The sequence below is a fragment of the Sinisalibacter aestuarii genome (assembly GCF_027923545.1).
Taxonomy (GTDB): Bacteria; Pseudomonadota; Alphaproteobacteria; order Rhodobacterales; family Rhodobacteraceae; genus Sinisalibacter; species Sinisalibacter aestuarii.
The window spans coordinates 279,818-337,488 of record NZ_BROH01000002.1; the positions used below are offsets into that span (position 1 = coordinate 279,818).

49 protein-coding genes, 2 pseudogenes and 1 CRISPR repeat array (2 of these 52 running past the window's edge) are annotated in these 57,671 nt (G+C 61.7%); of the genes and pseudogenes, 26 read left to right on the top strand and 25 right to left on the bottom strand.

Features of this window, described 5'->3' with window-relative positions; genetic code table 11:
* From QMG28_RS06255 to QMG28_RS06265, 3 genes are all read right to left on the bottom strand, one after another.
* Positions 1-215, bottom strand: partial view of a carbohydrate ABC transporter permease gene (locus tag QMG28_RS06255; protein ID WP_281841356.1) — the start only. It extends 742 nt beyond the left edge of the window; 215 of the gene's 957 nt are visible here — the first part of the coding sequence; its start codon is at positions 213-215; the stop codon falls past the left edge of the window.
* 12 nt (positions 216-227) lie between these two features.
* A complete protein-coding gene (locus QMG28_RS06260) occupies positions 228-1,313 on the bottom strand; it encodes an ABC transporter ATP-binding protein (RefSeq protein ID WP_281841357.1) in 1,086 nt (361 codons plus the stop codon).
* A 108-nt stretch (positions 1,314-1,421) separates the two neighbouring features.
* Positions 1,422-2,645 (bottom strand): extracellular solute-binding protein, encoded by a 1,224-nt coding sequence (locus QMG28_RS06265; RefSeq protein WP_281841358.1) that lies wholly within the window; start codon positions 2,643-2,645, stop codon positions 1,422-1,424.
* Between the two features lie 214 nt (positions 2,646-2,859).
* Between QMG28_RS06265 and QMG28_RS06270 the strand changes: the two genes are divergently transcribed.
* From QMG28_RS06270 to QMG28_RS06310, 9 genes are all read left to right on the top strand, one after another.
* A complete protein-coding gene (locus QMG28_RS06270) occupies positions 2,860-3,753 on the top strand; it encodes a glucosamine kinase nucleotide-binding domain-containing protein (protein WP_281841359.1) in 894 nt (297 codons plus the stop codon).
* The gene (locus tag QMG28_RS06275; RefSeq protein ID WP_281841360.1) at positions 3,750-4,520 is read left to right on the top strand and encodes a GntR family transcriptional regulator; all 771 of its coding nucleotides are present in this window, start codon (positions 3,750-3,752) and stop codon (positions 4,518-4,520) included. Before QMG28_RS06270 ends, QMG28_RS06275 begins: the two co-directional genes overlap by 4 nt.
* Positions 4,517-5,545, top strand: coding sequence for an SIS domain-containing protein (locus tag QMG28_RS06280; RefSeq protein WP_281841361.1), 1,029 nt, complete (start codon positions 4,517-4,519; stop codon positions 5,543-5,545). The genes QMG28_RS06275 and QMG28_RS06280 overlap by 4 nt, the downstream gene beginning before the upstream one ends.
* On the top strand, positions 5,542-6,696 hold the full coding sequence (nagA, locus tag QMG28_RS06285; protein ID WP_281841362.1) for an N-acetylglucosamine-6-phosphate deacetylase: 1,155 nt from the start codon (positions 5,542-5,544) through the stop codon (positions 6,694-6,696). Before QMG28_RS06280 ends, nagA begins: the two co-directional genes overlap by 4 nt.
* A gap of 337 nt (positions 6,697-7,033) precedes the next feature.
* Complete coding sequence (locus QMG28_RS06290) at positions 7,034-8,029, top strand: sugar ABC transporter substrate-binding protein (RefSeq protein ID WP_281841363.1); 996 nt, start codon at positions 7,034-7,036, stop codon at positions 8,027-8,029.
* 24 nt (positions 8,030-8,053) lie between these two features.
* Positions 8,054-9,529: a sugar ABC transporter ATP-binding protein gene (locus QMG28_RS06295; protein WP_281841364.1), complete on the top strand. Its 1,476-nt coding sequence runs from the start codon at positions 8,054-8,056 to the stop codon at positions 9,527-9,529.
* Between the two features lie 3 nt (positions 9,530-9,532).
* Positions 9,533-10,471 carry an ABC transporter permease gene (locus QMG28_RS06300; protein ID WP_281841365.1) on the top strand — a complete coding sequence of 313 codons (939 nt, stop codon included), beginning with the start codon at positions 9,533-9,535 and terminating at the stop codon, positions 10,469-10,471.
* Between the two features lie 24 nt (positions 10,472-10,495).
* Positions 10,496-12,037, top strand: a complete 1,542-nt coding sequence (locus tag QMG28_RS06305; protein WP_281841366.1) for a hydantoinase/oxoprolinase family protein — start codon at positions 10,496-10,498, stop codon at positions 12,035-12,037.
* Positions 12,034-13,110: an S-methyl thiohydantoin desulfurase family protein gene (locus QMG28_RS06310; protein WP_281841367.1), complete on the top strand. Its 1,077-nt coding sequence runs from the start codon at positions 12,034-12,036 to the stop codon at positions 13,108-13,110. The genes QMG28_RS06305 and QMG28_RS06310 overlap by 4 nt, the downstream gene beginning before the upstream one ends.
* Here QMG28_RS06310 and QMG28_RS06315 read toward each other — a convergent pair.
* On the bottom strand, positions 13,086-14,549 hold the full coding sequence (locus tag QMG28_RS06315; RefSeq protein ID WP_281841368.1) for a LuxR C-terminal-related transcriptional regulator: 1,464 nt from the start codon (positions 14,547-14,549) through the stop codon (positions 13,086-13,088). The genes QMG28_RS06310 and QMG28_RS06315 overlap by 25 nt on opposite strands.
* A gap of 392 nt (positions 14,550-14,941) precedes the next feature.
* Between QMG28_RS06315 and cas9 the strand changes: the two genes are divergently transcribed.
* The 3 genes from cas9 to cas2 all read left to right on the top strand — a co-directional run bounded on the left by cas9 (position 14,942) and on the right by cas2 (position 19,481).
* Positions 14,942-18,166 (top strand): type II CRISPR RNA-guided endonuclease Cas9, encoded by a 3,225-nt coding sequence (gene cas9, locus QMG28_RS06320; protein WP_281841369.1) that lies wholly within the window; start codon positions 14,942-14,944, stop codon positions 18,164-18,166.
* Positions 18,167-18,228: 62 nt separating this feature from the next.
* Positions 18,229-19,140, top strand: coding sequence for a type II CRISPR-associated endonuclease Cas1 (gene cas1, locus QMG28_RS06325; RefSeq protein ID WP_281841370.1), 912 nt, complete (start codon positions 18,229-18,231; stop codon positions 19,138-19,140).
* On the top strand, positions 19,137-19,481 hold the full coding sequence (gene cas2 / locus QMG28_RS06330; RefSeq protein WP_281841371.1) for a CRISPR-associated endonuclease Cas2: 345 nt from the start codon (positions 19,137-19,139) through the stop codon (positions 19,479-19,481). Before cas1 ends, cas2 begins: the two co-directional genes overlap by 4 nt.
* A gap of 73 nt (positions 19,482-19,554) precedes the next feature.
* A CRISPR array of direct repeats spans positions 19,555-22,291; the repeat unit is 36 nt; unit sequence AGTGTAGCTGTTCAGAATTCGAGGTCCAGCCGCAAC.
* Positions 22,292-22,345: 54 nt separating this feature from the next.
* Here the strand turns inward: cas2 and QMG28_RS06335 are convergent.
* The 11 genes and pseudogenes from QMG28_RS06335 to QMG28_RS06385 form a co-directional block, all read right to left on the bottom strand.
* Positions 22,346-22,892, bottom strand: a pseudogene (locus QMG28_RS06335) (DDE-type integrase/transposase/recombinase); the annotation flags it as partial.
* A 156-nt stretch (positions 22,893-23,048) separates the two neighbouring features.
* The gene (locus tag QMG28_RS06340; RefSeq protein WP_281841372.1) at positions 23,049-24,149 is read right to left on the bottom strand and encodes a substrate-binding domain-containing protein; all 1,101 of its coding nucleotides are present in this window, start codon (positions 24,147-24,149) and stop codon (positions 23,049-23,051) included.
* A 114-nt stretch (positions 24,150-24,263) separates the two neighbouring features.
* Positions 24,264-24,875: a nuclear transport factor 2 family protein gene (locus QMG28_RS06345; RefSeq protein ID WP_281841373.1), complete on the bottom strand. Its 612-nt coding sequence runs from the start codon at positions 24,873-24,875 to the stop codon at positions 24,264-24,266.
* A gap of 545 nt (positions 24,876-25,420) precedes the next feature.
* A complete protein-coding gene (locus tag QMG28_RS06350; protein WP_281841374.1) occupies positions 25,421-26,113 on the bottom strand; it encodes a nuclear transport factor 2 family protein in 693 nt (230 codons plus the stop codon).
* Between the two features lie 168 nt (positions 26,114-26,281).
* Positions 26,282-26,764 carry a hypothetical protein gene (locus tag QMG28_RS06355; protein ID WP_281841375.1) on the bottom strand — a complete coding sequence of 161 codons (483 nt, stop codon included), beginning with the start codon at positions 26,762-26,764 and terminating at the stop codon, positions 26,282-26,284.
* Between the two features lie 40 nt (positions 26,765-26,804).
* Positions 26,805-27,056: a hypothetical protein gene (locus tag QMG28_RS06360; protein ID WP_281841376.1), complete on the bottom strand. Its 252-nt coding sequence runs from the start codon at positions 27,054-27,056 to the stop codon at positions 26,805-26,807.
* A gap of 4 nt (positions 27,057-27,060) precedes the next feature.
* Positions 27,061-27,411 carry an Arm DNA-binding domain-containing protein gene (locus QMG28_RS06365; protein WP_281841377.1) on the bottom strand — a complete coding sequence of 117 codons (351 nt, stop codon included), beginning with the start codon at positions 27,409-27,411 and terminating at the stop codon, positions 27,061-27,063.
* Positions 27,412-27,715: 304 nt separating this feature from the next.
* Positions 27,716-27,883, bottom strand: a pseudogene (locus QMG28_RS06370) (transposase); the annotation flags it as partial.
* 167 nt (positions 27,884-28,050) lie between these two features.
* On the bottom strand, positions 28,051-28,281 hold the full coding sequence (locus tag QMG28_RS06375) for a hypothetical protein (protein WP_281841378.1): 231 nt from the start codon (positions 28,279-28,281) through the stop codon (positions 28,051-28,053).
* Between the two features lie 309 nt (positions 28,282-28,590).
* The gene (locus tag QMG28_RS06380) at positions 28,591-31,665 is read right to left on the bottom strand and encodes an AAA family ATPase (RefSeq protein WP_281841379.1); all 3,075 of its coding nucleotides are present in this window, start codon (positions 31,663-31,665) and stop codon (positions 28,591-28,593) included.
* Positions 31,662-32,801: an exonuclease SbcCD subunit D gene (locus tag QMG28_RS06385; RefSeq protein WP_281841380.1), complete on the bottom strand. Its 1,140-nt coding sequence runs from the start codon at positions 32,799-32,801 to the stop codon at positions 31,662-31,664. Before QMG28_RS06385 ends, QMG28_RS06380 begins: the two co-directional genes overlap by 4 nt.
* A 73-nt stretch (positions 32,802-32,874) precedes the next feature.
* Here QMG28_RS06385 and QMG28_RS06390 point away from each other — a divergent pair, with 73 nt between their 5' ends.
* Entirely contained in the window at positions 32,875-33,687 is an 813-nt protein-coding gene (locus QMG28_RS06390; protein WP_281841381.1) for a BrxR family transcriptional regulator, read from the top strand.
* A 219-nt stretch (positions 33,688-33,906) separates the two neighbouring features.
* Here the strand turns inward: QMG28_RS06390 and QMG28_RS06395 are convergent, their stop codons facing one another.
* Positions 33,907-34,854, bottom strand: coding sequence for a tyrosine-type recombinase/integrase (locus QMG28_RS06395; RefSeq protein WP_281841382.1), 948 nt, complete (start codon positions 34,852-34,854; stop codon positions 33,907-33,909).
* Between the two features lie 553 nt (positions 34,855-35,407).
* Here QMG28_RS06395 and QMG28_RS06400 point away from each other — a divergent pair.
* Positions 35,408-35,854 (top strand): recombinase family protein, encoded by a 447-nt coding sequence (locus QMG28_RS06400; RefSeq protein WP_281841383.1) that lies wholly within the window; start codon positions 35,408-35,410, stop codon positions 35,852-35,854.
* Positions 35,855-36,500: 646 nt separating this feature from the next.
* Here QMG28_RS06400 and QMG28_RS06405 read toward each other — a convergent pair.
* From QMG28_RS06405 to QMG28_RS06415, 3 genes are all read right to left on the bottom strand, one after another.
* A complete protein-coding gene (locus tag QMG28_RS06405) occupies positions 36,501-37,790 on the bottom strand; it encodes a hypothetical protein (RefSeq protein WP_281841384.1) in 1,290 nt (429 codons plus the stop codon).
* Positions 37,787-38,245, bottom strand: coding sequence for a hypothetical protein (locus tag QMG28_RS06410; protein ID WP_281841385.1), 459 nt, complete (start codon positions 38,243-38,245; stop codon positions 37,787-37,789). Before QMG28_RS06410 ends, QMG28_RS06405 begins: the two co-directional genes overlap by 4 nt.
* A gap of 114 nt (positions 38,246-38,359) precedes the next feature.
* Positions 38,360-39,334 (bottom strand): hypothetical protein, encoded by a 975-nt coding sequence (locus QMG28_RS06415; protein ID WP_281841386.1) that lies wholly within the window; start codon positions 39,332-39,334, stop codon positions 38,360-38,362.
* Between the two features lie 437 nt (positions 39,335-39,771).
* On the opposite strand from QMG28_RS06415, the gene QMG28_RS06420 reads away from it, so the two are divergent.
* From QMG28_RS06420 to QMG28_RS06475, 11 genes are all read left to right on the top strand, one after another.
* Positions 39,772-40,794, top strand: a complete 1,023-nt coding sequence (locus QMG28_RS06420) for a LacI family DNA-binding transcriptional regulator (protein WP_281841387.1) — start codon at positions 39,772-39,774, stop codon at positions 40,792-40,794.
* 119 nt (positions 40,795-40,913) lie between these two features.
* Positions 40,914-42,002: an ABC transporter ATP-binding protein gene (locus QMG28_RS06425; protein WP_281841388.1), complete on the top strand. Its 1,089-nt coding sequence runs from the start codon at positions 40,914-40,916 to the stop codon at positions 42,000-42,002.
* A 53-nt stretch (positions 42,003-42,055) separates the two neighbouring features.
* On the top strand, positions 42,056-43,426 hold the full coding sequence (locus QMG28_RS06430) for an extracellular solute-binding protein (protein ID WP_281841389.1): 1,371 nt from the start codon (positions 42,056-42,058) through the stop codon (positions 43,424-43,426).
* A 64-nt stretch (positions 43,427-43,490) separates the two neighbouring features.
* Positions 43,491-44,339, top strand: coding sequence for a carbohydrate ABC transporter permease (locus QMG28_RS06435; protein WP_281841390.1), 849 nt, complete (start codon positions 43,491-43,493; stop codon positions 44,337-44,339).
* Complete coding sequence (locus QMG28_RS06440) at positions 44,339-45,169, top strand: carbohydrate ABC transporter permease (RefSeq protein ID WP_281841391.1); 831 nt, start codon at positions 44,339-44,341, stop codon at positions 45,167-45,169. Before QMG28_RS06435 ends, QMG28_RS06440 begins: the two co-directional genes overlap by 1 nt.
* On the top strand, positions 45,166-45,888 hold the full coding sequence (locus QMG28_RS06445) for an SDR family oxidoreductase (protein ID WP_281841392.1): 723 nt from the start codon (positions 45,166-45,168) through the stop codon (positions 45,886-45,888). Before QMG28_RS06440 ends, QMG28_RS06445 begins: the two co-directional genes overlap by 4 nt.
* Entirely contained in the window at positions 45,885-46,634 is a 750-nt protein-coding gene (locus QMG28_RS06450; protein ID WP_281841393.1) for a creatininase family protein, read from the top strand. The genes QMG28_RS06445 and QMG28_RS06450 overlap by 4 nt, the downstream gene beginning before the upstream one ends.
* Positions 46,635-46,651: 17 nt before the next feature.
* Positions 46,652-47,578, top strand: coding sequence for a phosphotriesterase family protein (locus tag QMG28_RS06455; protein WP_281841394.1), 927 nt, complete (start codon positions 46,652-46,654; stop codon positions 47,576-47,578).
* A 3-nt stretch (positions 47,579-47,581) separates the two neighbouring features.
* On the top strand, positions 47,582-49,093 hold the full coding sequence (gene xylB, locus QMG28_RS06460; protein WP_281841395.1) for a xylulokinase: 1,512 nt from the start codon (positions 47,582-47,584) through the stop codon (positions 49,091-49,093).
* Positions 49,094-49,116: 23 nt separating this feature from the next.
* Positions 49,117-50,094, top strand: coding sequence for a 2-dehydro-3-deoxy-6-phosphogalactonate aldolase (locus QMG28_RS20940; protein ID WP_307726345.1), 978 nt, complete (start codon positions 49,117-49,119; stop codon positions 50,092-50,094).
* Positions 50,095-50,456: 362 nt separating this feature from the next.
* Complete coding sequence (locus QMG28_RS06475; RefSeq protein ID WP_281841396.1) at positions 50,457-50,852, top strand: helix-turn-helix domain-containing protein; 396 nt, start codon at positions 50,457-50,459, stop codon at positions 50,850-50,852.
* A gap of 95 nt (positions 50,853-50,947) precedes the next feature.
* Here the strand turns inward: QMG28_RS06475 and QMG28_RS06480 are convergent, their stop codons facing one another.
* Positions 50,948-51,406, bottom strand: coding sequence for a very short patch repair endonuclease (locus QMG28_RS06480; RefSeq protein ID WP_281841397.1), 459 nt, complete (start codon positions 51,404-51,406; stop codon positions 50,948-50,950).
* 78 nt (positions 51,407-51,484) lie between these two features.
* Here QMG28_RS06480 and QMG28_RS06485 point away from each other — a divergent pair, with 78 nt between their 5' ends.
* Positions 51,485-52,984 carry a DNA cytosine methyltransferase gene (locus QMG28_RS06485; RefSeq protein WP_281841398.1) on the top strand — a complete coding sequence of 500 codons (1,500 nt, stop codon included), beginning with the start codon at positions 51,485-51,487 and terminating at the stop codon, positions 52,982-52,984.
* A gap of 9 nt (positions 52,985-52,993) precedes the next feature.
* On the opposite strand, the gene QMG28_RS06490 is transcribed toward QMG28_RS06485, so the two are convergent.
* The 5 genes in view from QMG28_RS06490 to QMG28_RS06510 are tightly spaced (at most 5 nt apart) and all read right to left on the bottom strand, a layout consistent with a single transcriptional unit that may run on beyond the window.
* Positions 52,994-53,758, bottom strand: a complete 765-nt coding sequence (locus QMG28_RS06490; protein WP_281841399.1) for a DUF6339 family protein — start codon at positions 53,756-53,758, stop codon at positions 52,994-52,996.
* On the bottom strand, positions 53,755-54,666 hold the full coding sequence (locus QMG28_RS06495; protein WP_281841400.1) for a hypothetical protein: 912 nt from the start codon (positions 54,664-54,666) through the stop codon (positions 53,755-53,757). The genes QMG28_RS06490 and QMG28_RS06495 overlap by 4 nt, the downstream gene beginning before the upstream one ends.
* Before the next feature lie 5 nt (positions 54,667-54,671).
* Positions 54,672-56,483 carry a hypothetical protein gene (locus QMG28_RS06500; RefSeq protein WP_281841401.1) on the bottom strand — a complete coding sequence of 604 codons (1,812 nt, stop codon included), beginning with the start codon at positions 56,481-56,483 and terminating at the stop codon, positions 54,672-54,674.
* A complete protein-coding gene (locus QMG28_RS06505) occupies positions 56,480-57,478 on the bottom strand; it encodes a PD-(D/E)XK motif protein (RefSeq protein ID WP_281841402.1) in 999 nt (332 codons plus the stop codon). Before QMG28_RS06505 ends, QMG28_RS06500 begins: the two co-directional genes overlap by 4 nt.
* On the bottom strand, positions 57,471-57,671 hold the 3' portion of the coding sequence (locus QMG28_RS06510) for a Z1 domain-containing protein (RefSeq protein ID WP_281841403.1). It continues 2,376 nt past the right edge of the window; the window shows 201 of its 2,577 coding nt (coding positions 2,377-2,577); the start codon falls outside the window, past its right edge; it ends in the stop codon at positions 57,471-57,473. Before QMG28_RS06510 ends, QMG28_RS06505 begins: the two co-directional genes overlap by 8 nt.

Consider the following 57,671-nt stretch of genomic DNA (forward strand, 5'->3'; position numbering starts at 1 on the left):
AGCACCTCGCGGAAGTTCTCCAGCCCGACGAAATCGCCGCGCACCAGCCCGTCCCATTCGTAAACGCTGTAGAGCACCGCCGAACCCATCGGCAGGAAAATGAAGATGAACATCACCGCCATCGGCGGCAGCAGGAGGAAGGCGAGCCAGAGGTTGCGCCGCAGGGTGCGGGCGCGGATGGCGCGGCGGAAATCGGCATCGGTCATCGCTGTCATCGCCCCGCCCTCCTAGCGGATGGTCCGGCCCTGCGGGTCGAACAGGTGGTTCCGGGCCGGGTTGAAATTGACGGCAACCTGGTCGCCCACCGCCACCTCGTGATCGCCCACAGCGTGCACCACCGTCTCGTGCCCCGCCGTCGATTGCAGATAGAGATAGGTTTCGCCCCCGAGCCGCTCGACGGCATAGACCTCGCCTTTGATCGCCGGCTCGTCGCCGCCGTCGAAGTGGAAGTTCTCCGGCCGGACGCCAAGCGTCACGGCATCGCCCACCCCGGCCTGGCCCGGATTGGCGCAGGGGTAGACAACCTTGGTCTTGTCCGACAGCTCCACCGTCAGCGCCGCATCGTCCCGCGCGGTGACCGTGCCGTCGAAAAAGTTCATCGCCGGCGAGCCGATGAAGCCCGCCACGAACTTGTTGTCGGGATCGTTGTAGAGGTCGAGCGGCGCGCCCATCTGCTCGATCCGGCCTTCGTTCAGCACCACGATCTTGTCGGCCATGGTCATGGCTTCGATCTGATCGTGGGTGACATAGATCATCGTCGCCTTCAGGCGGCGGTGCAGCTTGGTGATCTCGATGCGCATCTGCACCCTGAGCTTGGCGTCGAGGTTGGACAGCGGCTCGTCGAACAGAAACACCTTCGGGTCACGCACGATGGCGCGGCCGATGGCGACGCGCTGACGCTGGCCGCCCGAGAGCGCCTTGGGCTTGCGGTCGAGATATTCGGTAAGCTGCAGGATCTCGGCGGCCTCGCGCACCTTCGCCTCGACCTCGGCTTTCGGGGTGCGGGCCACGCGGAGCGCATAGGACATGTTTTCGCGCACCGTCATATGCGGGTAAAGCGCGTAGGACTGGAACACCATCGCCAGCCCCCGGCGCGAGGGCGAGAGGTGGTCGACCCGCTCGCCGTCGATCTCGATCGCCCCGGCGGTGAGGTCTTCCAGACCGGCGAGCAGCCGCAGCAGCGTGGACTTGCCGCAGCCCGAAGGGCCGACGAAGACGACGAATTCGTTGTCCTTGATCTCCAGGCTGGCGCCGGGGATGACTTCGACGTTGCCGAAACGCTTCTGCACGTCCCGCATCACGATATGCGCCATGGCGTTCTCCCGCTCCGGCTTTGATTTTCAGGATGGTCCCCGGCATTCGCTCCCGTCAACCGGGCCGGGTGGGTGGAAGGGCGGCCGCAGCCGCCCCTCCGGGGAGGATCACTCAGACGCCTTGATGCCTTCAGACACGTCATGCGCCACTTCGGCCGGGGTCTTCGACCCCGCGAACATCTCCTGCAACCCGTTCTGGATCAGGGTCGAGCCGGTGGGCGTGTTGAAGCGGTAGGCCACCAGCATGATGTAGGGGGTCGAGGCACCCTGCAGCTCGCTGATCTTCGCCAGAGTCGGATCGGACGAAACCGCGCCTTCGATCGGAGAGATGTTGCCGAGCTTGTCGGTCAGCATCTGGCCAAACTCCTGGCTGGCGGTGAAACGGGCGAATTCGAGCGCCGCTTCCTTGTTCTCGGAAGCCGCGTTGACGCCGTAGCCGCCATCGAGCCAGGTCGCCACCATGCGCTCGCCTCCGGCTTCCGCCGCCGGGCCGGCGATGATGTCGAAGTTGACGCCCGCATCGCGGAAGCCCGGGATCTCGAACGACCCGCCGACGAACATTGCCGCCGCGCCGGAAGCGAAAAGCTGCTTCATCGTGGCGTAGTCGACGCCCTGATAGCCGTCCGGCATGAACTCTTTCAGTTCGGCCATTTTTTCAAGCGCGCCCACGAAGCGCGGATCCTCGAAATCGGTCGCGCCCGAGGTCACCTCACCGAAGAACTCGCTGCCGTAGAAGTTGGGCAAGAGCGCGCCCGACATGATCTCCAGCATCCAGCCTTCCGCCGAGCCGTTGGCCAGCGGGATCACGCCCGCCTCCTTGAGCTGGGTGGCGACGGCTTTGAACTCGTCCCAGGTTTCCGGCGGGGTCAGGCCATGCGCCGCGAAGATATCGGTATTGTAGAAGACCAGCACGGTCTGGCTGGCGAAGGGCACGGCATAGACATGGCCATCGGCCCGCAGGGTGGTGCCGATCTTGGCCACGTCGCCGATCAGCGACATATCCACCTGCTCGTCCAGCGGCTCGAGATAGCCCGGCTTGGCCAGCACTTCGAGGCCGCCATAGGAGCGGGTATGGATGATGTCCGGCCCCTCGCCCGCGGCCAGCGCGGTGGCGATGATGGTGTTGTATTCCGTCGCCGGATGGGCGGTGTAGGTCACCTTGATATCCGGGTGGGTCTCCTCGAAGGCGGCGATGATCTCGTTGTAGGCGGCAACGTCTTCCTGCCGCCAGCTCCAGAAATCCAGCTCGGTCTGGGCGACAGCCGAACTGCCGACCATCATGGCCGCACCGGCAAGCACCGCTTTTGCCGTGAAGGTGTGACGTTTGTTCATATCGTACTCCCTGTTGTGCGGGGCTTTCCCGCATGAAAATTGAACCTGTGATCCACCCGCCCGGCGGGACGCTGGCAGACAACCTGCGCCCCGTCGCAAAGCGCGGCGCACGAATCCCCTTTAGGTCAGATTAACGATACCAAATGAATACCATTCGTCCAGATATTTCTACAAAACCCTTTTGTTTTTTCAGATGGTATTATAATTAGACGGCATGGATAAGACCAATGCAACAGGCCTGATCATGGTGATCGACGGCGGCGGAAGCACCTGCCGCGCCCGGCTTGTTGCACCCGACGGCACCATTCTCGGCGCGGCGACGGGCGGCGCGGCCAACCCGACGACAGACGCCGTCGCAGCCCGGCGCACCATCGTCGACACCCTGCGCGCCGCCTATGCCGATGCCGGGCGCGACAGCGCCCTTGCCACAGGCGATCTGCTCTACCTCGCCCTTGCCGGTACGCCGGAGCGCGAGCACTTTCTCGCCCCGCTGCGCGACGAATTGCCGTTTGCCCGCATCGTGCTGTCGAGCGATCTCGCCGCCGGCGTGCAGGCGGCGCTCGGCGATGGCGACGGGGTGGTGGTCAATGTCGGCACCGGCTCCTATTTCGTCTCGCGCCGCGCGGGCGAATTATGGCGGATCGGCGGGCGCGGGATGATCGTGTCGGACGAGTGCAGCGGCGCCTGGCTGGGGCTCAACCTGCTGCGCGACACGGTGCACGCCCATGACCGGCTGATCGAGCCCAGCCCGCTCACCGACCGCGTGCTTGAGGAATGCGGCGGCGATATCGACGCGCTGGTGATCTTCGCCCGCCACGCCAGCCCGCGCGATTTTGCCGCCTTCGCCCCGATGCTCCTGACCGCCGACAATGCGGGCGATCCGATCGCACGCGGCCTGATGGCGCGCGCGCTTGGCGAGATGACCCGCATCCTCGACCGGCACGACGCGACCGGGCTCGGGCGGATCGTGCTCATCGGCGGGCTCGCCGATGCCTACCGCGCCCGCCTGCCCGCCCCCTACCGCGCGCTCTGCCGCGACCCGCTGGGCGACACGCTGAGCGGCGCCATCGAACTGGCCCGGCGCGAAGCGGGAGCGGTTGCGCGATGAAAACCGCCGATGTGTTCGACCCCGCCACCTGGCTCGCGGAAAATGGCGGGCCGCGCTATATCCAGCTCAAGCGGCGGCTTGAAAGCCTGATCGAAGATCGCCGCCTGCCGCCCGGCACACCCCTGCCCCCGGAGCGTGAGATCGCCAAGCTCACCGGTCTGTCGCGCGTGACCGTGCGCAAGGCCGTGGCGCCGCTGGTGGAGGCCGGGCTGATCGAGCAGCGACAGGGTTCGGGCACCATCGTCGCCGCGCCGGTGAACAAGGTTGAGCAATCGCTCTCGCGGCTGAGTTCGTTCACCGAAGACATGGCGCGGCGCGGCATGAACATCGACCAGGTCTGGCTGTCGCGCGGGGTTTTCGTGCCCTCGCCGGAAGAGATCATGACCTTCGGCCTCGGTGCGCATCAGACCGTCGCCCGGCTCGAACGTCTGCGCTTCGCCGATGGCACGCCGATGGCGATCGAACGCGCCTCGCTGCCCACCGATATCCTGCCCAATCCACTGGCGGTGGAAACCTCGCTCTACGAGGTGATGGAGCGCCACGGCACCCGGCCGGTGCGCGCCGTCCAGCACATCACCGCCGCCAATCTCGGCAAGAACGATGCCGAGCTGCTGGAGGTGGAGGAGGGCATCGCCGCGCTCAAGATCACGCGGATTTCCTACCTCGAAACCGGCCGCGTGGCCGAGTTCACCAAATCCATCTACCGCGGCGACGCCTACGATTTCGTCGCCGAGCTGCAACTTGTCGAAAGCGAGAAGACGGCATGACCGACACCACCCAAATGCGCCGCGAGATCGAAGAGATCCCCGCCGCCGTCACCCGCCTGCTCACCGAGGGGCGGGCGGCAATCGAGGATACCGCCGCCGCCCTGCGCGCCCGCGATCCCGATCTTGTCATCACCGTTGCGCGCGGCTCGTCCGACCATGCGGCGACCTTTTTCAAATATGCCTGCGAGCTGGCGCTCGGCCTGCCGGTGGCTTCGGTCGGCCCCTCCGTCGCCTCGGTCTACAATGTGCCGCTGCGCGCGCGAAACGCCGCCAGCCTCGGCATTTCGCAATCGGGCAAGAGCCCCGATATCGTCGCGCTCGCCAGGGCGCTGACCGATCAGGGCGCCGCCTCGGTGGCGATCACCAACGATGCCACCTCGCCGCTCGCCGCCGCCTCGCGCCACACGCTCGCCATGCAGGCCGGGCCGGAACTCAGCGTCGCCGCCACCAAGACCTATGTCGCCTCGCTCGTCGCGGGCCTCGCGCTGGTGGCGCATTGGCGCAAGGACGATGCGCTGATCGCCGCGCTCGACGCCCTGCCGCCGCTTCTGGAACAGGCCGTAGCCATCGACTGGCCGGACTTGCGCGAGGAGTTGCAGGACAAGTCCGAGCTTTACGTGCTGGGCCGCGGCACCTCCTATGCCGTGTCGAACGAGGCGGCGCTGAAATTCAAGGAAACCTGCCAGATCCACGCCGAGAGCTATTCGTCGGCCGAGGTGCTGCACGGCCCGGTTTCGGTGGTGCGCCCCGGCTTTCCGGTGCTGGCCCTCATCGCCCGCGATGCGACCGAAGCCGGCATTGTCGAGGTCAGCGACCGGCTGGCCGAACAGGGGGCGCATGTCTACGCCACCTCGCCCAAGGCAACGGCGGCCCATGTGCTCGACAGCGTGGCAACCGGCCATCCGCTCACCGACCCGATCGCGCTGATCACCAGCTTCTATGCCTTTGTCGAAAAGCTCGCCGTCGCGCGCGGCAACAACCCCGATCTGCCCCGCAATCTGCGCAAAGTGACCGAAACGGTATGACCCAGCCCACCGCCTATCTCGGCGCCGAGATCTTCGACGGCCATGTGCGCCACCACAATGCCGCGCTGCTGGTCGCGGATGGCCGTGTCGCCGCGATCATGCCCGAAGACGACCTGCCCGCCGGGGCGGAGCGCATCGCGCTCGACGGCGGGCTGATCGCGCCGGGCTTCGTCGATCTGCAGGTCAATGGCGGCGGCGGGGTGATGCTGAACAACGCGCCGACGGCGGACACGATCCGCACCATCTGCGAGGGGCATGTGACCGGCGGCACCACCTCGATCCTGCCCACGCTGATCACCGACGCGCCCGAGATCACCCGCGCCGCCATCGCCGCCACCCGCGCGGCTCTGGCGGAGGGCGTGCCGGGCCTTGCCGGGCTGCATCTCGAAGGGCCGCATCTGTCGCTCGCCCGCAAGGGGGCGCATGACCCGGCCCTGATCCGCCCGATGGACGAAGACGACCTGACCGCGCTGGAGGCGCTGGCCGCAGAGCTGCCGACGCTGCTCGTCACCGTCGCGCCTGAATCCGTGCGCCCCGAGCAGATCGCCCGCCTCGCCCGCGCGGGCGCGACCGTCTCGCTCGGCCATACCGATTGCAGCTACGCCGCCGCCACCGAAGCCACCGCGAGCGGCGCGCGGATGGCAACGCATCTGTTTAACGCGATGAGCCAGTTCACCGGGCGCGAGCCGGGCCTGGTCGGCGCCGTGCTCGATACCGGCGCGCTCTGGGCCGGGCTGATCGCCGACGGGTTCCACGTCTCACCCGCCTCGATCCGGGTGGCGCTCGCCGCCAAGCAGGGGCCGGGGCGGATCTTTCTGGTCAGCGATTCAATGGCGACGACCGGCACGGCGCTCGACGAATTCACCCTGAACGGACGGCGCATCCTGCGCCGGGGCGGCCGGCTGACGCTGGAAGACGGCACGCTCGCCGGGGCCGATCTGGACCTTGCCGGGGCGGTGCGCTTCATGGCCGGCACGATCGGGCTCGACCCGCTCGACGCGCTGCGCATGGCCACCCTCCACCCGGCGCAGGCCATCGGGCGCGATGGCGAGATCGGCACGCTCACGCCGGGCAGCCATGCCGACTTCGTGCATCTCGACGATGCGCTGCGCGTGCAGAAAACGTGGCGCCGGGACGGAGCCGTGTACTAAAGCCCCTTCCGCCTGTCCCGCCGAAGCCCCGGTGGCGCCGCCACCGCGCAAGATCAAGGGGCCTGCCCGCCTGTCTCACATGCAAGGCCGGCGCGAGAGACCGGCCCGCAATCATCCGAGCCGTGCCCGTGAGGCAATGCGCGCCGCCGCAATCCTGCGCGGAATATTTTTATAATATATTTATTATTCAGTTAGTTACCTAAATACCTATCCTTTTGGTCGGGCGCCCGCCACCGATACCCCCCTCTTTAGAGAGCCGGTCTATCCGTCCGCATACCCCACCCCGGCACCCCACTCGCTAGCGTTGCCCCAATCGGCACAGGAGAGGTAAATCAGAGTGAAACTCAAATCGTTGAACATTTTCGCCCGGTCGCTGACCGCCGGCCTGCTGACCGCGACGGCGCTTTCGGGCACCGCGATGGCGCAGGATTTCGAAGTCGCCTATCTGTCGGCAAGCTCGGCCAATACCTGGCTGGCCACGTCGCTCACGGAGATGCGCAAGGTCGCCGAGGCCAACGGCATCGCGATCACCGAGTTCGACGGGCAATTCGACCCCGCCCGGCAGACGGCCCAGACGCAGGACGTGATCGCCTCGGGCCGCTATGACGGCATGATCATCGCGTCGATCAATGGCCCCGGCGCGGTGCCCGACATCGAAAACGCGCTCGCCCAGGGCATGAAGGTGGTGATCCTCAACCAGGTTGTCGGCACCGATCTCACCACCTCGGAGCCGCAGGTCGAGGGCATTTCGGCCTCGGTCCTCGTCGCGCCCTACCGGTCCGGCACGCGGCTGGGCGACATGACCGTGATGGCCTGCGAAGGCATCGACCCCTGTGAAGTGGCCTATATCTACGGGATCAAGGGCACGCCCCTCGACACCGCCGTGCGTCAGGGCTTTGACGACGTGACCGGCACCCATGCCAACATCACCGTGATCGCCGAGGGCGAGGGCAAGTATCTCGGCCCGGATGGCGGCATCGTGGCGACGCAGGACATTCTGCAGGTCAATGACGGGTTCGATGTGATGGTCGGCCCCGATCAGGCGATCCAGGGTTCGGAAATTGTTCTGGACGAGGAAGGCATGCTGGACCGCGTCAAGCTGATCGGCTTCGGCGGCTCCGCGCCCGCCTTCGCGGGCATCGCTTCCGGCGCCTGGTTCGGCACCGTCATGGGGGCGCCGGCCGATGAAGGCCGCCTTGCCATGGAAGCGATGGTCGACGCGCTGACCACCGGCAACGCCCAGGGCGGGATCGACGCGCTCTCGGCCATGCCCGACGACGGCAAAGTCACCGCCGGCAATGTCGATCAGTTCACGGCTCAGTGGGACGGCTGATTCTTGGTCCAAACGCATGACATCTTGCTGACCCTCTCGGGGGTCGGCAAATCCTTTGGCGGCACGGTGGCGCTGACGGATATCGACCTCACCGTCGAAACCGGCAAGGTGCATGCCTTCGTCGGCGAAAACGGCGCCGGGAAATCGACGCTCGGCAAGCTGATCGTCGGGGTCCATTCCCTGTCGGAAGGCCGGATGGAGGTGGATGGCACGGAGGTTTCCTTCACCAGCCCCGCACAGGCGCTCGATCACGGGCTGGCCGGCATCTCGCAGGAATTGTCGCTGATGCCGCAGCGCACCGTGCTCGACAATATCGCGCTCGGGCGCGAGGTCATGCGTGGCCCCTTCATCAACGCCCGCGCGACGCGCAGGGGCGTCGAGGCGGTGATGGAGCGCTACGCCATGCATGTCGATCCCGATGCCAGGGTCGGAGATCTTCCGATCGTCGAGCAGCAGAAGGTCGAGATCCTGCGCGCGCTCAGCCGCGACGCCCGGCTCATCGTCTTCGACGAACCCACCGCGCGCCTGCCCTCCGACCAGGTCGCGCCGCTTCTCGCGCTCGTGCGCAGCCTGGCCGATGCCGGCAAGGCGGTGATCTACGTGTCGCATTTTCTTGAAGAAATCCTCGAAGCGACCGATACGGTCACGATCCTGCGCAACGGCCGGCACATCCGAACCGGCCCGACCGCGAACGAGACCCATGACAGCCTTGTCGAAGGCGTGACGGGCAGCGTTCTGGGCGAGCAATACCCCGAGGTCGCGGCGCCCGACCGCGCCGCGCCGCCGGTCATTTCCGTCACCGGCCTCTCCCGCCCCGGCGTGTTCGAAAACGTCTCCTTCGACATTCACCCCGGCGAAATCGTCGGGCTGGCCGGGCTGGTAGGGTCTGGCCGCAGCGAGATCGCGCGCGCCATTCTGGGCGCCGACCCGTCGCGCGGCAAGATCACCTTCAATGGCAGGGAAATCTCCGGCAGCATCGCCGCGCGGCTTGCCGGCGGCATGGCCATGATCCCCGAAAACCGGCGCGAACAGGGCCTGATGATGGGTCGGCCGATCGTTGAAAACGTAACCCTGCCGCACCTGTCGCGCTTCTCCGGCGCGCTTGGCCTCGACCGCCGTCGAGAGCGCGCCGCTGCCGACGCGCATTGCGCCGCGACCGAGATGAAATATGCCAGCCTCAACGACCACGCCGACGCCCTGTCGGGCGGCAACCAGCAGAAGATCCTGTTTGCCCGCACCACCCTGGGCGACCCTGCCCTTCTCATCGCCGACGAACCCACGCGCGGCGTCGATGTGGGCGCGAAACGCTCGATCTACGACCTGATCGCGGGGCTCGCCAAGCAGGGTAAGGCGATCCTGCTCATCTCATCCGAGATCGAGGAAATCCTCGGCCTCAGCCATCGCGTGCTCGTCGTCTCGCGCGGGCGCATCGCGGGCGAGCTCGAAGGCGCCGCCCTGACCGAGACCGCCCTGATGACGGCAGCTTTCAGCGGAACCTGATCCATGCAGAAAACCATCCTCTTCGCCCGCAATTACGGCATTCTCGTCGTCACGGTCCTGCTGCTGGTGCTGCTGACCGTCACCACCGAAGGGTTTCTCACCGAGCGCAACCTGCGCAATATCCTCGACCAGCAATCCGGCGTGCTGATCGCGGCCTCCTTCATGACGATGGCGATCATCACCGGAAACTTCGACATCTCGGTCGGTGCGGTCTATGTCACCGCCCCGCTGGTGGCATTGTTCGTCGAAAACGCCACCGGAAACATTCCGCTGGCGGTTCTGGCCGGGCTTGCCGCCGGCGTGGCGATGGGGGTGATCAACGGGCTCGCCGTCACCAAGCTGAAGGTCCATTCCTTCATCGCGACGCTGTCGACCTCGTTCATGTTCTTCGGCGTCGGCTATCTCGTGTCGGACCGCGCCGTCATGCGGCCGATAACCGAGGGCTGGCGCGCGCTTGCCCGAACCCGGATCTTCGAGCTCACAAGCGCCACCTGGATCGCCATCGGCGTAACCATCGTCGCCGCCATCCTGCTGACCCGCACGCGCTTTGGCCGCAATGTCTACGCCTCGGGCGCCAACCGCGAAGCGGCCCGGCTCGCCGGGGTGAACGTCGACCGGGTGCAGATGATCACCTTCGTCCTGCTGGCGAGCGCGGCGGCGCTGGCCGGCGTTCTCGGCGCGTCGCGGGCCATCTCGGCCCAGCCGTCGGACGATTTCAGCTTCATCTTCGCGGTTCTGACGGCGGTCATCGTCGGCGGCACCTCGATTGCCGGCGGGTCGGGGGCGATCTGGCGGACGGTCACGGCCGTCTTCTTCCTCGCCTTTCTGACCAACGGCTTCAACCTGCACCAGATCGACCCGATCTGGCAGCGGCTGATCCAGGGCTTCGTCATCCTCGTCGCAGTCAGCATCGACGCCTGGAGCCAGCGTCGCGGCGGCTGATCCAATTCATACAGGGAGAACACCATGATCCGTATCGGGGTCGATGTGGGCGGCACGAATACCGACGCCGTCGTGATGCGCGGCAAGAGCTTTGTCGCCGGGGCCAAATCGCCCACCACGCCTGACGTGACCAGCGGCGCGAAAGCCGCCATCGGCAAGGCGGTGGAGGCGTCCGGCATCGCCGTCGGCCAGGTCGACGCGGTGATGCTGGGGACAACCCACTTCGTGAACGCGCTGGTGCGCCGCAAGGAGCTGTCGCCCACCGGCATCATCCGGCTTTGCCTGCCCTCCGGCGCCTCGCTCACGCCCTTCGCGGACTGGCCGCGCGATCTGGTCGAGGCGATCGGCGGCAAGTTCCGGCTGGTGAATGGCGGCTACGAGATGGACGGGCGCGAGATCGCGCCGCTCGACAAGGCGCAATTGCTGAACGCGGTGGACGAGCTGAAAGCCGAAGGCTGCACCGAGATCGCCGTGTCGGCCGTGTTCTCGACCATTCGCGGTGACATGGAGAGCGAGGCCGCCGCGCTGATCCGCGCCGCCCACCCCGATCTGCAGGTCACCGCGAGCCAGGATATCGGCCGCATCGGCCTGCTGGAGCGCGAAAACGCCGCGATCATCAACAGCGCCCTGCGCCCGCTGGCCGTCAAGGTGGTCGCGGCCTTCGCCCGGATGAAGGAGGAGCTGGGCCTGACCTGCCCCGTCTTCTTCACCCGCAACGACGGCACGCTGATCGACACGGTCGAGGTCGAGCGCCTGCCCGTCCTCACCTTCGCCAGCGGCCCGACCAACTCGATGCGGGGCGCGGCCTTCCTGTCTGGCCTGATGAACGCGCTGGTCGTCGATATCGGCGGCACCACCTCTGACGTGGGCGAAGTGCGCGACGGCTTCCCGCGGCTCGCCGGCACCTCGGTCACGGTTGCCGATGTGCAAACCAACTTCTCGATGCCGGACGTGGTGAGCCTGGGCCTTGGCGGCGGTTCCATCGTCAATGCCGACGCCACCCGGATCGGGCCTGACTCGGTGGGGCTGAACCTGCTGAGCGACGGAATCGTCTTTGGCGGCGCGACCCTGACCGCCTCGGATATCGCCGTGGCCGCGGGCCGGGCCGAGATGGGCAGCCACCCCGCCCCCGAGATCCCCGATCTCGATGCGCTCGTGGCCGAGATGGACCGGATGCTATCGGACGTGGTGGCGCGCTCGCGCACCAGCGCCGAAGAAATGCCGGTGCTCGCCGTCGGCGGCGGCTCGGTGCTGATGGGCGACATGGTGGACGGGCTGAAGGTGGTGCGCCCGGCGCATCACGATCTGGCCAACGCCGTCGGCGCGGCCATCGCGCAGGTGTCGGGTGAAGTGTCGAAGATCATGCAGATCGGCGGCGATCTGACCCGTGAAGCGGCGATCAAACAGATCACCCAGGAAGCCTCCGACGCCGCCGTATCGCGCGGGGCGGACCCGAAATCGCTGTCGGTCCTCTCCGTCTCCGACGTGCCGCTGGCCTACCTGCCCGGCAACAACCTCGCCATCAGCGTGACCGTGGTCGGCGACCTCAACCTGGAGAAAGCATGATGACCCCCGTTATGAACGTCGACAAACCCGCCCTGCGCCGGATTGCCCGCGGCGGGGCCGTGCTGGGCTCGGGCGGCGGCGGCGACCCCTATATCGGACGGCTGATGGCCGAACAGGAACTGGGCGACGACAAGACCGTGCCGGTGGTCTCGCTCGACGATCTGCCGGACGATGCGCTGATCCTGCCCATCGCGATGATGGGCGCGCCGCATGTGATGCTCGAACGTTTCCCGTCCGGCAGGGAAATCCCCGCCCTCGTGGCGACGATGGAAAAGCTGATGGGGCGAAAGGTCTCGGCCATCCTGTGCATCGAGGCGGGCGGGCTGAACTCGGTGATCCCCTTCATCGCGGCGGCGCAGATGGGTCTGCCGATCGTCGACGGCGATGCGATGGGCCGCGCCTTTCCCGAATTGCAGATGGTCACCTTCACGCTGGCCGGCATCCGCGCCACGCCGATGGCAATGTATGACGACAAGGGCAACGGCGCGACCTTCGACACCGTGTCGAACCAGTGGACCGAACGGCTGGCGCGCGCGCTCACCATCGAGATGGGCGGCGCGGCGATGGTCGGGCTTTATTCGGTGACCGCCGGCGAGATCCGCGACAGTCTGATCAAGGGCAGCCTGACACTGGCGCACCGGATCGGCGAACTGATCGAGACCTATGGCAGCCAGGCGCCGGAAACGCTGGCCTTGTCGCTCGGCGGCGCGATGCTGTTTCATGGCCGGGTGCGCGATGTCGAGCGGCGGCTGGAGGGCGCCTTCGCCAAAGGCAGCGTCAAGATCGAGGGCCAGGGCGATTTTCGCGGCCGCAGCCTGACGCTCGGCTTTCAGAACGAGTTTCTGTCGGCGGAAGAAGACGGGCGGATGCTCGCCACCACGCCCGACCTGATCACGCTGATCGACGCCAATACCGGCGCGCCGGTGCCCACCGATACGGTCAAATACGGGTTGTCGGTGAAGGTGCTCGGCCTGCCCTGCGATCCGATCTGGCGGTCGGAGGAGGCGCTGGCGCTGGTCGGCCCGCGCTATTTCGGGATCGACGCGGATTACAAGCCGCTCGACGTGGCCTGACCGATCCAGCCCAGGCGCTTCGCGGCTTCGATCGCGTCGCGCCTGCGGCCCACCCCGAGCTTGGCGTAGATGCTCTTGAGGTGGAATTTCACCGTCGCTTCGCTGACCCCGCGCGTGCGTGCCAGCGCCTTGTTGCTGGTGGCGTTGGGCAGCAGGCAGAGGATTGCGTATTCCGCCTGCGTCAGTTCCGGCGGGCTGCGGTCCACCCGCTCCTGCGCCGCCAGCGGGCCGAGATAGGTATCGCGGATATGGCGCGCCCGGTCGACGAAGCGGCTGCGGCTGCGGCATTCGGCGCAGAAGGTCTCGTAAGTGTCGCGCGCGGTGGTGAACAGGTAGGTCCAGCCCTGGCTTTCGATCAGTTCGAAGGTGGGCAGAAGCTGGCGCGCCGCCTCGTCGAAGCGGTTTTCCTGCAGCGCCTGCTCGCCCCGGAGCAGCGCCTGCGTCACGCGCAGCCGCGCGAGCTTCAGCGGCACATCGCCCGCATCCTCACCCCAGTTCACCCGCAGCGAGGTGCTGTTGGGCATCAGCAGGATCATGTGCCTCTCACTCAACCCCAGAGGCGCGGGGCCGGTCAGCCCGCCACGCGGCAGCCGGTAGAAGAACTCGTCGCGCAAGAGCTGCATCGCGGGCAGAAGCTCGGTCATTCCGCGCACTCGCAGGACCGTTTCAAGCGCGGCGTGACGTTCGAGCACCGCATCGTCGCGCGCCGCCTGCGCGACGCGAAATTGCAGCGTGGCGAGGACCAGAAAGGTTTCCGGCCAGAACTCGCCATGCACCAGCGCATCCTGCACCCGCTCCAGCGCCGGGGCGTCGGGCAACCTGCCGGTGCGCTCCGCCTCGATCCACCAGCGCACGACGGTGACCATCGCATCTTCGCAGACCGGCCCACCGGCCAGGGCGAAGCAGTGCTCGGCCGCGCCCACCGCCCCCCGCGCCGCATCAAGCTCGCCCGACGAGATGTGCAGGAACCCCAGATGAAGGTGAATGAACCCCTCCAGATACTCCGACCCGCTCAGCCGGTAGGCGTTGATCGCAAGCTGCGCGAATTCCGCCGCCGAGCCCAGATCGAGACGCCGGAACGCGAGCATCAACAGCACGTTGTAAACCGCGCCGTGGCAGACGTGATCATCGGGATGAAACAGCGAAATCGCATCCACATAGGCCCAGAGCGCATCGGGCGCGAGGGTGGCATCGTACCCCAGATGCACCAGGCCCTCGATGATGAGCAGCGGCGCGATCTCTTCGGTGAGCTTGTCCTGCTGCTTCAGAAGCGGAACCTCCGGATCGAGGCCGAGCGCGCCAACGAGGGTGTGATACCGCTTCATCGCCTGCCGGAAGCGGCCGGTCTTGTAGTCGATGATGATCTTGACCAGAGTCGCGTCAAACCCGGTATCGGGCGACGCGAAGGCATCCACATAGGCCGGCAAAGGCGACTTCAATGCGGCCCGAAAGGTGACCCCGGCCCCTGTCGCATCTCTGCTCAAATACCGCCCTCCTTGCTATCGGCACCCAGCCCCGGCCGGGCGCTGCCGACGACGATGCAGGCCCCCGCCCCGGGCACGATCCGCCCCAATGTCTACTGCATGACCGCCCGCCGGTCCATCGGCAGGCCGTGGCGCACGAGGCCGGGCGGAGGTGTAGGGGCGTTCAGGCATCCGCAAAAAGGAAACGCGCCCCGTGGGACGCGCTTCAATGTGGTGCTACTTCGAGCTTGTTAACGGCTCGACCGCGAATTCTGAACACCGGAAGGTTCGCACGGGAACGACTCTCTTTCAAGTTGCATTTTGTCCGGGGGCACGAAAAGCTGCCACGGCTTACGAGGGAGCGACAGATGCGGCTTGGTCTGGATATCGGCACGAATTCCATCGGCTGGTGGTTGTATGATACCGACGGCAACGGCACCGACGCGCGGATCACCGGCATCATCGACGGCGGCGCGCGCATCTTCTCCGATGGCCGCGACCCGAAATCCGGCGCCTCCCTCGCCGTCGACCGCCGCGCCGCGCGGGCGATGCGGCGGCGGCGCGACCGGTATCTGCGCCGCCGGGCCACGCTGATGCGCGTCATGGCCGGGGCCGGGCTGATGCCCGCCGATCCCGCCGAGGCCAAGGCGCTGGAGTTGCTCGACCCCTATGAATTGCGCGCCACTGGGCTCGACGCGGCGCTGCCGCTGCACCATCTGGGCCGGGCCTTGTTCCACCTCAACCAGCGGCGCGGCTTCAAATCGAACCGCAAGACTGACCGGGGCGACAATGAGAGCGGCAAGATCAAGGACGCCACCGGGCGGCTCGATTGGGCCATGCATCAGGAGAAGGCGCGGACCTATGGCGAGTTTCTGCATATGCGGCGGGCACGCGCTGCCGATCCGCGCCATATGCCAACCGTGCGCACCCGCCTCTCTGTGGCCGCGCGGGGCGGGCCGGATGCGAAGGCGGAGGCGGGCTATGATTTCTACCCCGACCGGCGGCATCTGGAAGACGAGTTCAACAAGCTCTGGGCCGCGCAGGCCGCATTTCACCCCGGTCAGCTTTCCGACGAGCTACGCGACGTGGTATTTGAGAAGATCTTCTACCAGCGCCCCCTGAAAGAGCCGAAGGTGGGGCTGTGCCTGTTCACCGCCGAGACCCGGCTGGCCAAGGCCCACCCCCTTACCCAGCGCCGGGTGCTTTATGAAACCGTCAACCAGCTGCGCGTCACCGCCGACTGGCGCGAGACGCGGCCCCTCACGCTGGAGGAACGCGACCAGATCGTTCATGCGCTCGACAACAAGGGTCATACGAAATCGCTTTCCTCGATGAACATGAAGCTGCCCGCGCTGGCGAAGGTGCTCAGGCTGCGCGACGGCGAGCGGTTCACGCTGGAAACCGGCGCGCGCGATGCCATCGCCTGCGACCCGGTGCGCGCCAGCCTGTCGCATCCTGACCGGTTTGGCCCGCGCTGGTCGGTGCTGGGTTGGGAGGCGCAATGGGACGTGATTTCGCGCATCCGGGCGGTGCAGAGCGAAGAGGAGCACAAGGCGCTGGTGCTCTGGCTAGCCCAGACCCACGGGCTCGATGAAGCCCATTCGCAGGCCACCGCCAACGCGCCGCTGCCCGAGGGGTATGGGCGGCTGGGCTTCACCGCGACGCAGAACATCCTCGGCCACCTGACGGCGGAGGTGATCACCTATGCGCAGGCCGTCGCCGCCTGCGGCTGGCACCATTCCGACCAGCGCACCGGCGAATGCCTCGATGCCCTGCCCTATTACGGCGAAGTGCTCGACCGCCACGTCATCCCCGGCACCTATGACGAGGCCGATGACGAGATCACCCGCTATGGCCGCATCACCAATCCCACGGTGCATATCGGCCTCAATCAGCTTCGCCGGCTGGTGAACCGGATCATCGAGACCTATGGCAAACCCGACCAGATCGTCGTCGAACTGGCGCGGGAGCTGAAGCAGTCGGAACAGCAGAAGCGGGAGGCCACGAAGCGTATTCGGGAGACGACAGAGGCGGCGATCAAGCGCAGCCAGAAGCTGGACGAGTTGGGGGTCGAGGATAACGGCCGCAACCGGATGCTGCTCAGGCTGTGGGAAGACCTCAACCCCGACGATGCGATGCGCCGCTTCTGCCCCTATACCGGCCAGCGGATCAGCGCGACGATGATCTTCGACGGCTCCTGTGATGTCGACCACATCCTGCCCTATTCGCGCACCCTCGATGACAGCTTCGCCAACCGCACCCTGTGCCTCAGGGAAGCCAACCGCGAGAAGCGCAACCAGACGCCGTGGGAGGCCTGGGGCGATAGTCCGCAATGGGACGCCATCGAAGCCAATCTGAAGAACCTGCCCGACAACAAGCGCTGGCGCTTCGCGCCCGACGCGATGGAGCGGTTCGAGGGTGAAAACGACTTCCTCGACCGCGCTTTGGTCGATACCCAATATCTCGCCCGCATCTCGCGGACCTATCTCGACACGCTGTTCACCGAGGGCGGGCATGTCTGGGTCGTGCCGGGGCGGCTGACCGAGATGCTGCGCCGCCACTGGGGGCTGAATTCGCTGCTGAGCGATGCCGAACGGGGCGCCGTCAAGGCCAAGAACCGCACCGACCATCGCCACCACGCGATCGACGCCGCCGTGGTGGCCGCCACCGACCGGGGGCTTCTGAACCGGATCAGCCGGGCAGCCGGCCAGGGCGAGGCGGCCGGCCAGTCGGCCGAAGACATCGCCCGCGATACGCCGCCGCCCTGGGAGGGCTTCCGCGAAGACCTGCGCATCCAGCTCGGCAAGATCATCGTCAGCCACCGCGCCGATCACGGCCGGATCGACCCCGAGGCGCGCAAGGCCGGGCGCGACAGCACGGCGGGCAAGCTCCACAACGACACCGCCTATGGGGTCATCGACGAAAACAGCGTCGTCAGCCGCATCCCGCTGCTCTCGCTCAAACCCGGCGATATCGCGGTCACCACGAAGGGCAAGAACATCCGCGATGTGCAGCTCCAGAAGGCCCTGGAGGTGGCAACGCGCGGCAAGGAGGGCAAGGAGTTCGAAGCCGCCTTGCGCGATTTCGCCGCAAAGCCCGGACCGTATCAGGGCATCCGCCGGGTCCGGCTTGTTGAAAGCCTGCAATCGAGCGCCCGTGTCGAAGTCGGCGCGCGTCCGAAAGGCGGCGCCCTCAAGGCCTATAAGGGCGACAGTAACCAGTGCTACGAGCTGTGGCGGCTGCCCGATGGCAAGGTGAAACCGCAGGTGGTGACCACCTTCGAAGCCCATTCCGGCACCGACAAACGCCCCCACCCCGCCGCCAAACGGCTGCTGCGTGTGTTCAAGCGCGACATGGTGGCGCTGGAGCGGGATGGCCAGACGCTGATTTGCTATGTGCAGAAGCTCGACCTGGCCAACGGGCTGTTCCTCGCCCCACACCGGGAAAGCAATGCCGACGCCCGCCACCGCGACAAGGATGATCCGTTCCGACTGCTGCAAATGGGGGCCGGCACGATCGTGAATGCCGGGCTGCGCCGCGTCATCGTCGATGAAATCGGACGGGTCCGTGACCCCGGCCCGCCCGTGCTCTGACCGCCAGATTCGCGCGAATCGGAAAAATGTGCCATCCTTCCAAGCCTTTGGAGGGGTAATGAGTGGATCGGATTGTCGATATCGCCAGCGATGGCCGGCATCTGTCGAAAGAGCGCGGCTTTCTGAAAGTCAGTGAGGACGGGGCCGAGATCGGCCGCATCCCGCTTGACGAGATCAGCGGCGTGATCGTCCATGCCCATGGCACCACCTGGTCCACCTCTCTGCTCACCGAGCTGGCGGAGCGCGGCGCGCCGGTGGTGCTCTGCGCCGCCAACCACACGCCCCGCTCGGTGCTGATGCCGCTCGAGGGCCACCATGCCCAGGGCAAGCGGCTGCGCGCGCAATGGCAGGCGAAAGCGCCGCTCACCAAGCAGGCATGGAAGCAGATCGTGCAGGCCAAGATCGCCATGCAGGCCGCAGCGCTCGACGCGTTCGGCGAGGCCCCGGCGCCCCTGCTCATGCTGAAGCGCAAGGTCACCAGCGGCGACACCACGAATGTCGAGGCGCAGGCGGCGCGCCATTACTGGCCCCGGCTGATGGGCCGCGATTTCCGCCGCGACCGCGACGCGCCCGACATCAACGCGCTGCTGAACTACGGCTATACCGTGCTGCGCGCCGCCACCGCCCGGGCCGTGGTCGCCGCCGGGCTGCACCCCTCGATCGGGCTGCACCACGCCAATCGCGGCAACGCCTTCGCCCTCGCCGACGATCTGATGGAACCGTTCCGCCCGCTCGTCGACTGCGCCGCGCGCGAAATCGCCCAGGCGCGCGGCCCGCAGGTCGATACCGAGGCGAAACAGGCGCTGGCCCGGCTGATCGCGCTCGACCTGCCGCTCGGCGACGGGCTTACACCGGTCTCGGTCGCGCTCACACGGCTGGCAACCTCGCTCGGCCAGAGCTTCGAGACCGGCCAACTCGCCCTCGCCCTGCCCGCCCCACCCGATGCCCTCACGCTGTCGGGGCTCGGCGCATGACACAGCCCGCAACCTTCCTGTCAGGATACCGGATCATGTGGATACTCGTGATGTTCGACCTTCCGACCGACACCAAACCGCAGCGCAAGGCAGCGACGAATTTCCGCAACTTCCTGCTCGACGAGGGCTTCGAACGCAGCCAGTTCTCGGTCTATGCCCGGTTCGTGAACGGCAAGGAGGCGTTCCAGACCCGGGTGAACCGGATCGAACGCCACCTGCCGGCCCAGGGCGACATCCAGATCCTCAACTTCACCGACCGGCAATACCGTGATATCGTTCATTTCTCGGACCAGGGCCGCAGGGGCGCCCGCAAGAACCCGGAACAACTGGTGCTGTTTTGATGACTGATTCCCGGAAATGCATAACTGGCCGCCCGGTAAAGCGCTTAAGTTTCAAGCACTTGCCGGGCGGACCAGTGTAGCTGTTCAGAATTCGAGGTCCAGCCGCAACCCGCAATGGCCTCGATATTCTTCCAGTTGCAGTGTAGCTGTTCAGAATTCGAGGTCCAGCCGCAACTGCACGTTGACCTTTCCGGTCTTGTCGTCAGTGTAGCTGTTCAGAATTCGAGGTCCAGCCGCAACCTTCCGGCGTGTCGGAGAAATACCCGGTGAAGTGTAGCTGTTCAGAATTCGAGGTCCAGCCGCAACCATACGGCGTACCGACCTCCGTGCCTTCGTAGTGTAGCTGTTCAGAATTCGAGGTCCAGCCGCAACATCGTCGGTGACCAGTTGTAGTTGTAGGCGAGTGTAGCTGTTCAGAATTCGAGGTCCAGCCGCAACCGTCAACGTCACCGTCGCCGTCGAGGTCCAGTGTAGCTGTTCAGAATTCGAGGTCCAGCCGCAACAGATACCCAGCCTGCGTCAACCGGCTCGGAAGTGTAGCTGTTCAGAATTCGAGGTCCAGCCGCAACGACGAACCGGATCGCAGCGGTGACAAGCAGAGTGTAGCTGTTCAGAATTCGAGGTCCAGCCGCAACTCGCCCTCAAGGAAGTCCCGGAAAGCGGAGAGTGTAGCTGTTCAGAATTCGAGGTCCAGCCGCAACGCCAGATCGCGCGCCCAGCGGGCGAGAGAGAGTGTAGCTGTTCAGAATTCGAGGTCCAGCCGCAACAGCTCGCGCGACGCCGCGCGCAACGACGAAAGTGTAGCTGTTCAGAATTCGAGGTCCAGCCGCAACTGCCGCGTCATCACGACAAATCGAAAACTCAGTGTAGCTGTTCAGAATTCGAGGTCCAGCCGCAACCTGAACGCCCCTGCCGGCAACCATGCCCCGAGTGTAGCTGTTCAGAATTCGAGGTCCAGCCGCAACACGCGGAGCATATGGCCGCCGACAGATCATAGTGTAGCTGTTCAGAATTCGAGGTCCAGCCGCAACGACGAGCGAAACGAGAAGATCAATGTCAAGAGTGTAGCTGTTCAGAATTCGAGGTCCAGCCGCAACATGCACTACGACGCAAAGGTGATTGACCCAAGTGTAGCTGTTCAGAATTCGAGGTCCAGCCGCAACACGTTTCGGCCAACATCGGCGCGGGCTATGAGTGTAGCTGTTCAGAATTCGAGGTCCAGCCGCAACACCGGACCGCACCCGCAGCTCGTCCACGGTAGTGTAGCTGTTCAGAATTCGAGGTCCAGCCGCAACGGCGCGAGCGCGCGGACGACGCGCAGCGTAGTGTAGCTGTTCAGAATTCGAGGTCCAGCCGCAACTGCGAGTTTGTCGGCTCGCTGTCGTAGAATAGTGTAGCTGTTCAGAATTCGAGGTCCAGCCGCAACCTACCGGCGCGGCAAAATCTGGCACGTCCAAGTGTAGCTGTTCAGAATTCGAGGTCCAGCCGCAACAAGCGGTTTGACGAGCCGGGTTTTGTTATTAGTGTAGCTGTTCAGAATTCGAGGTCCAGCCGCAACGCGGCGGTGCACCAATCCGAAGCCATGAAAAGTGTAGCTGTTCAGAATTCGAGGTCCAGCCGCAACGACCCCACGGTCATCGCCGCGCGCCGCGAGAGTGTAGCTGTTCAGAATTCGAGGTCCAGCCGCAACCGCGAACGGCTCTGCCGGCTGCCCGCCAATAGTGTAGCTGTTCAGAATTCGAGGTCCAGCCGCAACTGCTAAACGCACCGGAGCCCGTCCAATCCAAGTGTAGCTGTTCAGAATTCGAGGTCCAGCCGCAACAGTCAGGACATGCCGATGTTCATCGTGCCGAGTGTAGCTGTTCAGAATTCGAGGTCCAGCCGCAACATGTGTAGCGACCCCCAGAAACTGGACGCAGTGTAGCTGTTCAGAATTCGAGGTCCAGCCGCAACCCAGCCCGCGCGGGAACGCCACGTAGCCGCAGTGTAGCTGTTCAGAATTCGAGGTCCAGCCGCAACACGCGAATTGTGGGTGGACTGCAACAACGGAGTGTAGCTGTTCAGAATTCGAGGTCCAGCCGCAACCGGCGACGGCACTCAAAATGAAGGGCAACGAGTGTAGCTGTTCAGAATTCGAGGTCCAGCCGCAACGCGCCGAAGAGCTTGGCGTCAAGTTCGCCTAGTGTAGCTGTTCAGAATTCGAGGTCCAGCCGCAACTATCACGTTGATCGAGTCGAGCGGGCCGTGAGTGTAGCTGTTCAGAATTCGAGGTCCAGCCGCAACTGTTCTCGATCGCGATCAGGTCCGGCTTGTAGTGTAGCTGTTCAGAATTCGAGGTCCAGCCGCAACGTTATGATCTGCGGGTTGGCCGCGCCTGCGAGTGTAGCTGTTCAGAATTCGAGGTCCAGCCGCAACTCCGCGCGGCAGCGCTGCGGGAAGCGCTTGAGTGTAGCTGTTCAGAATTCGAGGTCCAGCCGCAACGCGGCGACACCGGCTCCGTGACCGGCATTAGTGTAGCTGTTCAGAATTCGAGGTCCAGCCGCAACCGCCACGCTCACCACACGCGCGGCCCGCGTAGTGTAGCTGTTCAGAATTCGAGGTCCAGCCGCAACGCATTGAGATGTGGAACGACGAACCGGGCGAGTGTAGCTGTTCAGAATTCGAGGTCCAGCCGCAACCGTCACCGCCTCGACGGTCTGCGGCTCGGTAGTGTAGCTGTTCAGAATTCGAGGTCCAGCCGCAACCCCAGCCCGGCATCACGCCGAGAACATCGGAGTGTAGCTGTTCAGAATTCGAGGTCCAGCCGCAACATGGCGCGGCGCTCGGTAATCCCCCGATTTTTCGCGGGGGCTTGGTCGTAGAATTTACGCGGCCATTCTCAGTTTCTGTGCGGGCGTCATGCCGCCGTTTCCCATGTTGGGGCGTTCGTTGTCGTAGGACCAGAGCCACGCGGTGGCAATCTGCTGCACCTCCTCGATGCTGTCGAAGATATAGAGGTCCACCCATTCGTGCCAGACCGTGCGGTTGTTGCGCTCGGCATAGGCGTTCTGCTGTGGCTTTCCGGGTTGGATATAGGTCAGGGTGATTCCCCCTTTTCTCAGCCCACTCCATAAGCGTGCCACTGACGTATTCCGGGCCGTTGTCGACACGAATGTTTCGAGGCGTGCCCCGCCATTCAATGATCTGGTTCAATGCCCCGACGACCCGCTCGGCGGGCAGCGAGAAATCAACCTCGATGCCCAAGCCTTCTCGGTTGAAATCATTTAGCACGTTCAGCAGCCGAAACTGACGGCCGTTACCCAGCCGATCGGCCATGAAATCCATCGACCAGACCTCGTTTGGCACCTCTGGAACCGCCAGTTCGTCCGGCTTCTCCCGCTTCAAACGCCTGCGCGGCTCGATCCGAAGGCTACGAGGCACCCCTGCCTGTCTCAAGCACGGTTCTTCTGACAGTACACTACAGGAAAATCGAAAGGCGCCTGGACGACCAGGAACCCGAACCTGACCGCCGCGCCATTTCTGGCGCGGCGTTGTTCATGCTTTCCTGTCCGGCGACCCAAGCACTATTCAGTTTTCGAACACCACTTTCAGTTCGTCTGCCGACAACGTCGAGGTCAGATCGGCATCGGGCGGCATAGAAGGATCACACAGCGGATCCTTGTTCTTCAAACTATTCCCAAACTCGATAAGAGCAAGCTTACGAGCCTCCGGGTTTTCAACACCCATACGAGCGGCCAATGCCGCACGCAGAGCGAAACGGATGGCGCCAGGAGAAATTCCAAGAGCCAGCATAGGCCAATCCTCGCCGGCTGCTTTGGCATCCATGTACTTACAGATATACTCGTTGCTGACGCCCGGGTAAGCCTGAGCAGGCACCGGCAGACGGGCCGCCTCGTAAGCCTTGACGGCGGCCAGGCTCGTCACACCGTAATCAGAGGCGATGGCCCCGATTTCACCGTACTTGGCAATCAAACCAGCAACGGCCTTTTGCGCATCAGCCGGATTCCAATTGGTGACAATGAAGTTTTCGTCAAGAAGCTTGATGCCCGGATGTTTGCTCAGAACGTCCTTGTAACCGTTAAACCACGTCATCGTAGACGCCGATCCGGCCAAGCCACCGAGGAACACTGTCGTCCCTTCGCCATCCAGAGCTTCAACCACGAATTCACCCATGGCGACGCCTGCCTCATACGAAGCTCCGGTCGGGTTGGCCGCGTAGTCAACACCTATTTCGCCCGAGAGTCCTTGCCACCATGGCACGACAGTCGCGCCTGCCTGATAGGCCGCCCGAAACGCGGGAATCGTGGCGTCCCCGAAATCCGGGAAAGCAAGAATTACCTCAAAACCCTGGGACGAAAATCCGTTGATCGCCGCATTGTATGCCTGGATATCACCAGCCACGTCAGCGTACTCGACCCTGGTAATGTTCGGGCATTTGGCGGCCTCGTCTCTGAGTTCAGCAATAACCGTCTTGCGCCACGAATTGCCGCCGTAACCGTCAATGGCCGCGACACGAAGCGGCTCATTGCCGCAAAACGGCGCAATATCACCTTGGTCTGCCAAGCTGACAATCTCATCCTCCGCCGATGCAGCACCGGTGAGCAACGTCGCGGCAATGAAAGCTCCCGTTCCAATCGTTCGGCCCAAGCCCTTTGCGAATGTCAACATTCTACCCTCCTCAGTAGGTAATAGATCTCTGTCCACCCGTCGTCGCGGTGGTGACGCCAAGAAATACCTGACGCCACGGCCATGACTTCGACGGGCAAGGATGCCGTGAGGTTCTCAGAAATCCGGGTTTTCTTTGTTTGGCGTCACGCCAAACGTTCCATCTTCTGGTAGCGGAATGCTGTCGTCCGCCAATGTGCAAGGGAAATCTCTCGGTCCGTCGACGATCCAAGTTGACCAGTGAATCTTCCATTCGCCATCCACGCGCTTTAGGAACCACTCATACGTCCCGCGCTTTTCATCCCCGGGGCCACCAGGTGCATCGTCACCCCACCAGTAGGCAGTGGCTTTAGCGGTGTCTCCCACGACCTCTTTCACCCAGATATTGCTGATGAAGTGGCGAATGGTGGGGCCGCCATCGAAGTTCGGCCCGGGCGACCGCTTCTTCGGCTCCTTGACTCCCAAACCGGCCATGTAGCTTGCAATATTGGCACGACCGGTAAAGGCACAACCGCTTGCCTTACCGTCTGCGCGCTGCTGATCGGTCATGATCAGGTCTTTGCCGTTGGGATGCCGATAGTAGATGGCGCCGCCACCATCTTCAGTCCACAACGCGGCCATCTCGTCCAGGCGCGCTGAATCGATCGCATGTGAATAATGAAAAAAGACATTCATTATTTCAGCGATGTCACTTCCCTTAGGCATTCCGTTTTCCTTGTTTGAACTCATTTGATCCTCCTCCAAAGCTCATTGGATTTTCCTGCACATTTGACGTGTCAACCACGACTAGGAGGCATTGCCCCCTCCGCAGGGCGCCACTCCCAGTTTCAAGACGGCATTGCCATCTTGCCTACCATCGATGCGGGGCACTCGAGCCACCTCGGCCAAGCGCCGTACCCGCAACGCTTCGCCCATGCCATCCAGGCAAAGAAGCGACCTTGCATCTCCGCATCGGCACTGATTCTTTGCTAGAATGATGTCAAAAAGCTCTTAACCAATAAAATATTCATTCATTATTATAAAACTTGAGCATCAAGCCCCCCACCACGGTCAGCAGCGCGGGCTGTCGGCAATGCCTTACTCAATGCCGACCTTCATTGGCGCTCTTTCCCTCAGATCGCGGCAGTTCGGGCGTGACCCGGAATCCTGCACGCACGCTCATCGCCCATTCTCAGCCCGAAAAAATGACCCTGACATTGCCTTAGCCAAGTCCAACTTGGGTCCTGCACCGCCGAACAGCGCTCGACGGTGCGGCCGCGATCTCTAGACCTCACTCAAAAAGACGGGTTGGCCAGCGAGGGAGTAACGCCGAACGATCCATCTTCCGGTAGCGGAAAGTCTGGGTTCACGAGCGTGCAAGGATAGTCACGGGGTCCGTCAAGCACATAGGTTGACCAATGGATCTTCCATTCACCTTCGACACGCTTCAGGAACCACTCGTAGATGCCACGCCGTTCCTGCCCCCCCCAAAAAGCTGACGCCTTGGCGGTATCCCCAACGACTTCCTTCACCCAAATTGATGAAATTTGATGCCGGAAGTTATTTCCGTCATACTCCAAGCCCTTTGCCCTCGGCAGATCACCGCCAAGACCAAAGGCCCCCCAATAGCTTACTAGATTTTCTCGCCCCATGAATACACATCCATCAGCCTTTCCCTGCGGGTGCGGCTGATCCGTCAAAACCAAGCCTGTGCCGTCCTCGGTGCGGTAGTACACAGCAGCGCCACCATCTTCGGTCCACAAACTGGCAGCTTCGGAAATTCGCCCTGAATCCAGAGCATTGGCGTAGTGGCCAAAAAGATTTTGAATTTCCACAATCGAGTGGATCCTGTCCGTGCCGTCCTGAGCACTCGCCACAGAGGCAGTAAAAGCAGTCAGTGCGGCGGCGCAGGCGAGAGCATGCACAACCACACCGGCCTTCGTTTCTGGCCGAACTGATTGCTTGGTAAATATTGTCGCGATGTCCATATTTCTCCTCCTTATGTTCCAAGACAATAGAGGCACACACTTGCCGATTCGTCTATAACGAATTTCTTCGTTGCTAAGTTTAGATCGCATGCGCGCGAAGAACCCGGATGAGGCAAGCTCCCACCTCAGTGGGTTGACCTGCTCGCCTGAAAAGTCGTCGCGTTGAGGTTAGCCGCCATGGAAGCCAATACTATCGCGGCTGGGTTCCCGTCTTCCGGACCGAGCGACCGGCTGAATATGCGGCCCGGAACGATCAGCAGCTTGACCGTCAAACACGCGGTTAACCTCATTGAAGTGACCCGGAAGCTTAGCCAAGGTATGTCTGGCGGGCCATTGATGACACAAGATCACGCAGTGATGGGTGTCATCCACAAAGGCGGCCCGGACGAACCGAGGGACTTTGCTGCCACGGTTTTCCGCACCCGCATTGCGAAGAAACCGCCCCCAAGCAACCGCCACGTCCACAGCCTCATGCGCGAGGCTGGCCCGTTCTGCCGCCCAGGCAGGATCGTCGAGCCATGGCGCCTCTTCGCTGATCGCCATCGAAAGCGCGTTGGGCGCCGCCGCTCTGCAGGCGTCATCCGCCGGGATCGGGGTTTCGGCCGGAAAGACGAGTTCGAGCACTCGGTGCTGGATCGTTCCGAGCAGCATCACGTCGAGGGCCCCTGGGGCCCAAGTCCGGTCACGCGCGTCAAGTTCGTCGCACAACCAGGCCAGCGGGCTGAGTGTCACGGGTCAATTCGTAGAGCCGCTGCGGTTCCGTCGGATCATGGACGAAGGCGGCATTCTGATCGTGAACCTCGCCAAGGGCCACCTGGGGGCCGATACATCGAACGTCCTTGGCGGTCTCATCGTCTCCAGCATCATGAACGCGGCCTTCACCCGGCACGACCTGCCCGAGCCCCAACGCCGACCCTTTATGCTCTATGTCGACGAGTTCCATTCCTTCACCACGTCAGCGCTGGCCAAGATGATGTCGGAGACCCGTAAATACGGCCTACCGTCAAACGATTTAACCGCGATCTTTGAGTACGGCGGTCCTGGATGGGATCGATGCCCTGCCGGAGCTTCTTGCGGGCCTCACTAGCGCTTTCGCGGGCTTCCGCGATCGACACATCCGGCCACGGACCTAGCCCCATTTCCCGGCGCTTGCCGTCGACCACGATTCGAAGGATCCACTTGCCGGCATCTTTGCGCGACTTCACGAGCCACAAGCCTCGACCGTCGGCGTACTTGCCCTTGTCGAGGTTCTTTGCCTTCATCTGCGTTAGCGCGTTGGAAACCGTCAATTCAGCCAACCTTTTGGCCCACCCTGATACGTGTGAAACTATGTCCCATGATGTTCAGAGCTGACGCAAAGGCGATATTTTGCCGTTATTTATTAGCCCTTTACGAGCCGATATGTTCAACCATGTTCTGAGTGAGTGGTGCCCGGGGGCGGAATCGAACCACCGACACGAGGATTTTCAATCCATCCGGGGCGCAGGTACCTCAATCGACCATTTACGTCGTACATACGTAAATGGATCTCCCTCCTTGCTGCGATGGCCCATAGGCTGGAGTGCCCGATCGCCGTTCGGAGGTGTCCCTTCGGTTTGCATGGGGCCCATACTCCTTCGGCGCATCCCGCCAGCGCAACCCATTGCGATTGATAATGATAATGCCACTCAACACACGTCGGCCATCGACGCGTGGCTTCCCATGGGACTTTGGGAAGTAGGGCTCAAGCCGCTCCATCTGCGCGTCCGTCAGCCAGAAAAGATCAGATATATCACCGCTCCGTTTTCAGAGCCGTGAATCATGCGTCAAACCGGAAATCAATTGGTTCTGAGCCTAGCGCGGGCGCGCTCATCGGTTTAACCTCTCGATCTCGATCGCGATGTCAATCATCCCCGCGGCCTACTTAGGACGCCGTCTGAATACACACGTCGTGCGCACTAGCGCTTCGAGGCGTAGTCTTTTCTGACATTCACGTTGATATAGGCGTTCAAACCGTCGCCTAGGTCTGCCAACCGCTTCATTGCTTCAACGTGCAAAGCGCCTGCGCTATTGTACGTATAGAGGTAGAATCTGGCAGTACCGCTCGCAAATTCGACTTCGATCCAATCACCCCCATATTCGTAGGCTACAACATTGGAGTCTCCATCGAGGTCTTTGTATTTCGGCATTCGCTAATCTCCCTCTTGTTCAAATAGGTCCGGCGTATTGTCATCTCGCCGACGGCTCAGACCCTCGCCGATGTGCAGGCACGGGTGCTTGATACGTGACAGGCCTTTCGCACCCTCGAAATGCGCCCACCCACCGTTGGGCATCCTAACATTGATCACCGGCGCGCCACAGACCGGGCACCGACGCCGATAGGCGTCCTTACTATGCCCTGGTGTTTGGAGAAACACCCACGTCTCTCGAACATGCACTTGCACCCCGCGTCGAGTCCTTCTCAGGTGGGCTCTTCGTTTTGTCCAACTACCTTTCATTCACGATGCTCCCCGTTGTTCCACGTGGCTTCCCGCCGGAGTGTGTTGAACATAGAAGCCGTTGGGGATTGCCTCCTTCACCAACGCGACATGTGATATCAGGCCCACCGCACGGTTGTCCCGAACCAGATTGCTCAGGACCTGCAGCACCTGATCCAAGGTCCCCGCTCCGTTCTCGGTGTCGAGGCTTCCAAACCCTTCGTCGATGAAAATCGTGTCCATTCGCACCTTTCCATTCAGACTTTCGACGACATCGGCGAGGCCCAACGCCAGTGCCAAAGCTGCGATGAACGTCTCGCCACCGGATAGAGTGCTGGTTGGCCGAGCCTTGCCGGTATTGATGTCAAAGGCCTGGATTTCGAGCCCACGCCGACCACGTCCTCCAGCCTCGAGCGCGCGTTCCAGGCGATAACGCCCCTGAGTCATCGGTTTCAGTCGAAGGTTTGCGGCTTCAAGGACTCGGTCGAACATAGCGCCGATCGCGAATGTTTCGAGGTCGAGCTTCAAATCGTTCTTCCCGTCGACACGTTGCGCGAGTTCGCGCAGAGGCCCGGTTTCAGTTTCCAGTTCGTCCAACTGCCTGTATGTTTGCTCGATCGTAGTCTTGAGCTGGGCGAGCTGTTCACCGTGAACTTGCGCGGCGGCAGCCGCTTGAACGGCTTGATCCAGAAATGCCTTGGCGTTTTCGAGGGTCTCCTCGAGAGGCGGCAGATCGGGCTTCTCGAGTCCCCGGATGGCTTCAGTTGCATCCTTTCGCCGCGTGGCGGCCTCCAGGAGCTTCGCCCGATGGCCCTCTACCCGCTCCCGATCGGTTTCAACGCGGTCGATCTCGGGCTTGAGCTGGTCATACTGCGCCCGGTCGATTCCGTTCGCCTTCAGGCGAGCGAGGAAAGCATCCTCAGCATTTGTCTTGCGCTCTGCTTGTTCCTTTACCCGCCCCGCGGCCGCCTCCAAATCCTTTGTGGCAGAAAGAGCGGCCTCGCGAGTACACTTCTCCTTGTCGCGGGCGGCCTGCAGGGCGGCGCGCAATGCCTCACCCGCCGCCCGAACCTCATTGATTTCGCAATTTAGGACGTTCCTGTCCCGGAGCTCTGGAGTAATGTCAGCCACTGCCGCATCGTGATTTGCACGGGCCTCGGCGAGCGCCGCCTTGGCGCTTGCGTCCTCCCGCTGCAGGCGATCGCGGTCTGATCCAGCGCTTTCCACGGCGATCCCTACCTTCTCGAGCTCTGCCTCGAGCGCCGTGATATCGACCTCCTCGCCAAGGTCCTTCAGCGCCTTTACGGCCTCATCTACTTGCAGAAGCAGCTCCGGCACCGCAGCATCCGGCATTTCGAGCCGTTCGGCCGCTGCAATGCGCTCGGCCAATATCCCATCCACCTTCGCCAATCCTGAGGCCGCATGCGACACACACTGTTCCGCCGCCTCATGGTCGCGTTCGGCCGCACGGAACGCCTCGGTAAGACCCGATTGTTCGATTTCCCCGTGCGCCGGAGATGGGTGCTCGAGCGATCCACAAACCGGGCACGGCGCTCCTGTTTCAAGTTTCTCCGCGAGAATGAGCGCCTGCGTCCGGGCGAGCCGCGCTTCCGCCTCGTTCAGAGTAGACCGGGCCACTTCGGCTTCCGCTTTGCAGCCTGCGAGCACCTCTTTCTTGGACGCGCTCATTCTCCGGGCCTCTTCAACGGCCTTGGCCGCAGCCTCGGCAGCTTCCGCCACCTTTAGTTTGTCTTGTACCTTTCGCCACGCCTCAGTCGCGCCTCGGCGGGCGGCATCCGCAGCGCGTGCTGACTTCAGATCAGTTTCCACGCGGGTCCGAGTTGTGGACAGGCTATTCAAGGCACCGACAGCATTACCGACAGCATCACTCGCGTTTCGGGCTGCAGTCTCGGCCTCGGAGAACGCTTGCTTCAGATCCGCGGCGCTTTCGAGCTTGCCTGCAAACCGTTCAAGATCGGCGAGACGCACTTGGAGGGCCTCCCTCTCCCCTTCTTTCCCCTCAGCCTTTTCGAGTTCCGACTTCGCCGCCAAATGATCTACTGAGGCGCGTTCTGCGGTCTCACTCGCCTCTTTGGCCATTGCCACCGCGCCATCGTGCTTGTTGCTTTCGTTTTGCCAGATCGCTTCCAAGTCTTGCGCTCCACGCGCTTTCTCTGCCTCGCGGACCCAGGCCGCGAGCGCGTCGATCTCAGGGGTCTCCCTATCCAAAGCATCGTATGAGGTGCGTGCCGTCAAACAAGCCTTGAATAGGCCCTCGATCCGCCGGGCCTCGACAAGGGCTTCGTGCGCGGCTTCGCGCGCGGCCATGGCCGCCTTTCGGGCGTTTTCCTTCTCTGCCAAGGTGCCTGCAGCCTCGACGAGGCCATATTCCAAGGCATCCAAGCTTTCAAAACCTTCCTCCGCTATCTGCAACACGGCAAGCTCGCGCTTCTGGCGGACTTCTTTCTCTGCCGCGTCCGCCTGGGCTTTCAGATGGGCGGCAAGCTCGCGATACAGGGAAACGTCGAACAGGTCCCGCAAAATAGCCCGGCGGGAATCGGTATTGGCAGCCAAGAAGGCCTCGAACTTTCCCTGTGGAAGGAGAACGATCTGGCGGAATTGCTCCAACCCGTAGCCCAATAGATCACCAATGACGCGCCCGACCTCTCCAAGTTTCTTCTCTGCCAGCACCTTGCCCGAGTTCTCTGGACTAAGTTCCTCAAATGGAACGCCGGTGGCGTCAAAGATCCAGGCTTCCGGGTTGTCCCAGGTTTCACCCTCACCGCGCTGCTTCGGGCGCGACTGGGCTGGGCGACGGCGCACCAGATAGGTCTTCTCCCCGAGTTCGAACACAAACTCGACCTCTGTCGGCAGATCCGCCGCCGCATGGTCCGACCGAAGGGACTTCGCATCCTGTTCCGCGCGCGCGGGCTCACCGAACAGAGCGAAGGACATCGCCGAAAAGATTGTGGATTTGCCTGAACCGGTCGAACCGTAAACCCCAAATAACCCGGTGGAAATCGCCTCCCGGAAGTCTACCATTTCCCGCCCGGCATAGGGGCCGAATGCCTGCATCGAGAGCCGAACGGGTCTCATTGCGCGCCCTCCTTCGTCTTGACCGCATGCAAGGCGGCGGCAATGACCGTCGTTTCGCCCTCGTCGAGGCCGTTCCCCCGGACAGTTTCGAGAAAGCTCCCCACCATCTCGATCGGGCTCATCGCGGACACTTGCCCGCCAAGAGCCTTCACTTCCGACGCACGTTCCTCGCGGGCTAAGACAATTTGGCAAGCATTGGGGAACACCTCGCGCAAACGCTTCATAGGTTCGATCAACGGTGTTTGGTCCGTTAGGACCGCTCGGATGAAGTCGTTGGAACCTTCACCAGCGATGAGCTCGCCAAGCGTGCCTCGAAGCTCACGCACGCCCCGCGTGACAGTGAAGGGAATGGCCTCGATCGCGGCCACTCCCTGCCCATTCAGTTCGAGCAAGAGCATCGACTTCTGCGCCCCCGCCTCGTCGAAGCCAAACGCCAACGGCGACCCGGAATACCGGATATGCGCAGCTCCGACCTGCTGCGGGCGATGCAAATGACCAAGCGCCACGTAGTCGACACCGTCGAACACCGAGGCAGCGACCGTTTCAATCCCTCCCACCCGTGTCAGCGGGCGTTCCCCTTCACTCCCGGCGCCACCATCCACGAAGGCATGCGCAACGACGACCCAGCGTGCTCCTTCAGGCACCTCGGCGCGCGCGGCCGCGACCTGGGCGCGAAGGACGTCTTCCGGCGAAGATATCCCCTCATCCTCAAAAGCTTCCCGCGCGGCATACTCGTAGGAAAAGGGCAGAGCCGAAATGGCAACCTCGCCGAATGCATCCTTCAGTAAAAGCGGTCGCTCAACCGCTTCTGCTCCACCTCGGATGAGGGCCCGATCGGGGTCGGACAAGATCGACATCGCGGCGATCCGCCCGCTCGAGTCATGGTTCCCCGCGATCATGACAATCGCGGCGTCGGTCTCTGCCACAACTCGGCGCAGAAACGCGTTGAACTGCTTCACCGCGCTTTCGGGTGGCGCGGCTCGGTCGAATACATCGCCCGCGACCACCAGGAGATCGACGTCATTTGCAGCAGTTGCTGACACAATTTGATCGAGGATTTCGGCATGATCCGCCTCGAGGCTCAGGCCGAAGAATTGACGCCCGAGGTGGAGATCGGCAGTGTGCAGTATCTTCATGGCCCATCCATCTACTTAATACATGTATAATTAATAGATGGACAAACCTCGCCGAGTCAATCATTTTGCACCCATGAACGTGAACGACCTCAAACACGCGCAACGCGAACGACTGCTTTTCCTGGATCGCTGCATGACCTGGCGCGGGGTCGCCAATCGGCGCGACCTCATGGACCGGTTCAATATCTCGAACGCGCAAGCGGCAATTGACTTCCGGGTTTATCTTGACCGTAGTCCGACCCCACCAGTCTACGACACTCGAGAGAAACGTTACGTTTCCGCGCCAGGCCATGCTTCACTCGCGACTTCGGCGCTCAGTGAGGTGTTCGAAATTATCGACACTCACGTCGACGCGGTCCCCGCCCTATTACCCCAACCAGACCGACAAACAGACCCACGCATCATCTCTCTGCTCTATCAGGGCATGATGGAAAGAGCCGCGCTCAACATCCGATACACGTCGATGTCTACCGGCGCGACTGATGACCAGTGGATAGCGCCGACCCAGTTCACCAACGATGGTGAAAGCATCCACCTACGCGCCTGGAGCTTTCGCCATAAAGCGTACCGCGACTACCTGCCAATCCGCATTGAGGTGGACAGCAGCTTCCAACGACGAGCGCTCGAAGGGCCGTTGCCACGGGACGAGGATTGGCTCACGCTTGCACGGATCTGGCTGCGTCCGCACAGCGAGCTCTCTAATGATCAGGCCGAAGCGGTGCGACGTGAATTCGGCTTCGGCGGCCCGCTCCTGCTCTTAGAAACACGCAAGGCGATGGAATTCTACTTCGACCGCCGTTGGCGGATCGGAGCGCCAGGCACGCGGCTTGAGCGCGCGCGGACGGAGTATGTCCCTATCACGACTGAAACTGTGGAGAACGCATAGCCCGAACATTTGATCGCCGCGAATACCTCAATGGTTGTTCGTATCCAGTAGCTGAGGGAAACGCCGAGACATGTTCCCAATCCCAAGGCATTGCCCCGCCAGCCCCGATGCCATGATCAAGGGCACCAGCTTCTGCTGGGACGAAATAGCAGATCGGAGTGTCTTCCGCGACAACTTTGACGTGTATGCCAGAACCCCGCGGCAGATCGAGAGTCCGGGCTACGCCGCCAACAAATCCCGCTCCAGCTTCTCAAACATCGACACATCTTCCTCTGCGTTCTCGAACAGGTGGCCGTAGACGTCCATTGTCATCGTGATCGAGGCATGGCCGAGCAGGGTCTGGATCTTCTTGGGGTTCCAACCCTGCTCGATGAAGAGCGAGGCTGCCGCGTGCCTCAGCGCATGGATACCGAACTTCGCGTTTCCATCTTCGTCGACGATGCCGTTCTTAACGAGCATCGGCTTGAACACCCGGTTGTAGATGTTCGAGTAGTTCTGAACCTTGCCGACCGAGTTTGGAAACACGAGGCCGAGGTCGCTCTTCGGAGCGCTCTTCTCCCAGTCCTTGAGTGTGTTGACGACAATTGGCGCCATAGGGATCTCCCGTGCCCCTGCCCTGCTCTTCGGCAGCCCGATCTCGCAATACTCGTCAGCGCGCTGGAAGACGCGAATGACCTTTCGGTCGAAGTCGATCGCCTCCCAGGTGAGGCCCCGCAATTCGGAGATCCGCATGCCCGTGAAGATCGCCGTCACGAACATCGCGCGGTGAGAAGCCGGCGCGTTGTCGATGATAGTGCGGATCTCGTCCTTGGTCGGGATCTCGATACGCTTGGCGTCGCGGCGTGAACCACGTTTCACTTTCACCTCGGCCGCGACGTTGTGAGTGGCCCACTCACGCTCGACAGCCTCGGAGAGTATGGCGCGCAGGCTGACCATGATCTTCTTCACCAGGGCACGTGACACTCCCTCATCGATCAACTCGTCCATGAAATCCCGCACATCGCTCCGGGTCAGCTCGTTGAGCAGAAGATCACCTATCTTCGGTTCAATGTGGATCCTCGCATGGCTGCGATACGCCTTCAGCGTCGAGCGCTCGAGCTCGTTGCGCTCGCAGGTCCGCAGCCAGCTGGCGCAGGCGTCGGAGACGGATTTCGGGGGCTTGCTCATATGGTTCAGACCTCATCATAGCTTCTGGACACATTATAGCAGACGTGGGCACGTCCGTCGGGCAGATTCCGCTCGCGTCCATGAGAAAGTTTAGCCTTATCATGGCATTACTAGGACATCTTGCGCTTCGCTCGAAGGCTGGTCAGGTTCCGACCCCCGTGCTAATCCCTCAGGAAAGCCGGCAGGTAATGACGTTTCGAGCACCAGAAGAGAAACTCGTTTACGTTGCTACAACACAAACGCACTGATTGAGGCCGAAATGATCTACTACGTTCTACTCACACACGGTGCGAAACCGACGGGTAACATTGCGGATCACCCAGCGGGCCGACAGCAGGTCAACAATCTCAGAGGATATTGGAATGGACTTTATCCGGGGACGAAACCCCCGCGCTTCGTTCACGATTATTGCCGCAAGGTATCGGGCCTCTCGACGCTCCCAAACCTGGCCCGTGAACTCGAGAGGATATTGACTGCAGGGCAAGGGGCTATCTTGATGGACAACGTTGGGCGGCTCTTCGCGGCATGTGAGCGAGATAGTCGTTACGGGCTCATGGCGGAACTGCTCGCGTATCGGGACCATTTCGGGGGCTTGCGGCAACGCGGATTGCTTTCGAAGTTGACCGACATCGAACTCGAACTTCTTCGAAATGGAGTGATAGGGGCACGCTACTCAAACCGAGCAGCACGTCAGAGACACCGTTTGAGCGAAGAAGAACGGCGAGCGCAGACCGAGAATGCCACGCATGCCAGCCGGATTGCTAGGGGAAACGCAGCTGATAAGAAAGCACGTGAGCTCTACGCCGTCCGCGACGTGCTGACAGAGGTGCACGAGAAGCCCACGCTCAAGATGATCGCTGATGAGGCCAACCACCGGGGCCTGACGACGACGCGGGGCGGCCCCTGGTCGTCGTCAACAGTGGGGCGAACGCTGAAACGTCTCGAAGAAACGACGCAAACTGAGAGCACGACACACGATGAAACTCAGGAAGAGCGCTGAGGCTGGCTGAGAGCGTCGCTGGTCGCGTCCGAAGCTTTCCGTGAGTGCATGTCTATCCCGAGAGCTGGAGCCAACCAGGGGCGAATTCTGAGACACCCAGTCTGGAAAGCGTCGGGTGATACCAAAGATCTCGTCACGATCATCTCTGTTCAGAAGAGGATGAGCGACATACGTCCCATGCAAGGATCTGATCAGACTGAAAGCCTCTCGGGTTTGAATTCATGCACCCTACCCGGGAGACCTTGGAGTGAAGAGCCTGGGGAAGGATCAAGACAGGTTGAAGTGGACCATGAGATGAGCGATCGCCATGCACGGAGGATTTTCAATCGCCTTGCTTGCTTAATTTAGAATCTTAAAGAAGTAGTAGATTGATGTATATTGAAGCTATTAGGGAGCGCGTTCCGGCGCTCTGCCCTGGCCACGTCGTCACAAGGCACCCAACCCAGACGACAAAGGGAGATCGACGTCCCTGCCATGCGCTGTAGACGCTCGTCCACGCAGGGCGCGAAACTCGAGATAAGTTGCCAGGATTGGCTCAACTCATGATGCCGGGCCTCATGGACGAACGCCCGAGCAGGAAGCCCGCACACGATATTCCGAGCGCAGGCTTCAAACACATCATGCTTTCCTCGAGCCGAATGGCCGCTCAGCTACGCCACGCGTGAGTGAGCCCCTTGAGCGCCGTGTCGAAGCGACGGTTGAGATCAACATAGGACAACAGGCGCCCCTTCTTCCCGAGTTTTGTCGGTCGCGTTCGGCTCTTGCCTGACACCTGTTGCGCCCGGTTCACGGCCTCGATCGACCGGTGCAGGCGATCGAGCGCATACACGCCACAGCACCCGAACACTGACCGCTCCGTAACTTTCACGGAGAATGGCAGGCGTTCGGTGTCACACACGTTGCCGATCGTAGGCAGGTAGAACTCGAAGAATGCCTGCCGGATCGCCTCGAACTTGAAGCCGTAGAGGTCGCCGACAGTGGCCAAGCCAACCGCGCCATGCCCACCCGTCTCGTCGGCGTCTCCTTGCAGGGTGACTTCCAGCCGAGCTCGGCGCTTGGCCGGCACGAGTTGTTCTGCATCACCGGTCTTCGGATCTCGCTTGTCGGTTGTCTTGTCCATGGACTTCAGCACTACGTGGAAGCCGCGAGCTCCGATCCAGAAAGTCCGATCCACCGGCGGCTGATGATAGGTGCTACGTTCGAGCGCCGGCCAATAGCTCTCATCTACTCCCAGCCTCATCAACTGAGCCAGGTTGACAGGCGCTCGACCCAATCGGTCTTGGACAACGAATGTCACGCCGGAGCCCCCATGTGCTCTTCCAAATGAACGAGGGCGGCAGCCTTCCTTCTCAGTCAACGCAGGATGTGGCCTGAGATGACGGCGCGTCAGGTCCACCATTTGCCAACGTAGCCGATTTTGCTCGCGTTCGCTCAGTCGGGATGAACCTCGTACATAGAAATCGACTGAAATCTCGACACCGGCCACTTCAAGCAGGTCGACGGAGTCGACGCCGCACTCGTATCGGCCCACGGTCTGCTCCAACAGCGGCTTGAAATCCGTCGGCTCAGGGTCTTGGAACCGCAGGACGAATTGGTTTCCCGTGTATCCCGTTTCCCGGTTCGGACCGAACACGTAGACGGAGTAGGCACCGCCCTGCATGCCCAGACACTTGCTGACAGCCCTCTGGATATTGATCGCCTGGTGGAGCCCAGGGGTCACGAGGCGAATCTCGATCCAGTCTATTGCGGCCTTCGCCCGATACGCGCTCAAGTCGATATCAGGGTGCAAGACCAAGCGTTGTGCGAGAACCGGTTGGGGTTTTCGGCCGGTCCTGCCTGTGTAGGGCTGGGCATCATATGTGACAGACAACGGCGCGGCGGTGTCCGGCCACTCAGGAGGCTCGAGAAAGGCGAGGGAAATGTCGAACCTGCTCATTTCAGCAGCCCCTCATCGGATTGCGGACCAGACTCAGGCGTGGTCAGGCGGCGTGGGCGGTTGGCGCGCCAAAGATTAATACGCTCCAAACGCACTTCGCGGCTGACAACCAGCCTTACTGGTATTGGGGGAATACCTTCGGCGGAGTCCAACAAGCGATCACGTCTGTCACGCCCAGAATTCACCCAGTCTTCATAAAACGACCAATAGTCTTCGGGAAGGGCTGCAAGCAGGCGCCTTTCTTCTACTGGCAGATCAATCGAGAGCTCGATGATGCATTGGAGCAGAACGGCTCTGGTCGACTGAACGAGCGCTATGCGTTGGAAATGTCTGAACCAGTATGGGTCTTCGCCGTTTGGATCTTCTTGTTCCAAGATCCATTGGTGTCCATCGTGGCTCAGGCGTATTTCCGGTTCGATTTCCAGGTAGAACAGTACTTCGTGATCCCGGTTCATTGGGCGTATGTATCTGGCCATTGGGCAAATCTCCTTCGTTCACGAAATCGATTTCGTGTTGCTTCGGTTGATGGGGTCTTTGGGAACGGAGCGGCTCGGAGCCGCTTCGGGTAGTTAGGCTTGGTGTTCTCGCGCCCGGCGGTTAAGCTCGTCCCGCGGCACGCGACGCCAGTCCACGCCGCGGACGCGGGTCCACCGGCCTTCCGGTGTCGGACGTCGCCATTCGGGGAAGTGCATGCGCTGCAGGGCAGCGAGGGCTTCATCGAAGCTTTCGAACTCCCGTTCGGCCCCGTCGCTGTCGACCAGGTACTTTCCGTCGCGTTTCACTCCAGGATGAAAGATGCTGCCGTCCTTCGCGATCGGCACGAAGGCGACCTCCCCCATGCCCTTGTCGGCCTCGACGATTGATGGAGTGTCATCCTGCTCCTTCCAGATCGATGGGTAGTAGTCCTTCTGAACCGACAACCACGAGGCTGCTTCAGCCGCCTCGATCTTCAGCTGTGTTCCCTCGATCTCTTTGGATTGACCTGCCAATTTGTTCTTGATCGTCTGCAACGCCCTACCGGACAGGACTGACAGCTCTTCAGCCGACAAAGGCTGACCGTTGTCGAGCTTCCAACGCGCCAGCGATTTGTGGATCACTTTCAACAAGCGCTCGTCATCGAGCTTCCAGGTCTCGGCCGGCAAGATTGCAAGCAATTGTTCCGCAGTGCGGATTTGCCCGGCAAGAACTTGGCGGCGTTTCTCGTCGTCCCGGGTTTGAGTCAGGACAACCCCGAAGTCGCAGTAAGCGGTCAGATCATGCAGAAGCTGCCCGAGCCGCGTCTCGGAGAAGATGAGACCGAAGTTGTCATCGAGGTGCTCACGCCAGCCATGTTTGGAAATGTCACCGTCGGGCAACGCGTACCCGATCATTGTGTTGAATCCGATGGTCGCCGTTTCAGTCCCGAAGAAGATCTCGCTCAACTGGTGCATCTTCTCGAGAGATTCAATCATACCATCTTCGAAGAAGCCTTCGTTTCCGAAGGTATCTATGAACTCGGATATGCGACCCTCGACTTCCTCATGGATGCCTTCTGAAAGTGTCATGTTGATCCTCTTTGGTCCTTCAGTGCGGTACTTGATACTTTCCTGACGCATACTTTGTGGAGAAACAACCAAAGATCAGGTATGAATTTCAGTACTGCCTACTCCCTCTAGATATCAGAGATGACGCAATCGGAGCCTAAACTGTGAACGCTGCCGTGGGATAGGCGCGCTATTTGCCGATATCACGTGCACGGTACGGTGTTCGAAGTCCTAGGTAGGGACGGGCGCCATATAGGGCCTTCCCGCCAGAGGAATCCGTGGCCGGTGCGGATCCTTGGAGAGGCGATTCTGGCCGCGCCCGAACCAAATCCGGTAAGATCAGCTTCAGAAACTGCGCCCCCATGCTGCCACACTCAGCATGTAACAGGCAGGTTGATTGCGTCGGTGACAAGGCTGGAATAATTTCGGGCGACTCTGATCCACGGGAAATTGTCTGCATGTCTTTGAATTCAACCTCACGCCGACCGACGTTGGCTGACGTTGCCAAAGCTGCTGGGGTGTCGCGCAGCCTCGCATCACTGGCCTTACGAGGCGAAGGGAACGTGCGGTCCGAAACTCGGGCCCGGGTCGAGAAGGTCGCCCGTGAATTGAACTACCGCCCCAATCTTGCGGCCCGTTCACTGGCCAGCGCACGCACATCCTACCTCGGGGCCATCGTCGGGGATGTAACCAATCCTCTGCAGGCTCAGATTGCCCGGTTTGCCGCGATCGAGGCGGAAGCACAGGGGTATCCGACGATCGTGTCGCTCGATGCCGACACCGACGAGAAAGCCGAACATGCCCTAGAGTCCTTGCTGGCCCATAGAGTGGCGGGTGTGATCCTGATCGAGTCCCCCTATGAGAAGCCCGCGATTGCGAAGATCGCTCAACGTATTCCGAGCGTTTATATCGGTCGACTGCTCAAGATCGTGGATATCGACAGCGTCACGACCGACCATGTCGCCGGCGCCACGAGCGTGGTCGACCACCTTGTCGCACAGGGATGCCGGCGGATATTGCATGTGGGCGGCGGCGCCTCGCCGGGCGCCGAACGGATGCGCCAAGGCTATCGCGCGGCGATGGAACGACATGGCCTGAACGACGAGATCAGCATTATCGAAGCCGCGTATACGGTAGATTCCGGGGCACAAGCGGGACGCGAGATCTTCGATGGGGTTCGCCCCGTGCCGGAAGCCATTTTCGTCTGCAATGACCTGGCCGCAATAGGTGTGATTAATGTCGCCGCACGGCGCGGAATCCCGGTTCCAGACCGCGTGCGAGTCGTCGGCTATGACGATGTGATGCTCGCAGGCACCGAAACCCTCTCACTCTCGACCGTCAACCAGCCCGCACACGAGCTCGCACGCAAAGGCGTCTCGGCGATTGTCCACCGCCTCAAACACCCCGAAACGCCTGTTTCCAAACAACTTGTGGCACCTGAACTGATCGTGCGACGCAGCTCGACGTCCCCCCTTTCCTGATCATTTCCGTTTCACCTTGACAATAACGGGACCTCCATATTTATTGTCGTTGGAGCGCTCCAACGATCCCTGATGCGGGATGCGCTGATTGCACGGAATTGCATCAAGACGGGGGAAATATGGTAGCGATACGATTGCAGGACATCCGCAAGTCTTATGGCCCTGTCGAGGTGATCAAAGGCGTCAGCTTCGAAGCCGAGCAAGGCGAGTTTGTCGTGTTTGTTGGCCCTTCCGGGTGCGGCAAATCCACGATTCTGCGCATGATTGCGGGATTGGAGAAGCCGGACAGCGGTGAGATCTATTTCGGCGATGACCGCTACACCGACGTCCCTCCCGGCAAACGTGAAATCGGCATGGTGTTCCAGTCTTACGCGCTCTATCCGCACATGTCGGTTGCCGACAACATGACTGTGAGCCTGCGTTTGGCAGGCGTGCCCAAGACAGACCGCCGCAAACGCGCTGTCGAGGTCGCGAGGATGCTCAAACTAGACGAGCTCCTCGACCGCAAGCCGGCAGAACTGTCCGGTGGTCAGCGCCAGAGGGTAGCCATCGGCCGCGCCATCGTTCGCGACCCTAAAGCGTTTCTCTTTGACGAACCGCTGTCAAACCTTGACGCGGCCTTGCGAGTCGAAACCCGGCTCGAGATCAGTCGGTTGCACCAGCAGATCAACACCACAATGATCTATGTGACGCACGATCAGACCGAGGCCATGACCATGGCCGACCGGATCGTTCTTCTCGACGCGGGACAGGTTGTGCAACAGGGCACGCCGCTTGAGCTCTACCGCAACCCCGCCAACCTGTTCGTCGCCACATTCCTCGGCTCGCCGAAGATGAATGTCCTCGATGTTGCCGCCGTGTCGCGCGACGGGACCACAGCCCAGCTCACCATGGCTGGCGCGTCGCATGTGAGCGTGACCTTGCCATCGCCTGAAACTGCCGACCCGAAATCCATCGGTGTGCGCCCTGAAGATACCCGGATCGTACCGGAAGGTGAGGGCGTGCTGAGCGGCACAATCATTTCGGCCGAACACCTTGGCAGCGAGGTGCTCGTCCATACCGAGACCGCGGCAGGGCAGATCATTGCCAAGATGCCGCCCGACTTCTCGGCCCATGCGGGAGACACCGTGTGGGTCGGGTTCAACGTGGCACGCGCGCATCTCTTCGATGCCGATGGGCTGACGATCAACAACCACGCCAGGCAATGAGCTGTGGGGTCACACACCGTCGTGACAGACGGGGAGGTCTAGAAAGGAATGAAATGAGTATTCACTTCAAACAACGTGCGCTGGTTGCGGCATGCGTGGCCAGTTTCGCCGCTTCTCCGGCGCTCGCACAAACTGAGATCAACGTGGTTGGTTTCGGCGCAGGCTTTGCCTGGGCCGACCTGTTCGGCGCCACCGGCGCCGAGAAAACCCAGAAGCTGCTCGATTTCGAGAAAGAGCACGATATCGTCGTGAACATGGAATTCGCCGACGAAGACGTGGCGCGCCAGAAGGTGCTTCTCGATCTCGTCAATGGCACTGGCGACTATGACCTGGTCATGCTCGGCAGCGACGGCGCAGTTCAGACCTTCTCCGCTGCCGGCTATCTCGAAGCGCTCGGACCGTATCTTGAAACGGCGCCCGACCTGTTCGACCCGGCGAAGGTCTACCCGCCGTTCCTCGAAGCCAACACGGTCGCCGGCGAATTGTACGCCCTGCCCTACTATTCCTTCGGCGCCGGCGCGGTCTATCGCAAGGACCTGTTTGACAAATACGGGATCTCCGAATTCCCGAAGACCACCGAAGAAATGGCGACGGCCCTCCAGACCCTGAAAGACGGCTTCGCCGCTGACGGGATCACCGACGTTTACCCGCTGACCATGCGCGGTGCGCCGGGCGAAGAGCCCTCGCTCGACCTCAACGGCTTTGTCTACGCCTATGCCGGCTATCCGGCTTGGTTCGAAGGCGGCCCGACCACCCCGGAAGAGATCAAAGCTTCCAAGGCACAGCCTATCTTCACGGGTGACTTCAAGGAGGGCTTCTCCACCTTCGTCAACTGGTCGCGGGAATACGGCCCTCCGGGCATCGCTGGCCACACCTGGGTCGACATGATGAACCTGTACGCCCAGGGCAAGGCTGCAATCCTATTCCCCTCGGCAATCAACGCATTCGCCGGTATTCCGAGCTCCGAAGTTCCGGAAGTGAAAGAATTCAGCGCCTTCGCGCCGTCGCCGGCCGGCCCCTCGGGCAAGGTTGTGCAGAGCTTCTGGACGTTCTCGGTGGGCGTGAGCGCCTTCTCCAAGAACAAGCAAGAGGCCTATGAGGTACTCGCCTTCCTCACCAGCGAAGACGTGATGCGCGATTTCGCCGAAGTGATCGGATGGCCATACACCACCTACCCGTCGATCATGCACAGCCCGACGCTCACCGATAAGTGGCCGACGGAAATGCTGGATCAGATCGAAGCCTCGTTCTACGACGCTGATCCGCATTACTTTCCGTACATCCCTGAGCTGACCGAGTTCATGGATCATATCGGTACCGCGGCCTCTTCGGCCATCTCCGGTGCCCAGACCATCGATGAAGCACTGGACGAGTTGCAGTCCTGGGCGACCGAGCGGATGGACCGCGCCGGGTACTACAAATAATCGCAAGATCTGAGCGTCCGGCCAATCTGGCCGGGCGCTTCCTTCCGACGAGAAAGCGCGACATATGCTGAGAGACTGGCGTTTCTGGTTCTTCCTTCCCACGCTGCTGGCGCTCGGCATCGTCGTCCTGTTTCCGACCGGGTACCTGCTGTGGATGAGCCTGGCCCACTGGATAATTACTGAACCCGGCGTCTACTTCGACGGGCTCGCAAACTTCCGCACTCTGTTCCGCTCGGCGAGCTTCTACGACTCTGCCCGCGTCACAGCCCTCTATTTGTTCTTCTCGACCGTGATCATGATGGTGTTCGCCATGCTCATGGCCCTGGCGCTTCAGCATTCGCGGTCCGGCATCCTGCGTTCGGCAATTGTCCTGCCGCTGGTCATTCCGCCGGTTGTGGCGGGCTTCACCTGGAGGTTCCTTTTGAACGGCGAGATCGGCTTTCTCGGTGCGTGGCTGTTCCCGATGGTTGGTCTCGACGTGAACATGCTTTCGAACCCATCCGGCGCACTTGTGTCCGTGATCATTGCGGATGTCTGGAGTCGGACGCCATTCATGTTCCTGATCTTCCTTGCCGCCCTGCAAGGCATTCCTCGAGACTACTACGAGGCGGTCCGGCTCGACGGGGCGACGGCGGTGCAGGAATTCTTCACTGTTACGCTGCCGCTGATGCGTTCGGCCGTCGCCGTGGCCCTCCTGTTTCGGGTGGTCGATGCGATCAACACTTTTGAGCTCATTTACGTGATGACGAAAGGTGGCCCGGGTCGAGCGACGCAGACCCTCTCGCTCCTCGGCTGGAAGACGGCATTTCAGAACTATGACCTTGGCGGCGCTGCGGCACTCGGTGTGGTGATGCTCGTCGTCACGACGATCAGCGCAGGCATCATGTTTGCACGATTCATGAGGAAAGCGTGATGAGCGGCTACGCAGGACAATCCATCTGGAAATCTCTGGGACGCGCGGCGTTTCTGTCGGTCGCCGTCAGCTTCGTGCTCTTCCCGATCCTCTGGCTCGCACTGGGTTCGGTAAAAACACGGAACGGCGCGCTGGCCGTGCCACCCGAATTCATCTTCCAGCCAGATTTCACGGCCTATACCCGAATATTCACGCAAGGCTTTCTCGGTTCTTTCCAGACCAGTCTCACCATCGCGCTGACCAATGTGGTGCTGACTATGGTGCTCGGAGTGCCGGCCGCCTATGCGCTCACCAGAATGACCGGCAAAGTGCAGGAGAACCTCTCCTTCTGGCTGCTTTCGGTTCGTATGGCGCCGCTGTTTGCCGTGATCATCCCTCTCTATGTTCTATTTCGCGGGATCGGTCTTCTCGATACGCCGATCGCCGTCGCTCTCGCGCACCTGACCCTGACCCTGCCGATGGCGATCTGGATGCTCGTGACCTATTTCCGCTCGATCCCGATCGACTTGGATCAGGCGGCACTTCTGGACGGCGCCACCCGGCTTCAGGTGCTTTGGATCGTGATCCTCCCGATCGCCCGGCCGATGCTGGCCTCTGTCGGGATTATCGTGTTCATCTTCTCGTGGAACGAATTCCTGCTCGCATTCATCCTGACCTCACGCGACGCCCAGACGGTGCCTGTCGCCGTGGCCTCGATGGCCGGGACCATGTCGTTTGACTGGCCGCTCATCGCGGCAGTCTCAATTGTCTCGATGATCCCTGCCCTGCTGTTTGTCGGGGTTGCACAGCGCCATATCGTGTCCGGCCTCGGCGCGGGGGCAGTGAAATGACCAACCACGTGCTCATCACTGGCACCGCAGGCGGTATTGGCCTGGCTCTTGCGGAGGCATTTCTCTCTGCCGGCTGGCAGGTCACCGGGATTGACCGCGACCAGTCTGCGTTGGATCGCCCCGGCTATAGCCACTCCTTTTGCGACATCACCGATGAAACTGCGATGGATTCAGCCTTCGATGAAGCGATGGCTCGCGCGCCGCTGCGAGCGGTAATCGCGAATGCCGCAGTTACTGACATGGCGCATCACACCGTGTTGGAACAAGATTACGCCACCTGGCGCAACGTACTCGACGTCAATGTGAACGGCGCTTTCGTCACGGCGCGGGCCGGGGCCCGCCGACTCGCACCAGTTGGCTCAGGAAACATCACCTTCATCACGTCGTCGCTCGCCTTCCTCAATCAGGCCAAGGCGAACGATGGCCCCTACTGCGCTTCGAAATCGGCCGTAGAAATGTTGATGCGCGTGCTCGCGTTGGAGCTCACCAGCAGCGGCGTGAACGTCAACACCCTGTTCCCCTCGACGAAGATCGCCACAGGGTTCTTCGCCGGCGCCAGCACCGAGGAACAGGCCGAACTCGATCCACCAACGATTCTGAACGACACCGCATTGTTCCTGGCCAACCTGACCCCGGGAGCTCTGACCGGGCATTCGCTCGATCAGCAACGCTGGGATAGCGACCCCGCATATCGGGCAGAACTTGGAGGACACAGATGAGCGAACCGATGTTTCTGGAAATGGGAAGAGCGACGCGGCCCGAGATCGAGGCCTTCGTCGCGCGCTGCCCGGTCGCAATCGTCCCACTGGGCTCGACCGAACAGCATGGACCGCATTTGCCTACGGCGACCGATACGATCATCGCCGAGGCGATCGCCAAACGCACCGCCGAAAGGAGCATGGGGCTCATCCTGCCGGGCCAGCCCTATGGCTATGCTTGGGTCTGGAAAGGTGTGCCCGCTTCGCTGACGATGAACTTCGACAGCTACGTGAAGATGATCCACGATACCGCAGAAAGCCTGGCGTCCTGGGGCGTCAAGGCGATCTATTTCATGTCCGGGCATGGCGCAAATTCGCAAGTCGTCAAACACGCACTGCGTGAGACCATCTCCGACAAGATCGACGTGAAAATACTTTACGGCATGTACGAGGGGATCAGGGAGATGGTTTCAGAGGCCGACAGCGATGACTGGCTCGGAGATCTGCACGCAGAGGAAATCGAAACCTCTCTGATGCTCGCCCTCGCCCCGGAACTGGTGCAGATGGACAAGGCGGTGCGCGATTATCCCGACGCCCCGGCCGACTACGGCAAGTCGGAAGAATCCATGCGTCACGTGATGAATACCGGCGTCTTTGGCGACGCCACTCTCGCCACCCGCGAAAAGGGCGAACGCTGGCTCGATCTGGCCGCCGACCGCTCGGCCGCGTTCTGGCTCAACTTTCTCAAACGGCACGACCTGGCCTGACTACAACGGAGATTCAGATGTCCGAAATCATGACAGTCAACGGTCCGATTTCCCCGGATCAACTTGGCATCACCGACTACCACGAGCACCTCTACGTCGAGCCGCCGGGGTGGTTGCACAAGAACGATCCCGACTTCGCTCTGTCGTCGGTCGAGAACTCGGCTGCCGAACTGCGCAGGTTTGCCGAGGCCGGCGGGCGCACGCTCTGCGAGCTAACTGCCGTCGACTTTGGCCGCAACGTGAACAAGATCAAGGCCGTAGCCGACGCCGTGCCCGAGGTCAACGTGATCATGACCGCGGGCTACAACCGCCCCTACTACATGGGCCGTTGGGCACATTCGGTGTCTGAAGCCGACATGGTGCGCGACACGGTGCGCGACTGCATGGTCGGCATCGATGGGACCGACGTGAAGGCCGGTATCATCAAGTGCGGGACAGAGTACAACAACTTTAACGAGGTTGGGCAGAAGCTGGTCCGCGTTGCTGCTGCCGCGCATCTCGAAACCGACCGACCGATCATCACCCACACCACGGCCGGCACGATGGGTTATGAGCAATCCGGGCTGCTGATCGAAAAGGGCGTGAAACCGCACCGGATCGCGCTCAGCCACATGGACCGAAATCCCGACCACGAAGACCATATCCGCATTGCCAAACTGGGCGTCTATGTCGGCTATGACTGCTTCGGCAAGACGAAATACGGCCCCGAAACCGTCCGCCTTGCACTTCTGAAGGAAATCTTTGACGCCGGTGTTCAGGACCGCTTCCTGATCGGCAACGACCTTGGCCGCCCGAGTTACTGGAAAGCCTATAACGGCGGCCCGGGGCTGGACTTCGTGCTGACCGAGTTCCACCAGCGCTTCCTCGACTATGGATTCACCCAGGCAGACTGGGATCTGCTCACGATCGAAAACCCGCGCCGGTTCTTCTCCGGCGAAGGTTGAGCCATGAAAGCATCGCTCGGCATCGATATCGGTACATCTGCGGTCAAGGTTCTCCTTCTGGGACTTGATGGCGAGGTGCTGGCCGAGCGTGCGGCGCCTCACCCCACGGCCCGGCCACATTCCGGCTGGGCCGAACAGGTGCCTGAAGATTGGTGGCGATCGACTGTGGCGGCGGTTTCCGAAGTCAAGAGTGCTGCCGACGCAGAGATCGTTGCGGTGGGGCTTACGGGGCAGTTGAATGGCTTCGTTCTCCTTGACTCGAACGACAGGCCCTTGGGCGATGCGCCGATCTGGCTAGACACCCGCGCCATTGCAGAAACTGCCGAGATCGATTCGGCTCATGCCGGCATTCTGCGAGAAAGGGGCGTTACAAGGCTTTCCCCTATCGCCGTGCTCCCCAAACTGCTCTGGCTTGCGCGCCACGAACCTGAACGCCTATCACAGACCCGAAGCATCCTGCTGGTGAAGGACTTCGTCCTTTGGAAGCTGACTGGCATCAAGACAACAGACCCGTCGGACGCAGCAGCAACCGCGATGTACGATTTCGAGACTGGTGACTGGAACCGGCCGCTGTTGGTCGACCTCGACCTCGACCCGGAACTCCTTCCGGAAATCGGGGCCACCGCAAGCATTGGCGGATCGGTGACGAACGAAGCTGCAACCGAGACCGGGATTGCCGCCGGTACACCAGTAGCGCGTGGAGCGGGAGATGTAACCGCGCTTGCCGTAGGAACCGGCGCCATCGAGGGAGGTATCCTTGGCATCACGCTGGGAACCGCCGGCCATGTAGTTCTTGGACAAGACGCCGCGCGTCGCCCCGATCTCGACAGTGAGCTCTGGTGTCTGCCCCACGCCAATCCCGATCGGCTCGCGTGGCTCGGGCTCGTAATGAGCGGCGGACTATCCTTGTCATGGATGCATGAGATGTTTGCCTCGACCGGCAAACCACTCAGCTACTCCGAAATGGAAGCTCTTGCCGCCGAGGTGCCACCCGGGGCATCAGGCGTCACCTTCCTGCCCTTCCTCGAAGGCGCCGCGACGCCTTATGGAGAGCCGCGGATGCGCGGCACGTTCAACGGGCTTTCGCCGGCCTCGACCGCAGGTCACATGTTGCGTTCGGCCATGGAAGGCGTGGCTTTCAATGTGCGCCAATGCGTCGAAGCATTCCAGGCTTCCGGGGCCGAAATCACACAAGTGCATCTGGCCGAAGGCGGTGCTCGCGTCGATCTTTGGTGCCAGATCGTAGCCGACGTGCTTGGTTTGCCGGTGCGCAAGCTAGAGGCCCTGAATACCTCCACGCTTGGGGCCGCGATGATTGCAATGGTTGCGGCTGGGTTGGCTGAATACGACGACCTGCTCACGCCGCAGATGGTGCAAGGAAAGCGGTTCGATCCCGATCCGGCAACGTCACCAATCTACGAAGCGGCCTATCGGCGCTACTGTACCGAAGCTGAAGCTGCGGCGCGTCTGGCCCACGACATGAATTCGACTGCGCCCAGCGCGGCCAAGACCTGACCGCGAATTTGAGAGAGAGACAAATGGAACCTGTCCGTTTCGGCGATAAGCCGTTGATGAGCGACGCGATCATTCACAATGGGGTGGCCTACCTGTCAGGCATGGTCGGACGTCGCGGAACCGATGTTGCGGGTCAAACGCGCGCTGCGTTGGAAGACCTGGACTCGGTTCTGGAACGCGTTGGCAGTGACCGCGACAATATACTGTCCGCCACGGTCTGGCTGTCTGACATCTCTACGATCGGTGAAATGAACGCCGCTTGGGAAGAGTGGTTCGCGCGAGGCCGCGTGCCTGCACGCGCCACCGGCGAGTCAAAACTTGCGCGCGAGAAATACCTGGTCGAAATCACCGTTGCCGCGGCAGTGGTCCGCCCAGTCCCGACTGAAGCCAGCCAGCCTGAGGTGTCCGGTATCGTCGCAATTCTGCGAGGCGTCACTCCCGACGAGGTTCTTGGGGTTGGAGAGGCGTTGATCGACAAAGGCGTGACCACGATTGAAGTGCCGTTCAATTCGCCAGATGTACTCGACAGTATTTCCCGCCTGGCTGAGCATTTCGGAGACCGTGCCAATATCGGCGCGGGTACCGTGTTGTCGGTAAGAGATGTCGACGCCGCCGCCGCAGCCGGAGCCAGGTTCGTGGTGTCGCCCAACACCAATCCTGCAGTCATCACCAGTGCCCGCGCACTGGGACTCGCCGCTTATCCCGGCGCCTTCACGGCGACAGAAGTCTTCACCGCCATTGACGCAGGTGCCAGCGCAGTAAAACTGTTCCCCGCCGACAAGCTCGGAGCCGATGGGATCAAGGCGTTGAGAGCCGTGCTGCCTGCCGGTTTTCCGCTGATCGCAGTCGGGGGCGTCGACGCCGCGAACCTCAGCACATTCCTGGATGCAGGCTGCCAAGCCCTCGGAATAGGGGGATCGCTTTACAAGCCCGGTATGCCCTCCGAGGAGGTGGCCCTGCGCGCCAAAGAACTCGTGGAATCCCTGAACGCAAGAGGCTGACCTACCGCAGCCGCGTTCCCGCGCATCGAAATACCCGACAAGACCTAGAGGCGGCCCGAAATGGCCGCCTTCATACGCTTGAGAGGTTCGAAGTCCTAGGTGGCCAAGGGGGCTATTCAGGGCTTTCCCGCCAAAGGAATCCGTAGCCGGCACGGATCCTTGGAGAAGCGAGAAATGCATCACTCGTTGAGAGCGGCGCACAGCACCGTTCATCCTTGGAGCGGTAAAGGAGCCCGAAATGCGAAGAAGCCGGCCCACGCGCGTTTCTGGGGCTCTCAGGCGCATTCGGGATGCGAACAATACGGACTTTCGCACGCGCACTAGCACTGAGCATCAGACATCAACATTGAAAGGACCATCTGATGCCCTTCAGCTCGACCGCCATCATGCTTGCGAAAGCCATCGAAGCCTCCGAACTCACACAGCGCGAGATCGCCGACCGCGTCGGCTTCCGACAGGCAAACATCATTTCGATGCTCAAGACGGGAGAAACGCGTGTCCCACTTGACCGGATTCCAGCCCTCGCGCGGACACTCGGAATGAACGAGCGCGACTTCCTCCTGACGGCTATCGCAGAATACCACCCGGGCATTCACGAGGTGCTTCTGGATATCTTGGGGCTGCCCCTGTCTGATGCCGAGCTCGGTATCGTCACGATGTTCCGGATGGCGAGTATTCGTGGCGAGATCGAGATCGAGGGGCCGTTGAAGAGCGCCCTCGAAGGACTGCTGGAGCTTGCAGCGTTGGCGAGTCGATGAGGCATGGTGGTGAAAGCCAGGGCCCTTGGAAACAGAACAGCGGGCCTGCCTCACGGCAGACATATTGTTTGCGATAGTAGCCCGAGAGAGAGTTGTTATTTTTCCGTGGCCTCGCGGGGTAGTTCGACATACTTCACATCCGAAGTCAGAAAGGCTGCGATTGCATCAAGTGATTGCGGTTGAAGCTCGGGGATGACAGCGCACTCCCACACCACAGCCACCCTCCAGCCTGTCTGAAGCAGATTCCGAATGTTGCGTTGATCCCGTCGAATATTCTCATCGAATTTCGCTTGCCAGAAATCAACACGAGACTTCGGCATATATGCCTTGGGGCACCCGGGGTGACGATGCCAGTAGCACCCATGCACGAATATGACCGCGCCCCACTTCGGAAACACGATATCAGGCGACCCCGGAAGACGCTTGTCGTTCACGCGATACCGGAAGCCGCGAGCGAAAAGCCCCTTCCTCAGAGTCACCTCGGCCCTTGTATCCCGACCACGGATCCGCGACATCATTCGTGATCGGACTTCGGGTGCGACGATATCGGCCACGAGATCCCTCCATGATGATCATGGGCCTGGAACTTTCTCCCAGACAGGATAGAACCAGGACCACGAAAAGGAAAACACATGGCGCGCCAGTTCGGTATCGTTGATCTGTTTGCAGGCCCGGGCGGCCTCGGGGAGGGCTTCTCAGCCGCGGGGCGCGAAACCGACACGCGCATGGATATCCAGCTGTCGATCGAGAAGGAGCCGACGGAGGTACAGACACTGCGCCTGCGAGCTTTCCTCCGTAGCTTCGGTGATCGGTTTCCCAAGGAGTACTACGACCACCTGAACGCCGGGAAGCCCCTTCCGGACTGGTCCGAACTCTACCCGGCGCAATGGAAGCACGCGGAGGACGAGGCCAGGCGCCTCGAGCTCGGTCAGCCCGGGGTCTTCGAGGAGATCACCGAGGTTCTCGATCGCACACGGGAGAGCTTTCACGGTGACACTATCCTGATCGGCGGGCCTCCGTGTCAGGCCTATTCCCTCGTCGGCCGCGCGCGGAACAAAGGCAAGATCTGCTACGTTCCAGAAGACGATCACCGGCACTTCCTCTATCGCGAATACGTCAACATCCTAGACCGGCTGCATCCAGCGATGTTCGTGATGGAGAACGTGAAAGGGATGCTGTCGAGCAAGGTCGGCGGCGGTGAGATATTCCAACGCGTTCTTGACGACCTCAGATCAGCGGGCGACGGCTACACCCTCTTTCCCCTCGCCTCTCCAATCGCGGAAGACGAGCCAAATGCGCGGGATTTCATCGTCCGGGCAGAGCAGCACGGCGTACCGCAGGCCCGTCACCGGGTCTTCATCGTTGGCATCCGGACGGGCCTAGCCATACCGGCAGCGGGATCCATACTACTTGAGAAGGTCAACTCACCGGTGAGTGTGGAACGGGCCATCTTCGACCTCCCCGATCTTCGCAGTGGCCTAAGCCGTGGCGATGATCCGGATCGGTGGCACCAGCAAGTCCTCGCGCAGGCCGAAAGGATCCTCGCCTCCAACGCTGTCCCTGAGGATGTCCGCCGCGCGCTTGCTTCACTGAAGAAGAACGGCCTCGCCCAAGCAACATCTCGCATTGCCTCGTCGGCCACCGCACGCACCGCGGACGTGCCCCCGCGACTGCGGAAATGGCTTTCGGACAAAAGGCTGCACCGGATTCTGCATCACGAGACTCGGGGACATATCCCGGACGATCTGGGGCGGTATCTCTATGCCTCGACCCACGCGATCGCCCGAAACGACTTCCCGCGCCTCGACGAATTCCCGGACTTCCTGCAGCCCAACCATGCCAACAAGGACAGCGGAAAGTTCAAGGATCGATTCCGTGTGCAGGTCAAGGGTCGCCCATCAACCACGGTGACAAGCCATATCTCGAAAGACGGGCACTACTTTATCCACCCGGACCCCCGCCAAGCCCGGTCCCTGACGGTCAGAGAGGCCGCACGGCTGCAGACTTTCCCGGACAACTACTACTTCATGGGCAACCGGACACAGCAGTATCACCAAGTCGGTAACGCGGTTCCGCCCTACCTCGCATCGCAGATCGGGCGGGTGGTGCGAGACTTGTTGGAGCAGTCCTGAGTCGGGCCTTCAGTTGCCGGTTTCAGAACCGATCGAAGCGTTGAAAGCGTGCGCTATCTCGGCGGCCAAGTCATCATCATCAAGGTGGGCAAGATCGATCACCTGGTTGCGCACCCGGATGAAGATCGTGGCGCGACGCATCACGTCTTCCATACGTCCCCGTCCGATGAGTCCGGCAATGTCGACCCAAGAACGTGCGATCGCGCGCGAAAGTCGCGCGTCAGAAGAAATCGCCGCCCGTTCAAATATCTGAACCATGGCGTCCTCCGAGAGCTCACGGACGAGCACCCACCTATCAGCGTGTCCCTCTCCGAGGTCGAGCGTCACACCGCGCATCCATAGACGCTGAAATGTGTTTCTGACACCTCCGGCATATCGTTCATGGTTCCGTTCCGGGTATCGCCACTCGACAATCTTGGGAAGCAGTGCTGTTGTCAGGAAGGCCCACACATCATCCCGGAGGAGTTCACCGCTTTGCAGCGATGGATGTGACCCCAACCATATCGCCGCTTCACGGTCGAAATCCGCTCGCGCCTTCTGGCTGTTCTCACCGGGATACCCGCAGCGTGAAGCGATATCTCTCAAACCTCGCGCGAACTCACTCGGGAGGTCGTTGCCCGCGGTTCCGCCGGAGGCTGCAAACCAGACGAAAGGCGAGTTTTCACCAATGATTTCCAGTACCCGTTCGGGTTCTGGTGGGGCTCCATTGGAATCTTGGAGAAGGTGGGAAACACCGATCGTCTTGAGGCGCGGCAGCAAATCAACCCGACTCATTCTTCACCTCCAACCCGCGCAGCAGCGAGGATCGCCGAATGGAACCGCCCTGGCGTCGCCTCGAGCACGGAAAGGATCGAGCGCGCAGAACGGCCCGGAAAGGCCATATCCATCCACCTGCGCACCTGCTCCCCGACCGAGCCTTCCGAGCATTCAGCAAGGTGGTCATCGGCGTCGTCCATTCTGACGACCGCAGAGATCAGCTGGGACATGACGTCGCCAAGGATTGCCTGCAGCGTGGCAGGATCGCCATTCACGAAGCGCTCCGACGTCACAAGATCATCGGAGTTCACATAGACACGCACCGATCCACCGAAATCGCCGTCGAGTGCACCGACACGCCAATGAATGAACCAAGGGGCAAACGAAATGCCCGGATCCCGGAAAGCCTCGGCGAAACTGATGACCTCAATCGGGAAACGCGCATCTCCACCATCCTCAAGAAGAATGTCCTTTCTGTCCGTCCACAGACGGGCACCGACTAGCATGGGAGACAGCGGCCCTGGAGCCACGGGTGCCTTCTCGAGCAGTATGCTCACCTCAAGCCGCAGGCGCCCGGAAAGGCGCTCGGATCCGATCACGGCACCCAGATCCACTTCTGGCTGTTCCTCTGTTAGGGAAGCACCAGCGAGGCGCTCCACACGACGCGGCATTGTGCCAGCGCCTGTCCCCCCCTTCAGGACAACTGTCAAAGCGACGTCTTCCTTATTCAGGTCCAGGGCCTCGGCGATCGCTTCGAAGTCGGGTTTTAACCGTGCATTGACCTCAATATCCCGCTCGTAATCCCAGCCTTCGAGACAATCTTCGGCTTTGAGAAGGGGCTGACCTGGATCACCGATCATCCAACCGCAGAAGCCAACCACTTCATCCGGAAGCGTTAGGAATGGGAATGCGATCCGCCGCTTCATGCCTTTTACCCTTCCTTGAGAAAGAGTTTCACACCCACCGCCGCGCTTTCAGGCATAGGGACGTGGCAGATGACCGTGCCCTCGTTGAAGCCCACCTCAAGAGCACCGGAGGTGCCCTGGAGAACGCCAAGAGCCATCCGTGTCACCTGCCCGTCGAAAGCCACGGATGCGTCAGCGGCGGCGGCCATGCCGCCATCGATCACGATGTAAGGCTCTGCAACGATACGGAGCTTCGGATCGCTCTTATCGTTGACAAGATCAGCCTCGAAGATCGCCGTCCTGACACCATCAGCCATTTCAAGCCGAACGAACCGGGGCGCTGAGAGGGACTTGAGTTTCTTGACACCACCGCGCGAACCTCCGCCGCCTCTACCTGGCCCAGTGGCCGAAGCTTTTTCCAGCAGTTTCCCCATAATCGACGCAGTCGACGCCAGCGAAGGCCCGCGTTCGTTTCCCCCGCCGGTCGCGCCGAGCGGATTGGCATATGTTTTCGCTTCCTCAGATAGCCGGGTCAGGGCGATGTTCACGTAGCTCTTCGCGGCCCCCGTGGGCAGATTCTGCGGAACCCAGTCGTCGTGCGCTGGGGGTTCGGAATCGGCGAACGCCTGCTCGACTTCCTCTTCATCCGAACAGATGAAGACACCGGCCCACTCGAACCGTCCGTCCGGAAACGGTTCGCCATGGACGTATTTCACGATGAGCTCGACCGGGCGCATGAGGGCGATATGGGCAGATTGCTTCGGGATCACGCTCCGTTTCCGGAGCGCCGAAACATGTCGATCCGCCCTCGCGCCTCTACGGATCGAAAGCTGACCGAGGTGCTTCCTTGGACGGATACTGGTGATCGCCTTGGCCTCGTCCCCGTGCCGAGCTCCTTCGAGCGCGCGGGCAAACAGATCGAGCGGCGGGAAGTCTTCTGGATCCGGAACCACAACTACTTCCCCATCGATCTCGAGGCGCAACGCGAGCCGTTTCTCCTGGGCCGTTGATCGGCACATCCGTGGCCAGAAGTTCCACAACACGGTTTCGATGAGGTCGTTCCGCACATCGCTCTGTTCATCGAAGATCGGCGCGATGATCACGATGGTCGTGCCCTCTCGCGCAGTCGTTCGCTCCGGCAGGCCGAGCGCCGCGGAAATCGCCACGGCTTCGCCCGCCTCGAGCGGGTCTACGCCCCCTTCTCCATCGTCCCGACCCCACCAGTGACGGCCGGTGTGACGACGTCGCTCGGAACCTGAGCCAGCGTCATATGCCTCACCGATCCTGCATCCCATCGCTCGCCTGACGGACTGCCCCCTTTCTCGGGCCTGAGTATCGACGAAGATCGTCGAGCAGCCGCTCAGAGCGTAGAGAGACGTCTTGCCGTATCCGTATGTGCCTCCACCTTGGTGCGTATCGCGGGCTGCCCCGACATTTCGCATGAAGTTGACGAAATCGAGGTCTTCTTCTCCATCGGTAGGCGCATCAGCCCGGGTTGGCCCTCCGAGGCCAGTCGTTCCGAAATCGGCGATCTCGAAGACGCGGATCGGACCGTTGTCGAGCGCCTCGGAAAGATCTGCGTGTCGTTCGCCCTCGGGCCGGCGAGCGAACACCTGTGAGCGCAAGACGCGGACCTCATCCTCATTGAGGACGCGCGTCCGCAGCAAGACCTCAGGCCCGTCCCCATTCTGCGCGGCGTCGAGACTGTTCTGCAGGGCTTCGCGAATGACGGTTTGCAGCAAGTTCATGGCAGGGCGACCGAGGAGCTTGCGAAAACCTTCTGCCGCGATGTTTCCGGTCTTGGCGAAGGGCTCGCTGTAAAGATCAAGTGCACTCATGCCATGAAATCCATAAATACGCCCTCAGCTTCGTGGCCATCCAACCGGAACGTGGCCGCTGTGGAAAGGTCGACGCCGTATTCGAGGCTCGTCACTCCGGGCGGAAACGCTTCGTCGGCGAACTCCAACGGCGTGATCCGCGGAAAGCCGGTGTCAACGCGGTAGACCGTCAGCCCCTCGAACGAGAAGGTCACTCGGTTCCATTCAGGCGCTTCGGCATCCAGACAGCCAAGCGCCACAAGCCCCGCAGACAGTCGGCCCTTCTCCGCTCCCACTTTGAGCAGCTTGTCGATCATGGTGGCGACTGAGAGGTCCCCCTGATCCGTCTTCTCAATTCGCACATGCACGAGGTGGATGATGCCATTGCGCGGAGGCAGCAATTGCTCGGCTCCATGAATGACCACCTTCTTTGCATCGGATCTGCTCGAAGTCTTCACCTCGATTGCATTGATTAGCCGACGGAAATCGTGGCGTTGCTCATACGGGCCGACCCAGGCAGACACGGCTTCCGGTGAAACGGTGCACAGACGATCAAGAACGATGAGTTCGCCAATGAGGCCCACGACCTTGTTCTCTGGCACCTCCTCGCCAATCGGCGCCTGTAGCAATGCCCTGAAGTCCGCAATGGCTCCACCGACTGCCTTCGCCGGCGAATGTCCCTCACGAATACGATTCAGGATTTCGCCAACGAGTTCTTCGAAGACACCGCCGAGGCGGTGCTCAAGGAGCATGACATCGATGAACGGCGTGTTGCGCCCGTCAAGTGTGAAGAACGACAAGCCGACATGAAGGTTAGCCCCAGCAACGGCTTCCACCTTTCCCATGCTACCGCCGGACGGCACGAGAAGCCGCGCCTCGCCGCCAGGTCCGACAGCATAGCGCACCGGGCCGAAGCCGGTGTCTACATTGACCGGGGCACTGGGCACCTCGACGTTGCCATCGCCTTCCCCGGAGGCCGCCAACCGACTCCAGATGCTGGACGCCGCCTCATCCATCTGCCGGCTCCTGCTCTCCCAGTTCCTCAAGTTCGTCCTGGTCCTCGAACTGGTCCACGGAAGGCGCATCGAGTTCGACCTGGTAGTAGCCGCCCGATCTGTCTTTCTGACCCGGGAAGACCATGCCGAACCCGATCACGTCCTCCGCCGCATCGAGCGCCACACGGGTTTTCGAGCCGGACTGCGGCGGGGA

Excerpts from the sequence above, each read along its gene's own strand:
- QMG28_RS06505 (WP_281841402.1), bottom strand. The coding sequence starts at position 57,478 with ATGGATGAGGCGGCGTCCAGCATCTGGAGTCGGTTGGCGGCCTCCGGG.
- QMG28_RS06280 (WP_281841361.1), top strand. The coding sequence starts at position 4,517 with ATGACCGACACCACCCAAATGCGCCGCGAGATCGAAGAGATCCCCGCC.
- QMG28_RS06345 (WP_281841373.1), bottom strand. The coding sequence starts at position 24,875 with ATGAGTTCAAACAAGGAAAACGGAATGCCTAAGGGAAGTGACATCGCT.
- QMG28_RS06380 (WP_281841379.1), bottom strand. The coding sequence starts at position 31,665 with ATGAGACCCGTTCGGCTCTCGATGCAGGCATTCGGCCCCTATGCCGGG.
- QMG28_RS06490 (WP_281841399.1), bottom strand. The coding sequence starts at position 53,758 with ATGAGTCGGGTTGATTTGCTGCCGCGCCTCAAGACGATCGGTGTTTCC.
- QMG28_RS06415 (WP_281841386.1), bottom strand. The coding sequence starts at position 39,334 with ATGACACTTTCAGAAGGCATCCATGAGGAAGTCGAGGGTCGCATATCC.
- QMG28_RS06425 (WP_281841388.1), top strand. The coding sequence starts at position 40,914 with ATGGTAGCGATACGATTGCAGGACATCCGCAAGTCTTATGGCCCTGTC.
- QMG28_RS06420 (WP_281841387.1), top strand. The coding sequence starts at position 39,772 with ATGTCTTTGAATTCAACCTCACGCCGACCGACGTTGGCTGACGTTGCC.
- nagA (WP_281841362.1), top strand. The coding sequence starts at position 5,542 with ATGACCCAGCCCACCGCCTATCTCGGCGCCGAGATCTTCGACGGCCAT.
- QMG28_RS06395 (WP_281841382.1), bottom strand. The coding sequence starts at position 34,854 with ATGAGCAAGCCCCCGAAATCCGTCTCCGACGCCTGCGCCAGCTGGCTG.
- QMG28_RS06275 (WP_281841360.1), top strand. The coding sequence starts at position 3,750 with ATGAAAACCGCCGATGTGTTCGACCCCGCCACCTGGCTCGCGGAAAAT.
- QMG28_RS06440 (WP_281841391.1), top strand. The coding sequence starts at position 44,339 with ATGAGCGGCTACGCAGGACAATCCATCTGGAAATCTCTGGGACGCGCG.
- QMG28_RS20940 (WP_307726345.1), top strand. The coding sequence starts at position 49,117 with ATGGAACCTGTCCGTTTCGGCGATAAGCCGTTGATGAGCGACGCGATC.
- QMG28_RS06375 (WP_281841378.1), bottom strand. The coding sequence starts at position 28,281 with ATGCCGAAATACAAAGACCTCGATGGAGACTCCAATGTTGTAGCCTAC.
- QMG28_RS06360 (WP_281841376.1), bottom strand. The coding sequence starts at position 27,056 with ATGGAACTCGTCGACATAGAGCATAAAGGGTCGGCGTTGGGGCTCGGG.
- QMG28_RS06455 (WP_281841394.1), top strand. The coding sequence starts at position 46,652 with ATGTCCGAAATCATGACAGTCAACGGTCCGATTTCCCCGGATCAACTT.
- QMG28_RS06410 (WP_281841385.1), bottom strand. The coding sequence starts at position 38,245 with ATGAACCGGGATCACGAAGTACTGTTCTACCTGGAAATCGAACCGGAA.
- QMG28_RS06390 (WP_281841381.1), top strand. The coding sequence starts at position 32,875 with ATGAACGTGAACGACCTCAAACACGCGCAACGCGAACGACTGCTTTTC.
- QMG28_RS06475 (WP_281841396.1), top strand. The coding sequence starts at position 50,457 with ATGCCCTTCAGCTCGACCGCCATCATGCTTGCGAAAGCCATCGAAGCC.
- QMG28_RS06350 (WP_281841374.1), bottom strand. The coding sequence starts at position 26,113 with ATGGACATCGCGACAATATTTACCAAGCAATCAGTTCGGCCAGAAACG.
- QMG28_RS06260 (WP_281841357.1), bottom strand. The coding sequence starts at position 1,313 with ATGGCGCATATCGTGATGCGGGACGTGCAGAAGCGTTTCGGCAACGTC.
- QMG28_RS06385 (WP_281841380.1), bottom strand. The coding sequence starts at position 32,801 with ATGAAGATACTGCACACTGCCGATCTCCACCTCGGGCGTCAATTCTTC.
- xylB (WP_281841395.1), top strand. The coding sequence starts at position 47,582 with ATGAAAGCATCGCTCGGCATCGATATCGGTACATCTGCGGTCAAGGTT.
- QMG28_RS06355 (WP_281841375.1), bottom strand. The coding sequence starts at position 26,764 with ATGCTGCTCGGAACGATCCAGCACCGAGTGCTCGAACTCGTCTTTCCG.
- QMG28_RS06270 (WP_281841359.1), top strand. The coding sequence starts at position 2,860 with ATGGATAAGACCAATGCAACAGGCCTGATCATGGTGATCGACGGCGGC.
- cas2 (WP_281841371.1), top strand. The coding sequence starts at position 19,137 with ATGACACAGCCCGCAACCTTCCTGTCAGGATACCGGATCATGTGGATA.
- QMG28_RS06405 (WP_281841384.1), bottom strand. The coding sequence starts at position 37,790 with ATGAGCAGGTTCGACATTTCCCTCGCCTTTCTCGAGCCTCCTGAGTGG.
- QMG28_RS06430 (WP_281841389.1), top strand. The coding sequence starts at position 42,056 with ATGAGTATTCACTTCAAACAACGTGCGCTGGTTGCGGCATGCGTGGCC.
- cas9 (WP_281841369.1), top strand. The coding sequence starts at position 14,942 with ATGCGGCTTGGTCTGGATATCGGCACGAATTCCATCGGCTGGTGGTTG.
- QMG28_RS06310 (WP_281841367.1), top strand. The coding sequence starts at position 12,034 with ATGATGACCCCCGTTATGAACGTCGACAAACCCGCCCTGCGCCGGATT.
- QMG28_RS06435 (WP_281841390.1), top strand. The coding sequence starts at position 43,491 with ATGCTGAGAGACTGGCGTTTCTGGTTCTTCCTTCCCACGCTGCTGGCG.
- QMG28_RS06400 (WP_281841383.1), top strand. The coding sequence starts at position 35,408 with ATGGCGGAACTGCTCGCGTATCGGGACCATTTCGGGGGCTTGCGGCAA.
- QMG28_RS06445 (WP_281841392.1), top strand. The coding sequence starts at position 45,166 with ATGACCAACCACGTGCTCATCACTGGCACCGCAGGCGGTATTGGCCTG.
- QMG28_RS06495 (WP_281841400.1), bottom strand. The coding sequence starts at position 54,666 with ATGAAGCGGCGGATCGCATTCCCATTCCTAACGCTTCCGGATGAAGTG.
- QMG28_RS06265 (WP_281841358.1), bottom strand. The coding sequence starts at position 2,645 with ATGAACAAACGTCACACCTTCACGGCAAAAGCGGTGCTTGCCGGTGCG.
- QMG28_RS06450 (WP_281841393.1), top strand. The coding sequence starts at position 45,885 with ATGAGCGAACCGATGTTTCTGGAAATGGGAAGAGCGACGCGGCCCGAG.
- QMG28_RS06340 (WP_281841372.1), bottom strand. The coding sequence starts at position 24,149 with ATGTTGACATTCGCAAAGGGCTTGGGCCGAACGATTGGAACGGGAGCT.
- QMG28_RS06300 (WP_281841365.1), top strand. The coding sequence starts at position 9,533 with ATGCAGAAAACCATCCTCTTCGCCCGCAATTACGGCATTCTCGTCGTC.
- QMG28_RS06500 (WP_281841401.1), bottom strand. The coding sequence starts at position 56,483 with ATGAGTGCACTTGATCTTTACAGCGAGCCCTTCGCCAAGACCGGAAAC.
- QMG28_RS06485 (WP_281841398.1), top strand. The coding sequence starts at position 51,485 with ATGGCGCGCCAGTTCGGTATCGTTGATCTGTTTGCAGGCCCGGGCGGC.
- QMG28_RS06305 (WP_281841366.1), top strand. The coding sequence starts at position 10,496 with ATGATCCGTATCGGGGTCGATGTGGGCGGCACGAATACCGACGCCGTC.